Raw genomic sequence first — 54,860 nt, forward strand, 5'->3', positions numbered from 1 at the left:
ATGCTGTATCGCTCGACGGACCGCCTCTGTCGTCGTGGCGCATCCATGAAGAACTTGGACCATAGCGCATCCTTCCATCCCTGCGAAAAGACTGCACCATCAAAACCCGGGATCAAACACCTAGGGCAAGCTAGATCGGGGGAGTGAATGAACGGCTACCTTAGCTTTCAGAATTCAATGAGAGCCCCAAGCTAGTCGTCGGCCATCGACCACAGGCGGCGTTTCAGACGATCCACGTCGTTCAGGATTTCGAGCAGATCGGCGGCTTCTTGGGGGAGCAGGTTAATCAGGTGCACACGCTCGAACGCGGCAGGCTCATCGGTGAAGATGTCGATTATGCTGCATTGGCCGACGGCATTCTGCCTGATGGTGTAGCGGTCGTGCGGCATAAGGTTCACGTCTCTGGCGAAGGGCGGCGGTCCTTCTGCCAAGGCCAACGCCCCTCAATCTCCACTTCTAGGGAGAAGCTGAGGAACGTGCGGATTAGGACGATGCCGGCTAGTATGGCAAGACTCTCCAGGGTGGGCTCGATCGCAACCGTGTTGATGATGTCTGCCGCCACAAGGAACTCTAGTCCCAGAAGGATGGAGCGACCAAGACTGGACCGGAATTGGTGGAAAGGCTCAGAGCCATCGTCTGCCAGTCGCTGTCTCAGGAATGAAATCGTCGCGCTGATCGTCCCGATTACGATGACGAGAATGCCTGCGACTTCAATTCCGCGGGTTGTCCAATGCAAGGCTAGGCCGAGCGCTTCATCCACGAGCTTCTTCCTTCCTGGGTCACCGAACGAACGGCCGCCCTGAAAGCGCGTTCCAGTTTAATGAAGGCCGCGGCTGGTTTCCGCCTCAGCCACGTCTCAGTTCTCGAGGATTTCGTGGAAACGGCGCTGGAACTGATCGAGCTGGTTCAGGGACTGGAGCATCTCGGAGGCTTCCATCGATAGCAGCTCCGAAAGATCGAGGCTCCCAAATCTCGCTGGCGCTTCGTTGATGACATCAACGATGCTGAAACAGTTGTGATCGTCGCGTCTAAGTTTGTACCGATCGCTTATCATCATGATTACGATTCATCATCGCGATTTAATCGAACGCGTTCATTCAGCGAGACCGCCGTCTTGTCCGCTTCGGCCAACCTCCGGCGCGTCAGATTGCGACCGCAGACTTCTAACGGAAAGTTGGTGAAGGTGTCGATAACGGACCACGCACCGTCGCGGCTCCTGTGTGCCTGTAGCGATCATTCTCCGATGAGCTGGGCCAATTCTCTGCGAGCGGCAGCGCGACGCGCGTCCAGCCAATCGGCGAGGTCGGTTAGGTGCACGCCCTTGGCAGCCTTCTGGCTGTCTTCGATGCGGATAAGTGGCAGGCGGATCTCGCCCCGTCCGATCTTCCGGGCCAGCTTGTCAGGCGTCAGGTGCGAGAAGTAGTCCCGGCACACGGCATTGATCGGGATGACCGCCTGCCCGTCGTACTGAGCCATAAGCAGCATAGCGGTATTCATTTGACGTTCCTCGTGGCTGAGGCTGCAGTCGCAGCCCCGCTGGGACTCGGCTCATCCTGCAGCCGGAAAACAGCCGGGAGTGCACTACCCTCTTGGCCTGGATCAGTAATGCCGGTAACGGCGATCCCTATATCGATAATCACGATCCCATCGGTCGCGGTGGTGTCGCCTCCAGTCCCGATGACGGTAATAGTCGTGATGGCGATAGCGCGGCCGGTCATCGATCACGATCACCGGTTCGGCATAGACCGGCTCCTCGTAGATCACCCCCGAATAGGTCTCACTGTAGTAGCCGCTCCCGGCAACACATCCGGTCAGCATCAGGACGCCAAGGCCGATGGCGGCGTATTGTAGTAAGCGCTTGGTGGCTCTCATTTCCCCGCATCCTGACAGGCTTCACGCGCAACGCGCTGCGAGTTCTGACAAACTCGTCAAGGGACGAAAATGAAGTATGCGCACGCAAAAGCAAATATCGTAGCAGCAGCGTAGCAGCCATAAATGACGACGTCGTGGGCACGGTCTGTCTTCAGCTCGCGAACGGGTCGGTCACGCATCGTCATTGCTCCTCTCGGTTGCCTTGAGGAGTAAGCCCCGGACTGGGCGCAATTTCGACGGGCCAAGAAAAAGCGAAAGACTTAGTTAGCGGAGCGTTAACGCTGCGCGCAATGGCTCGCATAACCGACAGGTTATATTGTAACCATATGCATGTGCCGAGGGTATGGTTTTCGGCAGCGCCAATGCGAGCGGAGCGCGGCATTGGTTATTGATGGCTGGCAGATCAAAGCGGCTCAGGCCATTCTTGGCTGGACGGTGAGAGAGATGGCTGACGCCTGTCTTAGTCTTACAGTGCGGCCTCTAAAAGGTCACGCCATCGGTCACGGCGCTGCATCTCTTCATGCTCGAACCCGTCCATCCAGATGTCGTGCTCAGGCGTCTCTGGATCGAATGGATTCGTATCGGGTCGGCCCATCTGTCTGAAAGCGATCCGCCCTCCCGACCAGACTTTTCGTTCCATCTCGGCGGCGTGGAATCGTTCGGAGAGGGTGGTGACGTTATTCATTATGCATCCCTGCTGTCATGGCAGACTGTGCGGCAGCATCGCCGCTGTGCAGGGAGGTTTGCAAGATGAAACTGATGCGAGGCTTTGTTCGCTGGAGGGAACGAGCCAGCGAGCCCGCGATCAACGCCTAGCTGTTAAAGGACAAAACCAAAGTGGGGAAGGAAGTGGGGATGGCGTTTTAGCATCGCCCAAAACTCTATAAACACCAGAGCGTTAAGGAAGTCTAATGGCGGTGAGAGAGGGATTCGAACCCTCGATACGGTTTCCCGTATACACGCGTTCCAGGCGTGCGCCTTCAACCACTCGGCCACCTCACCAGATGTTCGAGGCTACAAACGGGCGGTCTGGCCGTCTGTGACGCCTGAAAGGCGACCGGGCCGGAGCGCACCAAATCAGTGCGTTCGCGGCCCTCTCGAACGGCGCGGACTATAGCCAGAACGCTTCGCGGTTCAAGAGCCGATTTCGCCAAACCGTGATGCGGCCTTCTGCCAGCGGCAATTGTGCCGGCGCGGCAGTGCCCCCACCTATCCTCAGTGGGCCTTTCGAATGTGCTAGTCTCGCCGTCACGGCTGCTTCGCCGCAGGCCGTCGGCATGATGGCGCGAGATGACGGGGCCGGGCCGCCGGAAGCGCGAAGCGGGCCACGGAACGACGCGAGGGAGAGACGATGCGATTGCTGCTGCGCCTGATCGGAACGCTGTTCCTCTGCGTCTGCGTGGTGTTCGCCGTCGGCGACATCGCCCGCAGCCTGGCGGCCGAAACGGCGCGGCTTCTGACCGTCGCCGAGGCGCTGGCCCTGATCGGCAGCAGCCTGCCGCCGGCGACCGACAGCGCGACGCTGGCCACTGCGACCCACGAGATCGGCCGCTGGTCCGTGGCCATCACCGCGGGCGTTGCCGGCCTCGTCTTCCTCGTCCTCGGCCGCAAGCCATGGTCCCGGCGCCGGCCTTCGCTGCGCTGACCGGACCGCCAGAAACGACAGTTAGGAGCAGACCATGTATATTCTCGACATGTTTTCCAAGAAGATGAAGCTGCCGGGCGCCGAGGATGCGCTGCCGGGCCGCGATGCGCCGATCGAGACGGCCGAGACCCATTTCGTCAATGGCGAGGCGCTGAAGGGCCCGTTCGCCGACGGGCTGGAGACGGCGATCTTCGGAATGGGCTGCTTCTGGGGCGTCGAGCGCAAGTTCTGGCAGTTGCCCGGCGTGGTGGTGACGGCCGCCGGCTATGCCGCCGGCACGACGCCGAACCCGACCTACCAGGAAGTCTGCACCGGCCAGACCGGTCACAACGAGGTGGTGCTGGTGGTCTTCGATCCGGCCCGGATCAGCTACGAGACGCTGCTCAAGACCTTCTGGGAGGGCCATGACCCGACCCAGGGCATGCGCCAGGGCAACGACATGGGCACCCAGTACCGCTCGGGGATCTACCTGACCTCGGAGGATCAGCGCGCGGCCGCCGAGGCGTCGAAGGCCGCCTATCAGGAGGCGCTGACGGCGGCCGGCCACAAGGGGACGATCACCACCGAGATCCGCCCGGCCGGCGAGTTCTACTATGCCGAGGGCTATCACCAGCAATATCTGGCGAAGAATCCGAGCGGCTATTGCGGCGTCGGCGGCACCGGCGTGTCCTGCCCGGTGGGCCTCGGGACGGAAGCAGCGCAATAGGCGCTGGCGGCAGGATAGGGCGGGGTGCGGGCGCGCTCCGGCCGCTTGGCGCACCTTGGGAGCTTGGCCGTTGCCGGAGCGGTGGTGGCAGCGCCTTGGCATGGGTCCTCGGGGCGAGCCCGAGGATGACGCTAGGGATTTAAGCGGGGTCGGCGTCTTCCACGGCGCACGGCGATTTGTTCGGGGCGGCGCGTACACCAAGTGATCTGATTCCGCGTGATTTCCGGCGGCGGCCATGCCAGTCTTCGGGACAGACGCGGGGCTGTGCCGGCGCCGCGAGCCAGACGGGTCCCAGGGCCTGTCGCCACCAGCCCATTGCAACAGGGATCGGATCACATGAAACAGTTCCTGGCCGGACTTCTGGCCGCCACGCTCCTTTCGGCTTCCTCGGCCTCGGCCGCCGATTTCGCCCCGGCGCTGCTCTACGACCTCGGCGGCAAATTCGACAAATCCTTCAACGAAGCCGCCTATAACGGCGCCGAGAAGTACAAGGCCGACAGCGGCACGGAATATCGCGAATTCGAGATCACCAACGACGCCCAGCGCGAGCAGGCGCTGCGCCGCTTCGCCCGCGACGGCGCAAACCCGATCATCTCGGTCGGCTTCAGCCAGGCCGCGGCGCTCGAAGCGGTGGCCAAGGAATATCCCGACACCCAGTTCGCCATCATCGACGCCGTCGTCGACGCGCCGAACGTCCAGTCGATCCTCTTCAAGGAAGAGGAAGGCTCCTACCTCGTCGGCATCCTGGCGGCGATGAAGTCGGAAACCGGCACGGTCGGCTTCGTCGGCGGCATGGACATTCCGCTGATCTCGAAATTCGCCTGCGGCTATGCCGGCGGCGTCAAGTCGGTGAAGGCGGATGCAAAGGTTCTGGAGAACATGACCGGCACCACCGGCGCGGCCTGGAACGACCCGGTGCGCGGCGGCGAGCTGACCAAGTCGCAGATGGACCAGGGCGCGGACGTCGTCTTCCACGCTGCCGGTGGCACCGGCATCGGCGTGCTGCAGGCGGCGGCCGATGCGGGCAAATACGGCATCGGCGTCGATTCCAACCAGAACATGCTGTTTCCCGGCCATGTCCTGACCTCGATGGTCAAGCGCGTCGACACGGCGGTCTACACGACCTTCGACGACGCCGCGAAGGGCGAGTGGAAGCCCGGTATCGTGACGCTCGGCCTCGAGAATGATGGCGTCGCCTATGCCCTCGACGAGCACAATGCCGATCTGATCACCGAGGAGATGAAGGCCGCCGTCGACCAGGCGCGGCAGGACATCATCGACGGCAAGATCGAGGTGCACGACTACAGCACCGATTCCAGCTGCCCCTACTGATCCCGCGCTTCGTCGCGGTGTGATCGAAAGGCGTCCCGTTCGCGGGGCGCCTTTTTTCGTGGCGGGGCTTCCCGAGAGCACGCTTTCGCCGTCCGGCGCGCGGTGCTATCGGCGGGCCGCGGACAACGGCGAAGGACAGGCACGATGACCCAGAAAGTGATCTTCGACACCGATCCCGGCCAGGACGACGCGGTTGCGATCCTGACGGCGCTCGCCTCGCCGGACGAACTCGACATTCTCGGCATCGTCACCGTGGCCGGCAACATTCCGCTGTCGCTGACCACGAAGAACGCGCTGAAGCTGCTGGAGCTGGCCGGCCGGCCGGAGATCCCCGTCCATGCCGGCTGCGAGCGGCCGATGCTGCGCCCGCTGGTCACCGCCGAGCATGTGCATGGCCAGACCGGTCTCGACGGGCCTGACCTGCCGGAGCCAGGCCTGACCGCGCGCGAGGGCCATGGCGTCGATTTCCTGATCGAGACGATCCGCGCCCATCCGGCCGGGACGATCCGGCTGATGGCGCTCGGGCCGCTGACCAATCTCGGCGTCGCCTTCACCAAGGCGCCGGACATCGCGGCGCGGTTGAAGGACATCGTCCTGATGGGCGGCGGCTGCTTCGAGGGCGGCAACATCACGCCAGCGGCCGAGTTCAACATCTATGTCGACCCGGAGGCAGCGGCGATCGTCTTTGCCAGCGGCGCGGCGATCACCGTCCTGCCTCTCGACGTGACCCATTTCATGCGCTCGACGCGCGCCCGGATCGCCGGCTTCGGCGACCTCGGCAACAGCTCGGGCGCCGCGGTCGCGGCGATGCTGAACTTTTCCGAGCGCTTCGACGTGGAGAAATACGGCTGGGAGGGCGCGCCGCTGCACGATCCCTGCGTGACCGCCTTCGTCTTACGCCCCGACATCTTCACGGCGCGGCCGGTCAATGTGGAGGTCGAGACCGGCAGTCTTCTGACCCGCGGCATGACCGTCTGCGACTATTGGGGCGTCACGGGCCGGCCGCAGAACGCCCATTGGGTGCGTTCGGGCGATGCCGATGCCTATTTCGCGCTGCTGACCGAGCGGATCGCCCGGCTGCCGTGACGTCTGGCCGGGCCGCCACTCAATAGTGCGGCGGCTTGGTGTTTTCCGGCCGCGGCATCGCCACGTCCTCCAGCGCTTCGAAGCGGTCGCCCAGCGAGCGCAGGCTGCGCTGCATCCGTTCGATCGCGGCGGAGGCCCGCTGCAGTTCCTCCGACAGATCCTCGATCATCTGGGCCTGGTGGGCCGCCATGATCTCCAGATCCTCGATCCGCTTCTCGTTGCCGTCGTCGGTCTCGCTCATATGGTCAGCTCCAGAAGCCTGTTGCGCAGCCGGTCGTCCAGCGGAGCCGGGCGGCGGGTGTGGCGGTCGACATAGACATGGACGAAGAACCCTTCCGCCGCCGCGGTGTCGGCCTCGCCGCGAAACAGCCCGACCTCGTAGCGCACCGATGAGGTGCCCAGCCGGCCCACCCTTATGCCGGCCGTGACCGGGTCGGGGAAGGCGAGTTCGGCAAAGTAGCGGCAGCCGGTCTCCACCACGAGCCCGATCCGGTCGCCGCGATGGATGTCCAGGAGACCGTTGGCGATCAGCCAGCCATTCACCGCGCTGTCGAACAGGGCGTAGTGCACGACATTGTTCATGTGCCCGTAGATGTCGTTGTCCGACCAGCGCGTCGTCAACGGCACGGAGGCCCGGTAGGCCTCGCGTCGTCCCGGCCCCGGCCTGTCCTGTTGTCTGTCGTCCGGCATCGCCGCTCTCGTCCGTCGTCCGCGTTCGCCGACTCATCCCGTATGCGTGCCGCCAACGCAACGCCCGATCCTGCGATGCGGTCCGGACCGCTTATGGACTGGCATTCACGGCCCCCGCTCTCTAAGCTCCGGCGAACGACGACAGGCCAGAGAATCTGCATGCCCGATCCGGCGATCGAACTGATCGACATCGACAAAAGCTTCGGCGTGGTGCGGGCCAACAAGCGCATCAATCTGGCGGTGGAACGTGGCACGATCCACGGCATCATCGGCGAGAACGGCGCCGGCAAGTCGACGCTGATGTCGATCATCTACGGCTTCTACCAGGCCGATTCCGGCACGATCAAAGTCGGCGGCAAGACCGTGGACATCTCCGATCCGAACGCCGCCATCGCGGCCGGCATCGGCATGGTCCACCAGCATTTCATGCTGGTCGAGAACTTCACCGTGGTCGAGAACGTCATGCTCGGCGCCGAGCAGTCGCCGCTGCTGTTTTCCGGCATCGCCAGGGTGCGGGCCGAATTGAAGCGGCTGGAGCGGGACCACTCGCTCGACGTCGACCCCGACGCCATCGTCGAGGAGCTTCCCGTCGGCCGCCAGCAGCGGGTCGAGATTCTCAAGGCGCTGTATCGCGGCGCCGACATCCTGATCCTCGACGAGCCCACCGGCGTCCTGACCCCGGCCGAGGCGGACCACCTCTTCGCGGTGCTGCGGCAGCTGCGCGACGAGGGCAAGACGATCATCCTGATCACTCACAAGCTGCGCGAGATCATGGCGATCACCGACAATGTCTCGGTGATGCGGCAGGGGGAGATGGTGGCGACGCGCCGCACCGCCGAGACCGACGTCGCCGAACTTGCCGAGCTGATGGTCGGACGCCGCGTGCTCCTGACCGTCGACAAGGCGCCGGCCGCGCCGCGCGACGTGAAGCTGAGCGTCACCGGCCTGACGGTGCGCGACCGGCGCGGCGTCGTCATGGTCGAGGACGTCTCCTTCGACGTGAAGGCCGGCGAGATCGTCGGCATCGCCGGCGTTGCGGGCAACGGCCAGTCGGAACTTCTGGAGGCGCTGGCCGGCATCCGCCGGGCCGAAAGCGGCCGCATCGCCATGCTGGGGCGCGACATCGACCCGTCGCAGGAGGTCGATCCGGCCGAGATCCGCCGCATGGGCTGCGCCCATGTGCCGGAGGACCGCCACCATATGGGCCTCGTCCTGCCCTTCGAGGAAAACGAGAACGCCATTCTCGGCTACCAGGGCGATCCGCGCTTCGCCAAGGGGCCGCTGCTCGACCGCGACGCCATGCGCCGCGACGCCGAGGCCAAGATCAAGGCCTATGACATCCGTCCGCCGGACTGCCGGCTGAAGACCTCGAACTTTTCCGGCGGCAACCAGCAGAAGATCGTGCTGGCCCGCGAGATGGAGCGCGATCCGGACGTGCTGTTGATCGGCCAGCCGACCCGCGGCGTCGATGTCGGCGCGATCGAGTTCATCCACCGGCGCATCATCGAGATGCGCGACGCCGGCAAGGCGATCCTGCTCGTCTCGGTCGAGCTCGACGAGATCCGTGCCCTGTCGGATCGCATCCTCGTCATGTTCGCCGGCCGCCTCGTCGGCGAGCGCAGTCCCGATGCCAACGAAGGCGAGCTCGGCCTGCTGATGGCCGGAATCGAGGGCCAGGAGGCGGCGGAATGAGCGCGGCGCGCATCTCCTTCGTCACGCTTGGCGTTGCCGATGTCGGGCGGGCCGTGGCCTTCTACGAGGCGTTGGGCTGGACGAAGGCGCCGCAGAGCGTCGAATCGACGGCCTTCATGGTCGGCGCATCGATCGTCCTCGGCCTGTGGAACCGCGACGAGATGATCGCCGATGGCGGCGAGGGCGAATTGCCGGTGGGCTCCGGATCGGTGGCGCTGGCGGTGAATTTCGCCTCCGTCGACGCGGTCTCCGAGGCCTATGATCGGGCACTCGCAGCCGGTGCCCTGCCGGTGAAGCCGCCAGCCAAGGTCTTCTGGGGCGGGTTCTCCGGCAATTTCCGCGATCCCGACGGGCATCTGTGGGAATATGCCCACAATCCGTTCTTCAAGCTGTCCGACGACGGTCATCTCGACCTTCTCGCGAGCGACGAGTGACCGCCGCATGAGCCGCCCCTACGCCAAGCTTCCGCCGCTGATCGACTACGGTCTGATCCCGCTGATCAATCTCGTCGTGGCCTTCGCCGTCGCCGGTCTCGTCGTCCTCGTCGTCGGCGAAAGCCCGGTCGAGGCTGCGACGCTGATGATCCGCGGCGCCTTCGGCTATGGCGAGGGCATCGGCTTCACCCTCTATTACGCCACCAGCTTCATCTTCACCGGCCTCGCCGTGGCGGTCGCCTTTCATGGGGGGCTGTTCAATATCGGCGGGGAGGGGCAGGCCTATATCGGCGGCCTCGGCGTCGCCGCGGTGGCGCTGACGCTGGGCGGCATCCTGCCCTGGTGGCTGAACCTGCCGCTGGCCGTCGCCCTGTCCTGCGCCTTCGGCGCGGCCTGGGCCTTCATCCCGGCGATCCTGCAGGCCAAGCGCGGCAGCCACATCGTCATCACCACGATCATGTTCAACTTCATCGCCGCCGCGGTGATGGTCTATCTCCTCGTCGGCGCGCTGAAGCCCGCCGGCACCATGTCGCCGGGCACCGGCACCTTCGAGGCGGGCGGGCAGCTGCCGAAGCTGAAGGAGTTGTTCGCGCTGTTCGGCTTCAATCTCGGCGGCGCCCCGCTCAACGTCTCGCTGTTCGTGGCGCTCGCCGCGGCCTTCTTCGTCTGGGTGCTGATCTGGCGCACGCGGCTCGGCTACGAGATCCGCACGCTGGGCTTTTCGCCGCGCGCCGCGCGCTATGCCGGCATGTCGCATACGCGGCTGATCGCCGTGACCATGATGGTCTCCGGCGGGCTCGCCGGCATGATGGCGCTGAACCCGGTGATGGGCGACCAGTACCGGCTGCTGATCGACTTCCCCGGCGGCGCTGGCTTCGTCGGCATCGCCGTCGCGCTGATGGGGCGCGGCCACCCGGCCGGCATCATCCCTGCCGCGATCCTGTTCGGCGTTCTCTACCAGGGCGGGGCGGAACTCGCCTTCGACATGCCGGCGATCTCGCGCGACATGATCGTCATCATCCAGGGCCTCGTGATCCTGTTTGCCGGAGCGATGGAGAACATGTTCCGGCCCGGCGTCGGCGCGGCCTATCAATGGGTGCGGTTCCGCACCGCGGAGCCGGCGGGCGCCGATGTCGAGGAGTCCCGCTGATGGATGCCGGCGCCTGGATCAACGTCATCGATTCGACCATCCGGCTGTCGACGCCGCTACTCTTCGCGGCGCTGGCGGGCCTCTATTCCGAACGCTCCGGCATTTTCGACATCTCGCTGGAAGGCAAGATGCTGATCGCCGCCTTCGCCTCGGCCTCGGCCGCGGCGGTCTGGGGCTCGGCGCTGCTCGGGCTCTTGGTCGGCGTTCTCGCCGCGACCGGCTTCTCGCTGATCCACGGCCTTGCCTCGATCACCTATCGCGGCAACCAGATCGTCTCGGGCGTCGCCATCAACTTCATCGCCGCCGGCCTGACCATCATCCTCGGCCAGGCCTGGTTCGCCCAGGGCGGGCGCACGCCGAGCCTGTCCGGCGACAGCCGCTTCGGCGCCATCGAGCTGCCGGGGGCGGCCGCCATCGCCGACGTGCCGGTGATCGGCCCGATCTATGCGGACATCCTCTCCGGCCACGCGATCCTCGTCTATGTCGCCTTCCTGATGGTGCCGCTGACCTGGTGGGTGATGTTCCGCACCCGGTTCGGCCTGCGCCTGCGGGCCGTCGGCGAGAACCCGGCGGCGGTCGACACGGCCGGCATCTCGGTGACGTGGCTGCGCTACCGCGCCGTGATCATCTGCGGCATCCTCACCGGCTTTGCGGGAACGTATCTCGCGGTCGCCCAGGCGGCGGGCTTCACCCGCGACATGACCGCCGGCAAGGGCTACATCGCCTTGGCCGCGCTGATCTTCGCCAACTGGAAGCCGCTGCCGGTGATGCTGGCCTGCCTGCTCTTCGGCTTCCTCGACGCCATCTCGATCCGCGTCCAGGGCGTCGAGATTCCGCTGATCGGCGAGATCTCGGTGCAGTTCGTGCAGGCGCTGCCCTACATCCTGACCGTGATCCTGCTGGCCGGCTTCGTCGGCAAGGCCACCCCGCCCAAGGCTGGCGGCGTTCCCTATGTGAAAGAAAGATAGAAATGGCGGACGATCTCTTCGCGCTGGCGAAGTCCGCGATGCGGCGCGCCCACGCGCCCTATTCGAAATTCCCGGTTGGCGCAGCCCTGCGCACCACGGACGGACGCATCTTTTCCGGCTGCAATGTCGAGATCGTCAGCTTTCCCGAAGGCTGGTGCGCCGAGACGACGGCGATCGGCCATCTGGTGATGGATGGCGGCGGGCGGATCGCCGAGGTGGCCGTGGTCGCCGAGAAGCTGCCGCTGTGCACGCCCTGCGGCGGCTGCCGGCAGCGCATCGCCGAATTCGCCGACGCGGGAACGAAGGTGCATCTGTGCGACGCCGAGGGCGGCGTTCGCGAGACCGTCACCATGGACGAACTCCTGCCCCGCGCCTTCGACACCGAGAGCCTCGCATGAGCGCGGCCGCCGACTATCTCCGCTACCGGCTCGGCGACCGCCGCCCGGTGGCTGCGATGGTGCTGGGCTCGGGACTGGGGCTGCTGGTCGATGCGATCGCGGATGCGGTCCGCATTCCCTTCGCCGAGATCCCCGGCTTTCCGGTGAGCGCGGTGACGGGCCATGCCGGCGAGATCGTCGTCGGGCGGCTCGGCGGGCGCGACATTCTCGTCCTGTCCGGCCGCGTCCATTATTACGAGACCGGCGATGCGGCGGTGATGCGCCCGGTGATCGCGGCGATGGCCGACCTCGGAATCGAACGGCTGCTCCTGACCAATTCGGCCGGCTCCGTGCGCGAGGACATGCCGCCCGGCTCGGTGATGATGATCGAGGATCACATCAATTATTCCGGGCTAAACCCGCTGATCGGCGAAGCCTCCGACGCCCGTTTCGTCGGCATGACGGCGGCCTATGATGGCGAGCTTCGCGAGCGTCTGGCCGCCGCGGCCGAGACCGCCGGCGAGACGCTGTTCGGCGGCGTCTACATGTGGTTCTCCGGCCCGTCCTTCGAGACGCCCGCCGAGATCCGCATGGCGCGCACGCTGGGCGCCGACGCCGTCGGCATGTCGACGGTGCCCGAAACCATCCTGGCGCGGTTCTTCGGCCTGAGGGTCGTCGCCGCCTCGGTGATCACCAATTACGGGGCCGGCATGACCGGCGCCGAACTCTCCCATGCGGAGACCAAGGACATGGCGCCGAAGGGTGGCGCACGGCTGGCGCGGATTCTCGGCGCCATGCTGGAAAACGGAGGCTTCGATGACTGATGCCGACATGCAGGCCCGCGCACGGCAACTGATCGCCTGCCTCGACCTGACCAATCTCAACGACGACTGCACCGAGGCCGATGTCGCGGCGCTCTGCGACCGGGCGGCGACGCCGGAAGGGCCCGTCGCGGCGATCTGCATCTGGCCGCAATTCGTCGCCTTCGCGCGCGAAAAGCTGGCGCCGGCCATCCGCATCGCGACGGTGGTGAATTTCCCGGCCGGCGGCGATGATCTGGACGCGACCCTCGCCGAGACCCGCGTGGCGGTCGCCGATGGCGCCGAGGAGATCGACCTGGTGATCGCCTATCGGAAGATTCCGGGCGATCCGGATTTCGTCGAGAACCAGGTGCGCCAGGTGAAGGCGGCCTGCCGCACGGCGCGGCTGAAGACGATCCTGGAGACCGGCGAGATCGGCGACCCGGACGCGATCCGCATGGCCTGCCAGGCGGCGCTCGATGGCGGGGCCGACTTCCTGAAGACCTCGACCGGCAAGGTCGCGGAGAACGCCACGCCCGTTTCCGCCCGGCTGCTGCTCGGCGCGATCGCCGATTCCGGCCGCGACGTCGGTTTCAAGCCGGCCGGCGGCATCAAGACCTTCGAGGACGCGAACGGCTATCTCGAACTCGCCGAGGCGATCTGCGGCCCCGGCTGGGCAACGCCGGAGCGCTTCCGTCTGGGCGCGTCCAGCGTCCTCGCCGATCTTCTCACCGTGGCCGGCCGCAAGCCGCGGGCCGGCGGCGCGGCGGGCTACTGATGGCGGTCCTGCCGCAGGAGTTCATCCGCGCCAAGCGCGACGGTGAGACCCTCGATCCGGACGCCATCAAGGCCTTCATCGCCGGCTTCGACGACGGCAGCGTCACCGAGGGGCAGGTCGCGGCCTTCGCCATGGCCGTTTTCTTCCGGGGCATGGCGCGGAACGAGACCGTCGCGCTGACCGAGGCGATGCGCGACAGCGGCGATGTCCTCGACTGGTCCGGCCTCGACCGCCCAATCGTCGACAAGCATTCGACCGGCGGCATCGGCGACAATGTCTCGCTGATGCTGGCGCCGATCGTTGCCGCCTGCGGCGCCGCCGTGCCGATGATCTCGGGCCGCGGTCTCGGCCATACCGGCGGCACGCTGGACAAGATGGAATCGATCCCCGGCTATTCCGTGACGCCCGACAATGCGACGTTCCGGCGGACCGTGCGCGAGGTCGGCTGCGCGATCATCGGCCAGACCGGCCAACTCGCCCCGGCCGACAAGCGCTTCTACGGCGTGCGGGACGTGACGGCGACAGTGGAATCGATCCCGCTGATCACCGCCTCGATCCTGTCGAAGAAGCTCGCGGGCGGGCTCGAAGGCCTGGTGCTCGACGTCAAATGCGGCTCCGGCGCCTTCATGGCCAGCGAGGCGGACTCCCGCGCGCTGGCGACGAGCCTCGTCGACGTGGCCAACGGGGCGGGGCTGAAGACCACGGCGCTGATGACCCGCATGGACCAGGCGCTGGCATCGGCCGCCGGCAACGCGGTGGAAGTGCGCAACGCCGTCCACTTCCTGACCGGCGAGCACCGCGACGCGGCTCTGGAGGAGGTGACGCTGGCGCTGGCGGCGGAGATGCTGGTGCTGGCCGGGCTTGCGCCGGATCTCGTCGCTGGAGAGGCCAAGGCCCGCACCGCCCTCGACGACGGGCGCGCAGCGGAGATCTTCGGCCGGATGGTGGCCGCGCTCGGCGGACCTGTCGATTTCGTCGCGCGGATGGATGCCTATCTTCCCAAGGCCCCCGTTGTCCGACCGATTGCGGCGACCGGGCCGGGAACCGTCACGGCCGTCGATGCGCGGCAGCTCGGCCTTTGTGTCGTCGGCCTCGGCGGTGGACGCACGCGGCCGCAGGATGCAGTCGACCATTCGGTCGGCCTGACGGAGCTCGCAGCCATCGGCACGGTGCTTGGCGACGGCGATCCGATTGCGATGGTCCATGCGCGGGACGAGGCAGCGGCCGAGGCGGCAGCGGCGGCGGTCCGGGCAGCCTACAGCTTCGGCGATGCAGAGCCGGACGGCTCACGCCCGGCGGTCATCGACCGCATCGGCTGAGCGCCTCGGGCCGGGGTCTTATTGCTTCAGCGTCAGCTGATCGCTCGCGATCTCGAATTTCGACAGGCGACCGAGAAAGCTCATGCCGAGGAGGGCGACGGGCAGGGTGCCGTCGCGGGTGACGAGCGTGTCGACGTCGCGCAGCTCGATCGGGCCGAGCTGCATCCGCGCGACCGTGACGAGGGCGGCCGTGGTCTCGCCATTCGCCGTCTGCACCGTGTAGCGATATTCGTCGAGCTGCGGGGCGACGCCGAGGCGGCGGGCGGTGGTGTCGTTGATGGAAACGTAGGTTGCGCCGGTATCCACGAGGACCGGCACGGAGCGGCCGTTCATCCGGGTATCGGTCCGGAAATGGCCGCTGGCATCGGCGGAGAGCCGTGCGACACGGCCGGACAGGCTCGCGGGACGTTCCACCGCCGCATCGATGACCTCGGGGGCGCGTTCGACGGTCTCCACCTGGCCGGACAGCATGCCGGCGCGGTAGTGCTCGAAGGCCGAGGGCACGGCCAGCGCGACCAGCGAGGTCACGGCAAGGACAATGACGAAGTTCTGCATCCGGCGGTCCGACCCGTTGCGACTTAGGTCGGACAGTGTGGGCGCAGCGGGGTTAACCGGAGGCGAAAAGCCGGCGATGCCGGGCGGCCATCGCCCGGCGCGGTTACCGATCGGTTAAGACCGGCCTGCCATGGCGGCTATTTGGTACCGTACATCCGGTCGCCGGCGTCGCCGAGGCCGGGCACGATGTAACCCTTGTCGTTGAGATGCCGGTCGATCGAAGCGGTGAAGACCGGGACATCCGGATGGGCCGTGCGGAACCGCTCGATGCCTTCCGGGGCCGCCAGCAGGCAGAGGAAGCGGATGTTCTTCGCGCCGCGCTCCTTCAGCTTCTCGATCGCCGCAATGGCCGAATTGGCCGTTGCCAGCATCGGGTCGACGACGATGACGAGGCGGTTTTCCAGATCCTCGGGCGCCTTGAAGTAATATTCGACCGGCTGCAGCGTCTCGTGGTCGCGGTAGAGCCCGATATGGGCGACGCGCGCGGCCGGCACGAGGTCGAGCATGCCCTCCAGAAGGCCGTTGCCGGCCCGCAGGATCGAGGCGAAGACCAGCTTCTTGCCTTCCAGCACGGGCGAATCCATCGCCTCCATCGGCGTCTCGATCCGGATCGTCGTCAGGTCGAGATTGCGCGTGACCTCGTAGCAGAGGAGCGTGGAGATCTCGCGCAAAAGCCGGCGGAAGCTCGCCGTCGAGGTCTCCTTGTTGCGCATGATGGTGAGCTTGTGCTGGACCAGCGGGTGGTCGATCACGGTGACGCCGTCCATGGGGCCTCGCTTTCTGGCTGATTTGGCTTCTGCTTAACCGGACGATGACGGCGCGCCAAGGGCGATCGCCGAGACAACGAGCTGCTGGAGGAGACGCTGCCGGGTCGCCTCGTCGACGAAGGCGGCCTCGATGGCGTTGCGGGTGAAGCCGAGACGGTCGCCCGGACCGAAGCCGGCAGAGGCGGCAAAGGCGTATTCGGCCGCAAGATCGGTGGCGAAAAAGGGCGGATCGTCGGAGTTCAGCGTCACCCGGCAGCCGGCCCCCACCAGCCGGCGCAGCGGATGCGACGCCGCGTCCCGATAGACGCCGAGCGCGAGGTTGGAGTGGGGGCAGATTTCAAGGACGATGCCCTTGTCGGCCAGCATCCGCACCACGTCCGGCACCTCGACCGCGCGCACGCCATGGCCGATGCGGCTCGTTTGTAGAATCTCGACCGTCTCACGAACGTTCTCCGCGCCATCGAATTCGCCGGCATGGGCGGTCAGGCCGAGCCCGGCATCGCGGGCGATGTCGAAGGCGTAGGCGAAGTCCCGGGGCGTGCCGATCCGCTCGTCGCCGGCAAGGCCGAAGCCGGTCAGGAGCGGTTCGCGCACCGCATGGGTCGCGGCAAAGCGTGCGGCGGCCTCGACACGGTCGGCGCCGAGATGACGGACGCCGATAGCGATCATCCGCGCCTCGATGCCGGTCGCGGTCTTGGCGCGGCGGATACCTTCGGCGAGACCACCCAGATAGGCATCGCCCGGCACGCCGGCTGATGCCGCGTGGTCGGGCGAGATGAAGAATTCGGCATAGACCGCGCCGGCGCGGGCAAGGCCGGTGAGATGGTCCTCGGCGAGGCGGCAATAGTCGGCGGCGTCGCGGAACACCAGCGAGGCGCGATCATAGGCTGCGAGGAAGCTGGTGAAGTCGTGCCAGACATAGGCGCCGTCGCGAACGATGCCGCCGATATCGATGCCGTGGCGTTCGGCCAGTTCCAGCACCAGTGCCGGGCGGGCTGCGCCCTCGATATGGCAGTGAAGTTCGGCCATGGGGACGGCGCCGCCGGACCTTGCGCGGGCGAGGGCCGGGGCGGCGTCGGCCTTCACAGGAAGCTCGTTCCGTGCCGGCCTTCCGGCAGGCCGAGATGCGCGGCGACGCTCTCGCCGATATCGGCGAAGGTCTCGCGGTGACCGATGGCGCGGGAGGCGATGCCCGGCCCGAAGCCGAGCACGGGCACGTTCTCGCGGGTGTGGTCGGTGCCGCGGAAGGTCGGGTCGCAGCCGTGATCGGCGGTGATGATGGCGAGGTCGCCCGGCCGCAGCCGCGCTTCGAGCTCGGGCAGGCGGGCGTCGAAGGCTTCCAGCGCCGCGGCATAGCCGGCGACATCGCGCCGGTGGCCGTAGAGCATGTCGAAATCGACGAAATTGGCGAAGACGATGTCGCCGTCGCTCGCGTCGACCACCGCGCCCAGCATGGCGTCGAACAGCGCCATGTTGCCGTCGCCCTTGCGCACCTCGGAGATGCCCTGATGGGCGAAGATGTCGCCGATCTTGCCGATCGCGATGACCCGGCGGCCGGCGGCGACGGCGCGGTCGAGGATGGTGGGCTCGGGCGGCGGCACCGAATAGTCGCGGCGGTTGGCGGTCCGCCGGAAGGTCGCCGCGGTCTCGCCGGTGAAGGGCCGCGCGATGACCCTGCCGATATTCAAGGGATCGACGTGCCGCCGCGCGACCGCGCAGAGCGCGTAGAGCCGCTCCAGGCCGAAATGGGTCTCGTGGGCGGCGATCTGCAGGACGCTGTCGGAGGAGGTGTAGAAGATCGGCTTGCCGGACGCGATGCTCTCCTCGCCGAGTTCGGCGATGATCGTGGTGCCCGAGGCATGGCAGTCGCCGAGAATGCCGGGAATGTCGGCGTCGTCGCCGATCTGCGCGATCAGGGAGGCGGGGAAGGTCGGCACCGTATGGGGGAAATAGCCCCAGTCGAAGGTCACCGGCACGCCGGCGATCTCCCAATGTCCGGACGGGGTGTCCTTGCCGTGGGAGACTTCGCCGGCCGAGCCCCAGAGGCCGGCGGGCGATCCGTCGCCGTCGAGACCTGCGGCATGGAAGAGGCCGAGACGACGCATGTTGGGCAGGGAGAGCGGGCCCTGTCTGAGGCCGGCGCGGTCGGCCTCGCCGGCTTCGGCGCGTTCGAGGATATGGCCGAAGGTGTCGGCTCCCGCGTCGCCGAAGGCTTCGGCATCCCTTGCATGGCCGATCCCGAAGGAATCGAGAACGATCAGAACAGCGCGCGCCAACATTCTCTCCTTGCCGCGACCGGAGTCCCGGCCTGTCGGGCGCCGGCGGCCAGCCAGGGCCGGCGCGGCGTGTGGTCAGCCAGATAGGCGGACCGGGAGGGTTTCACAGGGGAGGTGGGATACCGCGGCGCGAGGGGCGGACGGGCATTACTGCTTGGCGGCATCCATCGCCATGCCCTGGCGCTGGGCATATTGCTGCGCGGCCTCGCCGAAGCTGTCGACATTGTCGCCGATGGTCACGGTCGGCTCGCATTTGGGGGCGCAGGCATAGGTCACGCGGCTGGCCTGGCGGTAGACCCGCACCGTGTTGTCCTCGAAGCTCTGCACCGCCACCTGCTGGTCCATGACGATGTCGCCATTGGCGTCGAGGATGACGAGATTGGTGATGCCGTAGCTGCGACCGGTGAGGACGAGGCGGTTCGAGGACAGCACCTCCACGTCGACGATCGCCGGATTGCCGACGATCACCGTGGCGGCCGGGTTGTCGATCTGGACGATCCGGGCGTGATCCACCTCGACCGGCAGGACGTCGCGGCTGTCGAAGGCGGCGGCATTCCCAGATGCGGCGAGAACGGCGATCGCAGCCAGTGCGGCGCGCAGTGTGCTGGTCATGTGGCTCATCCCGTTCTGCTGCTGGAGTCCTCACTCTAGGTAGAACGGTCTTGGTAAACGCCGGATTAAGCCCGGTCGTGAAGCAAAGGTGAAAATTCGACGCAAGAGGCGAAGGGAAAATAAACCACGCCGCTTAAGACGATCGCAACCGGCCACCCTTAGACATGGCTCAATCCGATCGACAAGGCAGTCGACGGGGATACTGCTTCAAACGGGTATCTGGATATCAAGGAGTTCCCAATGTCCAAGCTTTTCGCTCGCTTCGCCAAGGATGAGTCCGGCGCGACCGCCATCGAATACGGCCTGATCGCCGCCATCATGGCTGTCGCCCTGATCGCCGCTTTCCCGTTCGTGACCGGCGGCCTGACCACCTCCTTCACCAACATCGGCACGATGCTCGGCTCCACGCCTTCCACGATCAACTAATTGCGACGCATCGCGTGGAGATGCCGCGTGATTTCAAGATCATCAGGACCGGGACGGAGCAGATGCTTCGCCCGGTCCTGGATACTGGAGTAGGCGTGTGACGGCTCTTGCGCTCCTCGTCATCTTCCCCTTCGCCATGCTCTATGCGGCCGCGTCGGATCTGGTGACGATGACCATCGCCAACCGCGTCTCCATCCTCCTCGCCCTGGCCTTTCCCGTCGTCGCCTATGCGGCCGGCATGGCGCCCGGTGCGATCGGTGCCCATCTCGGCATCGGCCTTGTCTGCCTGACCGTCTGCTTCGGCATGTTCGCCGCGGGATGGATGGGCGGCGGCGACGCCAAGCTCCTGGCCGCCACCGCGGTGTGGTTCGGGCCCACCCCCATGCTCCTCGAATACATCCTCTTCGCCAGCATCTATGGCGGGCTCCTGACGATCGGGCTCCTGACCATCCGGGCCTTTCTGCAGCCCGTGACCGGCGTCGCCTTCATCGATCGCCTGCTTGAGCGCGAGACCGGCATTCCCTATGGAATCGCCCTCGGCCTGGCCGGCCTGACCGTCTATTCCGGCAGTGTCTGGATCGACATCGCGGCCCGCAGCGCCCCGTTCTGAGGCCTGCCGATCGGGCAGGAGAGGTTTCGTTAACCATACATTGAGGGTTTGTCGGCGATAACCGTCGTGAACAGCCGCATGGTCGCGGCCTCGTTTGCGAGGAGTAGCCCGATGAATCTAGCCCGCATGGCAGTTGTGGCGGTCGCATTGGTCGCAGCCATGGGTGCGGCATTCGTCGCCTTGAACCTGCAGCCCGAAAAGGCCGAGCCGGTGATCATCACCGCGGCGCCGGCCGAGCCGCCGATCAAGCTGGCCGAAGTGCTTGTCACGTCCCGCGACCTGTCGATGGGCGAGGCGGTGGACGAGGCGCTCGACTGGCAGAGCTGGCCCGAGGACGGCATCGGACCGACGCTGATCCGCAAATCCGACCGGCCCGACGCCATCGAGACGCTCAAGGGCTCGCTGGCCCGCCAGTCTTTCTTCGCCGGCGAACCGGTGCGCGAATCCAAGCTGATCCGCTCGGACCAGGGCTTCATGTCCGCCGTGCTGCCGGCCGGCAAGCGGGCGGTCGCCGTCCAGATCGCGGCCGAAACCTCGGCCGGCGGCTTCGTCCTGCCGAACGACCATGTCGACGTCATCATGACCCGCCGGGTGTCCAGCTCGGAGAACCGTGGCGACCAGGTCCTGACCGAGACCGTCCTGCGCAATCTGCGGGTCCTGGCCATCGACCAGACCATCCAGGAGAAGGACGGCGAGAAGGTCGTGGTCGGCTCGACCGCGACGCTGGAAGTCGATCCCGACCAGGCCGAAGCCCTCACCGCTGCCCAGCAGATCGCCGACCGTCTGGTGCTCTCGCTGCGCTCGCTCGCCGATTCCGTGCCCGGTTCGCCCGGCTATGCGGCCTTCCTGCTCGCCCAGGAGAACGCCCGGAACGGCAAGATCCGGGTCGTGCGCTACGGCCAGTCCTCCGAAATCACCACCAAGGAATGACGGGCAACCCGATGAACGATTGGAGAGGATCCGAAATGCTACGCGCCCGGCTTCGCAAACTGGTGGTCGTCATGGCCGCGGCGTCCACGGCACTCGCGCCGCTGGCAACGACCCTGCCGGCCCAGGCCGAGCAGACCGTCGTCAACGTCCGCCAGGGCTCCCAGTCCATCAATCTCGGTCTGAACAAGACCAAGGTCATCGTGCTCGAGGCCGACGCCCACGACATCCTCGTCGCGAACCCCGCGGTGGCCGACGCGGTCACGCGTGACGCCCGGCGCATCTATATCTTCGGCAAGCAGATCGGCCAGACCAACATCGTCGTCTTCGACCGGCAGAATCGCCAGATCGCGTCCATCGACCTGAAGATCGAGCGCGACATCAACGGGCTCGAGGCGACGATCCGCAAATATGTCCCGTCCTCGGTGGTCCAGGTCGAGATGCTGAACGACAACGTCGTCCTGAACGGCACCGTGCAGACGCCCCAGGACGCGGCCAAGGTCGAGCGTTTGGCGCGGCTGTTCGTGACCGGCGGAGAGGGCACGACGGGCCAGTACATCCAGCAGGCGACCGCTTCGGGCGGCGCCGGCGGCGGTGATGGCGATGTCGGCTTTGCCCAGGAAGACCGGCGCCAGAGCCAGATCGTCAATCTCCTGCAGATCCAGGGCGAGGACCAGGTGACGCTGAAGGTCACCGTCGCCGAGGTCCAGCGCTCGGTGGTCAAGCAGCTCGGCATCGATTCCATCGCCAGCGGCTCGATCGACGGCGTCGCCTATTCGGCCGCCACCGACAATCTGTTCGGTCTCGGCAATCCGCTGTCCAATACCTTCGGCCGCATCACCAACAGTTCGGGCGGCGACACCGTGCAGTCGCAGCTGCGGGCGCTGAACCAGGCGGGCGTCATGCGGACCCTCGCCGAGCCCAGCCTGACGGCGATCAGCGGCGAGAAGGCGAGCTTCAAGGTCGGCGGTGAATTCTCCATCCCGGACGGCCGCACCATCACGCCTGAAAAGCGCACCAACATCCGCGACGATGCGGGCCGCATCGTCGACACCGAGGTCGAGGGCGAGGTCGTCACGCTGGACAGCCGGCTGGTCGAGTACGGCATCGGCCTGGACTTCACGCCGGTCGTCCTGTCGCCCGGCCGGATCAGCCTGAAGGTGCGCACCAGCGTTTCCGAGCCAACCTTCGAATCGCCGTTCAATCTTGGCCGTGGCTCGACCGCGTCGGGTTCTGCCGTCATCGGCATCCGCAAGCGTCTGGCCGATACGACGGTCGAATTGCCATCGGGCGGCTCGCTGGTCATCGCGGGTCTCGTGCGCGACGAATCCCGCCAGGTCATGTCGGGCTTCCCCGGCCTGTCGAAGATCCCGGTGCTGGGCACGCTGTTCCGCTCGCGCGACTTCCAGCGCTACGAGACCGAGCTGGTGATCATCGTCACGCCCTATCTGGTGCGCCCGGTTCCGCGCCAGGCGCTGGCCCGCCCGGACGACGGCTTCGCCCTGTCCAGCGACGGTGCCGCCAACTTCCTCGGCCGCGTCAATCGCGTCTACGGCCACATGGAAACCAAGCTGCCACCCGGCCGGTATCACGGCGTCGTCGGCTTCATCTACAAATGACCGGTTCTGGGAGATCGCAGGTGCAAGACCGTTCGCAGATCATCGGCCGCCGCCGTCCCCGGACGTCCATGGCCGCCCTGTTGCCGCTGGCCGCGATGCTGATCGCCGGCGGTTGCGCCAACGTCCACAATGTCGAGGTCGGCTCGATCCCCGACGACTACCGTACCCGGCATCCGATCGTCGTGTCGGAGGACCAGGAAGCCATCGACATTCCGATCGTGATGTCCGACGCCCGCCTGTCCTACGCCAATCGCGGCCGCGTCGAGCATTTCGGCGACCGGTTCCGGGCTTCGGGCGCCGATTCCATCCAGGTGATGCTGCCGACCGGCTCGGCCAACCAGTATGCCGCCGAGCGGGTCTCGCACGAGATCGTCGAGGCGCTGCGTGGCCGCTACATCTCGCGCGACCGGATATTCGTGCAGCCCTATTCGGCGGTGGGCGCCGAAGGGCCGACGCCGATCCGGCTGACCTATGCGACGCTGGTCGCCAAGACCGGTCCGTGCGGGCGCTGGCCCGACGACTTGACGGACACGTCCGAGAACAAGAACTACTTCAATTTCGGCTGCGCCAGTCAGCAGAACCTTGCCGCCCAGATTGCCGATCCGCGTGATCTGCTGTCGCCGCGCGGCGTCGATTCCATCGATGCCGGCCGACGCACCACGGTGCTCGACAATTACCGGCGCGGCGAGCCGACGACGACGGCGGCCGGTTCCAGCGAAATCGAATACTGATGGGAGCCGCGGAAACCATGTCTACCGCTTCGCGCGCTGCGCCGGACACCAGCTTCGACGATCCGGCCGGTCTGGAGAACGTCCGGCCGATCCCCCGCATCTCCATCCAGGCCTTCTGCGAAAGCGAGGCCGTGGCCCGGCCGATCGAGAATGCCGGGGCGGACCGGCGCATGGCCAAGACCCACATGCGGGTCAATCTCGGCGGCATCCGCGCCGCGGTGGAGCATTTCTCCGGCGCGCCGACACCCAACCTCGTCATCCTGGAATCCAAGCTGCCGCCGCTCGAGCTGATCGGCGAGCTGGAATCCCTGTCGGAGGTCTGCGACCCGGGCTCCAAGGTGATCATCATCGGTCACTACAACGACGTGGCGCTCTACCGCGACCTGATGCATCGCGGCGTCTCGGAATATCTTGTCGCGCCGGTCTCGATCGCCGATATCATGACGATCATCGGCTCGCTGTTCACCGCGCCCGATTCCGAGCCGCTCGGCCGCTCGATCGCCTTTGTCGGCGCCAAGGGCGGCGTCGGCTCCTCGACGATCGCCCACAATCTGGCCTGGTCGATATCCAAGCTGTTCTCCAGCGACGTGGTGATCGCCGATCTCGATCTGCCCTTCGGCACCGCCAACATCAATTTCGACCAGGATCCGGCCCAGGGCATCGCCGAGGCGGTGTTCTCGGCCGAGCGCATGGACGACACCATGCTCGACCGGTTGCTGTCGAAATGCGCCGAGCATCTGTCGCTGCTGGCCGCGCCGTCGCTGCTCGACCGCACCTACGACTTCTCGACCGAGGCCTTCTCGGCGCTGATCGAGACCGCCCAGCGCGGCGCGCCGGTGGTGGCGCTCGACATTCCGCATGTGTGGAATGACTGGACGCGCAGCGTTCTCGCCTCGGCCGACCAGATCGTCATCACCGCGACGCCGGATCTGGCCAATCTGCGCAACGCCAAGAACCTCGTCGACATGCTGGCCAAGCTGCGGCCCAACGATCCGGTGCCGCATCTGATCCTCAACCAGCTGGCGATCCCGCGGCGTCCGGAAATCTCGCCCGAGGAATTCGCCGATCCGCTCGGCCTCGAGCCGATCGCCCAGATCAATTTCGACCCGCAGGCCTTCGGCAATGCGGCCAATAACGGGCAGATGCTCGCCGAACTCGACGGCAAGCATCCGGCCGTGGAGGCCTTCGAGCACGTCGCCCACGTCCTGACCGGACGCGGCACGGCCAAGAAGCCGAAGAAGCAGGGCCTTCTCCAGCGGCTGCGCCACAGCGGCAAAGCAACCAGGGAGTAGCGGCAGCATGTTCGGCAAACGCGGAAGCGAGCCTCGCAGCAATCCCGGCATGGGTCTGACCTCGACCCTGCCGAAGCCGTCGGCCGCGCCGGTCCCGGCGCCCAAGCCGCGCGAGCCCGTGTCGCGGGCGCCCGTCACGCCGCCGCCGGCGGCAGCGGCGCCGCGCGAAGCCGCCCCCGCGAGCGACAATTCCGCGGCCGTGCGGCCGGACAGCTATTACGCCCGCAAGGCCGAGGTCTTCGCGGCGTTGATCGACACGATCGACCTGTCGCAGCTCGCTCGCCTCGATGCCGAGAGCGCGCGCGAGGAAATCCGCGACATCGTCAACGACATCGTCGCGATCAAGAGCTTCGCCATGTCGATCTCCGAACAGGAGGACATGCTCAGCGACATCTGCAACGACGTCCTCGGCTACGGGCCGCTGGAGCCGTTGCTGGCGCGCGACGACATCGCCGACATCATGGTCAACGGCGCCCGCCAGACCTTCATCGAAGTCGCCGGCAAGGTGCTGGAGACCAATGTCCGCTTCCGCGACAACCAGCAGCTCCTGAACATCTGCCAGCGCATCGTCAGCCAGGTCGGCCGGCGCGTCGACGAGACCTCGCCGATCTGCGACGCGCGCCTGCCCGACGGCAGCCGCGTCAACGTCATCGCGCCGCCGCTGTCCATCGACGGCACCACGCTGACCATTCGTAAGTTCAAGAAGGACAAGCTCACCCTCGACCAGCTCGTCCAGTTCGGCGCAATCTCGCCGGAAGGCGCGCAGATCCTGCAGATCATCGGCCGGGTCCGCTGCAACGTGGTCATCTCCGGCGGTACCGGCTCGGGCAAGACGACGCTTCTGAACTGCCTGACCCGTTATATCGACACCGACGAGCGGATCATCACCTGCGAGGATTCGGCGGAGCTGCAGCTCCAGCAGCCCCATGTCGTGCGCCTGGAAACCCGCCCGCCCAACATCGAGGGCGAGGGCGAGATCACCATGCGCGATCTGGTCAAGAACTGCCTGCGCATGCGGCCCGAACGCATCATCGTCGGCGAAGTGCGCGGACCGGAGGTCTTCGACCTCCTGCAGGCGATGAACACCGGCCATGACGGCTCGATGGGCACGATCCACGCCAACTCGCCGCGCGAGTGCCTGAACCGCATGGAATCGATGATCGCCATGGGCGGCTTCTCGCTGCCCTCGCGCACCGTCAAGGAGATCATCGTCGGCTCCATCGACGTGATCGTCCAGGCCGCGCGCCTGCGCGACGGGTCGCGCCGGATCACCCACATCACCGAAGTGCTCGGCATGGAGGGCGACGTGATCACCACGCAGGATCTGTTCGTCTACGACATGACCGGCGAGGACGCCCAGGGCCGGATCATCGGCCGCCACCGCTCCACCGGCATCGGCCGGCCGGCCTTCTGGGACCGGGCGCGCTACTACAACGAGGAGCAGCGCCTTGCCGCCGCCCTCGACGCGTCGGGCGCCGACGAGCCTGCGGGGATGCTGTAATGAGCCCGGCCGGCGTCATCCTGTTCATCCTGTTCTCGACGATCGCCGCCGGCGCGCTCGCCTTCGCCTTTCTGCAGCCGCGGATCGCCAAGGAACGCAAGGTGGAGAACCGGCGTGCGCAATATACGCGCGACGACACCGAGCGGCGTTCGCTGAAGGTCGCCCGCGACCGGCTGAAGGAGCAGGACAAGCGCCGCAAGACGATCCAGTCGTCGCTGAAGGAGCTGGAATCGCGCCAGAAGGAGCGCGACAAGCACACCGGCAAGCTGACCCTGCAGCGCCAGCTCGAACAGGCCGGCTGGACGATGAGCGTCAAGCAGTTCGTGCTGCTCAGCATCGCCATGGGCTTCGTCAGCCTGTTCGTGGCGGCGATCTTCGGTGCGCCGTTGCTGCTCCTGATCGGTGCGGTCGTCGTCGGCGGGCTCGGCCTGCCGCGCTTCCTCCTGTCGCGGGCGCGCAAGAAGCGCTTCCAGAAATTCGGCGAGGAGTTTCCCAACGCCATCGATCTGATCGTGCGCGGCGTGAAATCCGGCCTGCCGCTGAACGACACGCTCAGGATCGTCTCCGGCGAGACGCTGGAGCCGGTGCGCAGCGAGTTCCGCAAGATCATCGAGAGCCAGCAGATGGGCGTGCCGATCTCCGAGGCGGTGGAGAAGCTCTATCGCAACATTCCGACGCCCGAGGCGAACTTCTTCGCCATCGTCATCGCCATCCAGTCGCAGGCCGGCGGCAATCTGTCGGAAGCGCTGGGCAACCTGTCCAATGTGCTGCGCGACCGCAAGAAGATGCGGGCGAAGGTGCAGGCGATGTCGATGGAGGCCAAGGCTTCGGGCGGCATCATCGGCGCGCTGCCGGTGGTCGTCGCCAGCCTCGTCTACATCACGACGCCCGACTACATCTCGGTCCTCTTCACCTCCGGCACCGGCCATCTGATCCTGGCGATCTCGGGACTGTGGATGGCGACCGGCGTCTTCGTGATGAAGAAGATGATCAGCTTCGATTTCTAAGGGCCGACCGGCGCCGCTCAGAAGGCGCAGCCGAAGCGGAAGGTGCAGACGAGTATGGAAATGTTCGCGCTCATCGGAGTGTCCCCGGCGGTCGCCGCCAGCGTGGTCATGGCGATCGCGGTGTTCACCACCTTCATCGCCATTGCCATGCCGATGCTCGCCGGCAACCAGCTGAAGAGCCGGATGAAGGCTGTGGCGCTGGAGCGCGACGAGATGCGGGCGCGCGAGCGGGCGCGCATGGCCGCCGAGAACGAGCGCGGCCGCTCGGGCCTGCGCCAGCAGGACAGCAAGGGCGTCGCCAGCCTCGTCGTCGAACGGCTCAACCTGCGCACGGCGCTGGCCGACGACAAGACCGTGACGAGCCTGCGCAACGCCGGCTATCGCGGCCAGCGGCCGCTGACACTGTTCCTGTTCGCACGCGCCGTCCTGCCGCTCCTGATGTTCGCCCTGGCGCTGTTCTACGTCTTCGGCCTTGGTCTCCTCGACACGCATCCGACGATGATGCGCATCGCGATCTGCCTCGGCGTCGCCTATGTCGGCTTCGTCGCGCCGATCTTCTTTGTGAAGAACCGCGCCACCAAGCGCCGGCTGTCGATCAGCCGGGCCTGGCCGGATGCCCTGGATCTGCTGCTGATCTGCGTGGAATCGGGCAATTCGATCGAGGCGGCCTTCCGCCGGGTGGCCGAGGAGATCGGCATCCAGTCGATCCCGCTGGCCGAGGAGTTGGTGCTGGTCTGCGCCGAGCTGTCCTATCTGCCGGACCGCAAGGTGGCCTATGACAATCTGGCCACCCGGACCGGCCTCGACGGCGTGCGCACGGTCTGTACGGCGCTGGTCCAGGCCGAGCGCTACGGCACGCCGCTGGGCACCGCGCTGCGGACGCTGTCGCAGGAAAACCGCGACCAGCGGATGAACCTCGCCGAGAAGAAGGCCGCCGCGCTGCCGCCGAAGCTCACCGTGCCGATGATCGTATTCTTCCTGCCGGTGCTGTTCGCGGTCATCATCGGCCCGGCGATCATCAAGGTCATGGCCGTCCAGTAACGGCACCGCCAGCAGGGCGCCCGGCGCCTGCCGGATCGGGTTTGGCCGCGCCGTGGAGCCGGCCTCGCAAGGGGGTGCCGGGGTTATCCGCATGAACCCGGGGGGGACGATCCCGAACCATCACAGCGAGGGTCGGCGCAGCACCCGAACACATGAAGCTGAGCGACCGCTGTCCGTCTGCCCTTATCGAGGCGGCCCAGGGGCGGGCCGCAGCGGCCGTCAACGCAAAAAGGGCGCACCCCCGAGGATGCGCCCTATTCGTGTCTTCGAGCCGTCAGCGTGACGCGGTGGGGCCGATCAGTTCTCGGCCTTGTCCTTGTCTTTCAGCATCGCCCAGGTGTTCTGCTGGGCGAGCATCGCCTTGAGGAAGGCGACATTGGCTTCCGCCTCGGCCGGCGGCAGTTCGCTGCTGGCGATCTTCTCGGCCTCGTCGAAGCGGCCGTGCAGGCCGACGACCAGCGCTAGGTTCTGGCGCACGCGGCTGTCGCTGCCCGGCTGGGAGGCGGCGGAGCGCAGATAGGATTCGGCCGACTTCAGATCGTTGCCGAGAAGGTAGGACATGCCGAGATTGGACAGGATCGTCGGCTCGTTCGGCTGCATGTCCAGCGCCTTGCGATAGAGCGTGCGCGCCGGAACCTGCTGGCCCATCTGGTCGAGAATGGCACCCTCGGCGGAATAGAGCCGCCAGTCGGGATAGTCCGGGGTCTGGGCGCGGCGGATGGTCTCCAGCGCCTTGGGCAGGTCGCCGGCGGCGGCCAGCGCCTTGCCGTAGGCGGCGAGGACGTCGCGATCTTCCGGATGGGCGATCGCCATCTGCTGCATCACCGCCAGCGACTGGTCGTTGCGTCCGGCCATCTGCAGCGCCGCGGCATAGGAAAGGCCGGTGGGCTTGTTCTTGGGATCGCGGTCATAGGCGGCGCCATAGGTGCGCACGGCCGACTGCAATTCGGTGGTGTTCATCTGGGCCACCGTGCGGCCCTGCTGCGCGGGGCGCTGGATCGAACCGGTGGTCTCGTTGGAGACGGAGCCGCAGCCCTGGGTCACCATCAGGGCGAGGCATGCGCCGAGGAGCAGCCCCTGTTTCGCACGGCGTCCCGAACTAGTTCCGCGCCCGACCATGATCTGCTCCTGTTCCGCCTGCATGTCGGCCGCATCGAAAACGAGACGGCCTTCGACGGTGAGAGTATTTCGTTAACCCTAATGACCGGTTAATGCCGGTCTCAGGACGCAAACCTCAGGACACGCCCCATGCCGATCACCCTTGCCAGCGACAATGCCGCGACCGCCCTGCCTGTCTGGACGGCGACCCGTGACGGTCTCAACGACCTGCCGGAGGCGGCGCGGCGCTGGGCCAGGGCGACGCGTTTCGAGGCCGGCGCCGGCCAGGTGCTGCTCGTGCCCAATGCCGACGGGGCGACCGCCGGCGCCGTTCTCGGCCTCGGCAAGGCCGCCGGAACGGGGGAGGGCGCGGCCGCGCGGCGGGCACTCGCGGCCGGTGCGCTGGCGACCCATCTGCCGGCGGGCGACTGGCAGCTTGCCGAGGGCGCCGATCTCGACGGATCGCTGGCGACACTGGCGGTGCTTCTCGGCGGCTATCGCTTCGATCGCTACCGCACCGGACGCAAGGACGAGGACGCGGCGGCCGACATCCGCTTCGCGCCGCCCGGCGACGTCGACGCCGCCGAGGCGCAGGCGCTGGCGGCCGGCGTGTCGCTGACCCGTGACCTCATCAACACCCCGACCAGCGACATGGGACCGGCCGAACTGGAAGCGGCGGCCCGGACGCTGGCCGATGCGTTCGGCGCCGCGGTGACGACGATCGAGGGTGACGCGCTGCTTGAAGAGAACTTCCCGATGATCCACGCCGTCGGCCGGGCCAGCGCCTCGGCGCCGCGCCTGATCGACATGCGCTGGGGGCGGGCGGACGCGCCGAAGGTGACCCTCGTCGGCAAGGGCGTCTGCTTCGACACCGGCGGCCTCGACATCAAGCCGGCCTCGGGCATGCTCCTGATGAAGAAGGACATGGGCGGCGCGGCCAACGTGCTGGGCCTCGCCCACATGATCATGGCCTGCGGGCTCGATCTGCATCTGCGGGTGCTGATCCCGGCGGTGGAGAACGCGATCTCGGCCAACGCCTTCCGTCCCGGCGACATCCTGCACAGCCGCAAGGGCAAGACGGTGGAGATCGGCAACACCGACGCCGAGGGCCGGCTGGTGCTCGCCGACGCCCTGGCGCTGGCCGACGAGGAGGCGCCGCAGCTCCTGATCGACATGGCGACCCTGACCGGCGCGGCCCGCGTGGCGCTCGGGCCCGACCTGCCGCCCTTCTTCACCGACGATGACGGCTTTGCCGGGGATCTTGCCGCGGCGAGCATGGCGGTGGCCGACCCGGTCTGGCGGATGCCGCTCTGGGCGCCCTATGCCGCCAACCTCTCGTCACGGGTCGCCGACATCAACAATGTCACGAGCGACGGATTCGCCGGTGCGGTGACGGCCGCACTGTTCCTGCAGGGCTTCGTCGAAAAGGCCGAAAGCTGGTCGCATTTCGACGTCTATGGCTGGCGCGCCAAGGCGAGCCCGATCGGCCCCGTCGGAGGCGAGGCCCATGCCACCCGTGCGCTCTTCCAGGTGCTGAAGGCGCGCTTTCCGCGGCGCTGACGGTTTGGCACCGCAGGCGATCGGCCCGAGCGGGCCGGTCGCATCTTCTTCGTTTCGCACAGCAAGGCAGACGCGTTCATGACCGGCTCCCCCGATCCCCGCCTCAACGCCGTGCGCCCCGATCTCGCCGACCGCCGGCTCGAGGGGCAGGTCACGGCCGATCGCTTCGTCGACGGGGTCCCGCGCCGGATCATCGCTGCCCTGGCGCCGGTCCGGCGGCATCCGGCGGGCAATGCCCCGCTCGATACCGAGGCACTGTTCGGCGAGGCCGTCACCGTCTTCGACGAGGACGACGAAGGCTGGGCCTGGGTGCAGCTCCGGAATGACGGCTATGTCGGCTATGTGCCGAGCGCTGCGCTCGGCCGGCCCGGCGCCGCCCCGACGCACCGGGTCTGCGTCCCGCGCACGCTGGTCTTTCCCGGCTACGACATCAAGCTGCCGCCGCTCCACGACCTGCCAATGGGCGCCGCCCTCGCGGTGGTCGGTGCCGGGCAGGACCACAACGCCGCCTATGCCCGGATCGAGCCGGCGGGAGCGGTCGTCCTCCAGCATCTGGAGCCGGTCGCCAGCGTCGCTGACGACTATGTCGCCATCGCCGAGCGCTTCCTCGGCGTGCCCTATCTGTGGGGCGGCAAGAGCGCGTCGGGCATCGACTGTTCGGGCCTCGTCCAGATCGCCTGCCAGATGGCCGGGATCGAGGCGCCGCGCGACACCGACATGCAGGAGCGCGCCCTCGGCACGCGGGTTGCCGGCGTCGAGGCGCTGCAGCGCGGCGATCTGGTCTTCTGGAAGGGGCATGTCGGGATCATGCTCGACGGCGCCCGGCTTCTGCACGCCAACGCGCATCACATGCTGACGGCGATCGAGCCGCTGATGGAGACCATGGCGCGCTTCGAGGAGCGGGGCATTGCGGTCACCAGCGTCAGGCGATTGCGGCCCGCCGCTGCGGTCCACGGCTGATCCGCACCCGGCTGCGCCGCGGCGAGGCATGGCGCGCCGCCGCCGCAGTATGTCAGGAATTGCAACGGTTTGGCCCGCTTACGAAGCGCTGAAAAACTGGATGGTTAAGGCGTTGTTAAGCAGCGCAGCCTAGACGCATGGATTGCCGCGTTCGCCCCCCCGAACGCCTTTGATGCCATAGGACATGCCCTGCCGTGCAGCTTTCGGACCTGAAGATTTCCACCCGTATCGCCGCGATCGCGGCGGTCAGTATCGCCGGCATGCTGGCTCTCGCCGCCATCTTCGTCACCGACCAGAGCATCCGGTCCGACTATGCGGCGGTGATCGACAGCGCGCGTGACGCCGAACGCGTGACACAGCGCATCGAGGTGGACTTCCTGCAGGCGCGGCGCGCCGAGAAGGACTTCTTCCTGCGCCGGACCGAGGCCGATATCGCCAAGCACGCAGCCGTCCGCGCCCGTCTCGCGGACGCGTTCCAGAACCTGTCCGACCGGTTGCAGGCGGGCGGTCTGAGCCGGCTGGCCGGCGAAGCGGAGGCCATGCGCCGCAGTTTCACGCGCTATGGCGAGCTGTTCGAGCAGGCGGCGGCGGTCAATCGCTCGCTGGGTCTCGACGAGAATTCCGGCCTGCAGGGCGCGCTGCGGACCGCGGTCCACGATCTCGAAGCCGAACTGAGCGAGGTGGGCAATCCCTCGCTGCAGGTGATGATGCTGATGTTGCGCCGGCACGAGAAGGATTTCATCCTTCGCGGCGATCTCAAATATGTCGAGCGGTTGAACGCCCAGGCCAGCGACCTGGCAAGTGTCGGCCCGGCCGCCTTCGGTTCGGTGCAGACGCGCAATGCGGTGCTGGCCGACCTTGCGACCTACACCGGCAATTTTGCCGGCTATGCCGAGGCGATGGCGGCGGAAGCAGCCCTGCGCGAGGAGCTGAGCGCCGTCTTCGCCGAGGTCGAGCCGCTGTTCCAGACGATCCTGTCGGGCGTGGCGGCGACGCGCGTCGACGCCGAGGCGGCCAGTGCCGCGGCCTCGTCGCTGGCCCTCAAGATCGTTCTGGCTCTGGCGGCCTTGCTGACGCTGATCATCGCGGCCACCGTCCTCGTCGTCGGCCGGTCGATCGCCACGCCGATCTCGGTCACCGCCGCCGCCATGCGCGACTTCGCCGCCGGCGACATGACCGCCCGCGTGCCTGACGGCGACCGCAAGGACGAGATCGGCGACATGGTCAAAGCCCTCCTGTCGTTCCGCCGTTCGGAGGAGCAGAAGCGCGCGATGATCGCCGAACGCCAGGAAGCCGAGCGGCTGGGCCTGGAACAGCGGCGCAGTGCCGAGATCGATGCGGCAGAGACGGCACGCCAGGCGTTCATCGCCGGCATCGCGCCGGCCTTCCGGGCGCTGTCGGAGGGCGACCTCACGGCTCGCCTCGACCGGGCCCGCATGGTGGGCTTCGAGGAAATCTGCGACCTCTACAACCAGTCCGTCGCCACCCTGGAGGAGACCGTCGGAGGCGTCGTCAATGCGGTCGGCTCGATCCGCATGGGGCTGGGCGAAATCACCACCGCCTCGAACGACCTGGCGCATCGCACCGAGCAGCAGGCGGCGAGCCTCGAACAGACGGTCGCAGCGCTCAGCGTGGTGACGCAGGCGGTCAACGATACGGCAGAGAGCGCCGGCAAGGCACAGCGCGTCGCCTCGGACGCCCGTGGCAAGGCCCAGAAGGGCGGCGAGGTCGTCGGCAAGGCGGTCGCGGCCATGGGCCAGATCGAGCAGTCCTCGGAGAAGATCAACTCGATCATCTCCGTCATCGACGAGATCGCCTTCCAGACCAATCTCCTGGCGCTGAATGCCGGCGTCGAGGCGGCACGGGCCGGCGAAGCGGGCAAGGGCTTTGCGGTCGTCGCCCAGGAAGTGCGGGGCCTCGCCCAGCGCTCCGCGGAAGCGGCCAAGGAGATCAAGACCCTGATCGCCACGTCCCGCGAGCAGGTCGGCACCGGCGTGGAACTGGTCACGGCGTCCGGCAAGTCGCTGGAAGAGATCGTCACCGAAGTCAGCGCCATGGCGGAGGTCATCTCGACCATTGCGTCGAGCGCTCGCGAACAGGCAACGAGCCTGCGGGAAGTCTCGGGTGCGGCCGACCAGATGGACAAGGTGACCCAGCAGAACGCTGCCATGGTCGAGGAAGCGACGGCAGCCAGCCAGACGCTGGCCAAGGACGCCGATGCGCTGGATCAGCTCACCGGCCGCTTCCGCACCCGCGCGGAGACTGGCCGGCAGGCACGCCCGTCGCGGTCGCGCCCGGCTGCCCCCAAGGCGCCCGTCGTCCAGATGCGCCAGACCGGTCGCGGCGGCGCCGCGGCGGCCCGCAACACCGCGCCGCAGAGCGAGGGCTGGGAAGAGTTCTGAGCCTTGTCACCGGGCGGCTCAGGCCGCCCGGTTGCGCAGTCGAACGCCGGGCAGGGGCTTTTCCCCTGTCCGGCGTTTCTGTTTGCGCTTGGCGGTCGGTCAGTAGCCGGCGGTGCGGTCGACGACGCCGCGCAGCGGCTCGCCGCGCTCATGGGCCGCGATCTGGCGCATGACGGCGGGGGCCAGCGCATCCGGGTCGGAGACCGCTGCCGCATGGGGCGTGACGAAGACCCGCGGATGGCGCCAGAGCGGATGATCGGCCGGCAGCGGCTCGACATTGAAGACGTCGAGCGAGGCTTCCATCAAAGTGTCCTGATCCAGCGCGTCGAGGATGGCGGCCTCGTTCTGCAGGCCGCCGCGACCGGCATTGATCAGCACCGGACCGCCGAGCGGCGTGCGGCGCTTCAGGCGCGACAGGAAGCCGGCGTCAATGATGCCGCGGGTTTCGGCGGTCAGCGGCAGCAGCACCACGACGATGTCCGAAGCCGCCAGGAAGCCATTCAACCCGTCCTCGCCGGCAAAGGTCTCGACGCCTTCGGCCGATTTGGCGGTGCGGCTCCAGCCGGCGATGTTGAAGCCGAGGGCCTGCAGCTTGCCGGCGGCGTCGCGGCCGAGTTCGCCGAAGCCCATGATGCCGACGGTGATCTCTCTTGCCGCCGGCTGCAGGCGCTCGTGCCAGATCGTCTGGGCCTGCTGGGTGCGATAGGCGCGGCCGCGGCGGAAATGATCGAGTACCCGCCAGACGACATATTCGCTCATCCGCGCGGTGAGATCGTCGGCGACGATGCGCACCACCGGCACGTCAGGCAGGGCCTTGTCGGCGAAGATGTGATCGACGCCGGCACCGAGCGAGAAGATCGCCTTGAGGTTCGGCAGCCCTTCCAGAAGACCCGGCGGCTGCTTCCACACGACGGCGTATTCGATGGCGGGATCGGCCGAATGGGCCGGCTCCAGAACGATGTCGCGGCCGCTATCGGCGGCTTCCAGCGCGGCGCGCCAGCGCTTCGGATCGAAGCCGGTGACGGAGAGGAGAATGGTCATGGATCAGTCCTCCGGGCCGTCGAGCGTTCCGAGCAGCGCCTGGGCCCGCGAACGGCCGAGCCGCGCGAACCAGTGGGCGCAGGCGATCAGATAGCCGTTCTCGACCCGCCGGTCGTCCACGGCAGCGACGAGATCGTCGACTTTGGCGAGGATCGGGCGGATGTCCTCGTCCTCGTCGGCATTGCCGGCCGAGGTCGCAAGGTTCGACGCGTCGACCAGCGCCAGGAAGATCGTCGCATGCTCGTCGGTGAGGCCGGGCGCGGCCAGCATCCGGAAACAATCCTCGACGGCCTGCGGGACGAGGCCCGTCTCTTCCGTCAGCTCACGCCGGGCCGCCGCCTCGATGCTTTCGCCCGCATCGACCATGCCGGCCGGCAGTTCGAGTGCCGCGCCGCATTCGGTCTTCAGCGCGGCGGCCAAGCGGAACTGGCGGATGACGACGATGGAATCCAGCACCGGATCGTAGGGGATGATGACGACCACCGAGCCGGTGTGCAGATATTCGCGCCGCACCGGACCGACCATCCCTTCGCCGTCGAGGCGGGCATGGCGCAGGGTCGCCACCTTGAAGTCGCGGAAGCCGCCGTGCAGCAGCTCGTCGCTGACGAGCTCCGTCTCGATCGGCTGGTCGTCGAGCCTGTCGCGGTAGTGACCTGTACTCATTGCGATACAATTCCCGTCGGTGCGGCCTTGATGTCGAAGGCGGCGGCCATCAGCGCTTTGGTATAATCGGTCTTCGGGTTGTCGAATATCTCGTCGGACGGTCCCCGCTCCACCACGCGGCCATTGCGCATGACGATGACCTCGTTGGCCAAGGCCCGCACGACGCGCAGATCGTGGCTGATGAACAGATAGGCCAGATTATGCTTCTTCTGGAGGTCGCGCAGCAGGTCCACCACCTGGGCCTGCACGCTCATGTCGAGGGCAGAGGTCGGCTCGTCGAGCATGACGAAGCGCGGATTGAGGACCATGGCCCTCGCGATCGCCACGCGCTGGCGCTGGCCGCCCGAAAACTCGTGCGGGAAGCGGAAGCGGGTCGCCGGGTCGATACCGACCTCGTTGAGTGCCGTGACGACGCGGGCGTCGCGTTCGCTGGCCGACAGTTTGCGCTCGTGGATCTCCAACCCCTCGGCGACGATGTCGGCGATGGGCATGCGCGGCGACAGCGAGCCGAACGGGTCCTGGAAGACGATCTGCATGCGCTCGCGCAGCGGCTTCATCGCCTTGAAGGAGCGTTCGTCGATGCGTTCGCCGTCGAAGCGGATCTCGCCCGTTGAGCCGATCATCCTCGTCAACGCCAGGCCCAGCGTGGTCTTGCCGGAGCCGGATTCGCCGACGACGCCGACGGTCTGGCCGGCGCGCACGGTGAGGTCGATGCCGTCCACCGCCTTCACGTGGTCGGTGGTGCGGCGGAAGAAGCCGGTCTTGATCGGGAACCAGACCTTCACGTCTTTCGCTTCGACGACCGCCGGGGAATTGGCGTTGGCGGCCGGCGGCTGGCCCTTGGGCTCGGCGGCCAGAAGATGCCTGGTGTAATGGTGTTCGGGCGCCTCGAAGATGCGCTTGGTGGGGCCTTCCTCGACGATCTTTCCCCGGTACATCACGCAGACCCGGTCGGCGATGGCGCGCACGATGCCGAGATCGTGGGTGATGAACAGCATCCCCATGTTCTGGCGGGTCTGCATGACCTTCAGAAGTTCGAGGATCTGCGCCTGCACCGTCACGTCGAGGGCGGTGGTGGGCTCGTCGGCGATGAGGAGGTCCGGCTCGTTGGCGAGCGCCATGGCGATCATCACGCGCTGGCGCTGGCCGCCGGAGAGCTGGTGCGGATAGGCGTCGAGCCGCTTCTCAGGGTCGCGGATGCCGACCTGCCGCATCAGCTCCAGCGTGCGTTCCTGCGCCTGCTTGTCGCGCATGCCGCGATGCAGCTTCAGGACCTCGCCGATCTGCCGCTCGATCGTGTGCAGCGGATTGAGCGACGACATCGGCTCCTGGAAGATCATAGAGATGCGGTTGCCGCGGACCTTGCGCAGGTCGCGCTCGTCATCGTCGATCAGGTTCTGGCCGTCGAACATCACCCGGCCCTCGCCGGGATGGCTGGCCGCCGGATAGGGCAGCAGCTTCAGGATCGACAACGCCGACACCGACTTGCCGGAGCCGGATTCGCCGACCAGCGCGACGGTTTCGCCCCGGCCGATGGAGAAGGAGACGTTGTCGACGGCGAGCTGCGTCTTGCCGCCCTGGGTGAAGGCGACCGACAGATTCTCGACGGACAGCAGCGTGTCCTGCGGTGCGGGGGGCTGGGCGATATTGGCGGTCGGGCTCAAGCGTTGAAATCCTTGTTCCGGCGTCATCGCGGGGACGTGGCGGCCGCGCCTCGGGCGGGCATGTGACATGGGGCGGCGGCCGGTGCTTCGCCATGATGGTTGCGGCCGTCGTCGGCGCAGATGCCGCGCTCGATCTCGACGGTCGCATGGTGGATGGCGAAGCGCTGGCGCAGTTCGGCCTTGATGGTGCGCACGACGGCGGTGCCGTCGGCCTCTTCCGCAACGCAGGCGTGCAAAGTGGCCATCGTGCGTTCCGGCGTGATCGACCAGGCGTGGACGTGGTGGACTTCGCGCAGGCCCGGCACCGCGGCAACCAGATGCGGCGCGATCTCAGCGATGTCGACGTCGCCGGGCGCGCCTTCCAGCAGCACATGGCCGGCGTCGCGCACCAGCCGCCAGGCCGAAACGAGGATGATCACCGAAACCAGCACCGACAGGATCGGGTCGATCGGCGTCCATCCGGTCCAAAGGATGACGACCGCGGCGAGGATCGCGGCCACCGAGCCGAGAAGATCGCCGAGGACATGCAGCACTGCGCCGCGGATGTTGAGATTGTCGCGGTCGGCGCCGTGCAGGACGAGGAAGACGCCGACATTGACCGCAAGGCCGGCGACCGCGACCGCCATCATGGTGCCGCCGAGGATCGGGCTCGGCGCCTGCAGCCGGTGCCAGGCCTCGTAGATGATGAAGGCGGCGATCAGGAACAGGGCAAGGCCGTTGACGAAGGCGACCAGCACCTGGAAGCGGTCATAGCCGAAGGTACGGCGCGCATCGCTGGGCTTGCGGGCCAGCCGGAAGGCGAACCAGCCAAGCGCCAGGGCGGCGAAGTCGGTCAGCATGTGACCGGCATCGGCAAGGAGCGCGAGCGAGCCGGAGACCAGACCGCCGATCACCTCGGCGACCATGAAGGCGCCGGTCGCCACCGCGGCGATGGCGATTCGCGTCTCGTTGGCGCCCTCGGCATGGCCGGCAAAGCCGTGCGCATGGTCGTGGCTGCCGTGGCCGTGATGGGAATGATCGCTCATGCGAGAGCCTCCGGCCGGCGGCTGGAGCCGCCCCGGCGGCCTCCACCGGCGGAACGCCATGCCCCCCGCGATCCCCGCATCACCCGAAGCTCTTGCGGGGGTCGAAGGCATCGCGCACCGCCTCGCCGACGAAGACCAGCAGCGACAGCATCAGCGAGATCACGAAGAAGCCCGAAAAGCCCAGCCAGGGCGCCTGCAGATTGTTCTTGCCCTGTGCCAGCAGTTCGCCGAGCGACGGTGAGCCGGGCGGCAGGCCGAAGCCGAGGAAGTCGAGCGAGGTGAGGGTGGTGATCGAGCCGTTCAGGATGAAGGGCAGGAAGGTCAGCGTCGCCACCATCGCGTTCGGCAGGAGGTGGCGGGTCATGATCGTCCAGTCGCCGACGCCGAGAGCCCGGGCGGCGTTGACATATTCGAAGTTGCGGGCGCGCAGGAACTCGGCCCGCACCACGCCGACGAAGGCGACCCACGAGAACAGCAGCATGATGCCGAGCAGCACCCAGAAGCCGGGGGGCAGGATCGCGGCGATGATCAGCAGCAGGTAGAGGACCGGGATCGACGACCAGATCTCGATGAAGCGCTGGAACAGGAGATCGAGCCAGCCGCCGAAATAGCCCTGCACCGCGCCGGCGGCGACGCCGATCACCGCCGAGGCCGCGGTCAGGATCAGGCCGAACATCACCGAGATGCGGAAGCCGTAGATCAGCCGCGCGGCGACGTCGCGGGCCTGGTCGTCGGTGCCCAGCCAGTTCATGTTGCCGAAGGTACAGTTAGGGTCTTCCGCGCCGAGCGGATAGCGCTGGCAGCGCTCCTCCCTGGTGAAGGTCCAGGAGGGGGCGGAGGGTGCCGGCGTCGGAATGGCGTTGTTGACGGTCTGGTAGGAATAGCGGATCGGCGGCCAGATCGCCCAGCCATTGGCGTCGATCTCGTCCTGCACGAAGGGGTCGCGATAGTTCGTCACCGGCAGGAAGCCGCCGAAGACCTCCTCGGGATAGTCGACGACGATCGGGTAGTAGAATTCGCCCTTGTACTCGACCAGCAGCGGCCGGTCGTTGGCGACGAGTTCGGCCAGCCCGGTGATCACGAACAGGATCAGGAAGATCCACAGCGACCAGAAGCCCCGCCGGTTGGCGGTGAAGTTCTGCCAGCGGCGGCGGTTCAGGGGCGACAGGCGCGGGCGCTTCGTCGTCTCCGATTCCGGCGCCATCTGGGCGATGCCGGCGGTCTGCTCGCGCGCAATGTCGGCGGCACGCTCGTCGGGCAGTGTCGGATCGCGCTTTTCGGCGGCGAGGCGGTCCTTCTGTGCGTCGTCCATCGTCACACCTCCCGCTTCTCGAAGTCGATCCGCGGATCGATCCAGGTGTAGGTGAGGTCGGAGAGAAGGGTCGTCACGAGGCCGAGCAGGGAGAAGATGTAGAGGGTGCCGAACACGACCGGATAGTCCCGCTGGTAGATGGATTCGAAGCCGAGCAGGCCGAGGCCGTCGAGCGAGAAGATCGTCTCGATCAGCAGCGAGCCGGCGAAGAAGGCGGAGATGAAGGCGCCGGGGAAGCCGGCGACGATGATCAGCATGGCGTTGCGGAAGACGTGGCCGTAGAGCACCCGCCGCTCCGACAGCCCCTTGGCGCGGGCCGTCGTGACGTATTGCTTGCGGATCTCGTCGAGGAAGGAGTTCTTGGTCAGGAGCGTCGTCGTGGCGAAGGCCGACAGCGACAGGGCGATCAACGGCAGCGTCAGGTGCCAGAAATAGTCCGGGATGGTCTGCGTCACGCAGCGGCCGAGATCGCCGGCCGGCGACCAGACCGCGCACCAGTCGCCGCGCACCCCGTCCGACAGGAGGCCGCGCAGCGGGAACCAGTCATAGAAGGACCCGCCGGCAAACAGCACGATGAGAATGATGGCGAAGAGGAAGCCGGGGATCGCATAGGCGACGATGACGACGCCCGAGGTCCACACGTCGAAGCGCGAGCCGTCGGTCAGCGCCTTGCGGATGCCGAGCGGGATCGAGATCAGGTAGGACAGGAGCGTGATCCACAGGCCGAGCGAGATCGATACCGGCATCTTTTCGAGGATCAGGTCCCAGACGGAGACCGAGCGGAAATAGCTGTCGCCGAAATCGAAGCGGACATAGTTCCACAGCATCATGCCGAAGCGCTCCAGCGGCGGCTTGTCGAAGCCGAACTGCTTTTCGAGCCGCTCGATGAAGGCCGGGTCGAGCCCCTGCGCGCCGCGATAGCCGGAATTGTCGCTGCCGCCGCTCGACCCCGAGCCGAAATCACCGCCGCCACCGGACACCCGGTCCATGGCGCCGCCGGCTTCGCCCTGCAGGCTGGCGATGACCTGTTCGATCGGCCCGCCGGGCGCGAACTGGATCACCAGGAACGAGATCGCCATGATGCCGACGAGCGTCGGGATCATCAGCAGGATGCGGCGGAGGATATAGGAGCCCATGGGCGGGTGATCGTCTCCGAGATGCAGATTGCGCCGGCGAACCGGCAGCCGGCATTACCGGCCGATTGCGGTGATAACGCGGGCGTGGCGCGATCGCAAAAGCGCGGCCGCGACCCGTCCCGTTTTCAGCGTGGTGCCCGGCCGCGGATCAGCCGCGGCCCAGCGCCTTGGCCTTCTCCGCTTCGTACCACCATAGAGTCTCGACGGGCCACGAATAGTCCGGCTTGTCTTCGCGAAAGCCGAAAATATCCCAGAAGGCGGCGCGATGGCCGTCGGCCGTGATGTTGGGCAGCCAGTCGAGCCGCCAGCGCAACACCCGGTCGAGGGCGAGGAGCGCCGTCACCAGTTCCGCGCGGTTCGTCGCGCGGGCAGCGTGGCCGATCAGCGTGTCGACAGCCTCGCTGGCCATGCCGGGATAATTGTAGGCGCCCGGACGGTCGACCGCATCGCTGCCGAAGAACAGCGACAGGCCCTCGCGCGTCGGCGTGGCGCCGAGGCTGAAGGCGGCCAGCACCATGTCGAAATCGTAGCGGTTGATCCGCTCCTGATACTGGGCCGGATCGACGAGCCGCATGGTGGCGTCGACGCCCAGGGTGCGCAGCGTGTCGACGAACTTGGCGTAGACCCGCTTCTGCTCCTGGCCATAGGTCAGATATTCCAGCCGGAACGGCTCGCCGGCGGCGTTGACCAGACGGTTGCCGTCGCGGCGCCAGCCGGCCTCGGCGAAGAGTTGCGAGGCTTCGCGCAGCAGCCGGCGGTCGCGGCCCGAGCCGTCGCTGACCGGCTGCACCCAGACCTCGCCGAACACCTCCTCGGGGATTGTGCCGCGCAGGGGTTCCAGCAGAGCGAGCTCGGCTTCGGACGGCTTGCCGGTGGCGACGAACTCGGAGCCCTGGAACGGCGAGTTGGAATGGACGCGCTGGCCGAACAGGAGGTTGGCGTTGGTCCATTCGAAGTCGAAGCACATGTTGATCGCGCGCCGGACCCGCGCATCGGCAAAACGCTCGCGTCGCTGGTTGAGCGCCCAGCACTGGAAGCGGGGACGCTTCTCGGCGGCAAATTCCCGCTTGATGACCTCGCCGCGCTGGACTGCCGGGAAGTCGTATTCGGTCGCCCAGTCCTTGGTGGTGAATTCCTCACGAAAGGTGATCAATCCCTTCTTGAAGGCTTCCAGCGCCGGCTGGCGGTCGCGGAAGAAATCGATCCGCAGCGTGTCGAAATGACCGAGGCCGCGGGCGAAATTCAGGTCCTTAGCCCAATAGTCAGGCCGCTTGATATATTCGATGAAGCGGCCGAACTCGTAGCGCCCGATGGCATAGGCGCCGCTGCCGGGGATCGCCTCGGTGCTGACGGTGGCAAAGTCCCGGTCGGCGAAGAAGGCGCGCGGCAGGATCGGCATGCCGAGGGCGTCGAGGGCATCCTGGTAGCTCTGGGCGCCGGAGAAGGTGATGCGGACGGTGGCCGCGTCCTCGGCCACGGCCTCGGCGACGTTGCGGAGCGCCACCTGCAGGCTCGGATGGCCGAACTCCTTCAAGGTCTCGTAGGAGAAGACCACGTCGTCGGCGGTCACCGGATCGCCGGTGGAGAACCGCGCCTGCGGCCGCAGCCGGAAGGTGAAGCTGTTGCGGTCGGCCGAGAGGGTGACGGTTTCGGCCAGCGCGCAATAGATCGCGTCGGGCTCGTCCATCGCGGCGACGACGAGGGAATCGTAGAGCTTCTCGATGCGCGGCGGGGCGTTGCCCTGCAGGACGAAGCTGTTCAGCGTGTCGAAGGTCAGGGGCGACTGGTTGAGGGCCCAGTAGGCGACGGCCAGGTTCATCTGGCCGCCTGCCGGCGCGTCGGGCGTCGCATAGTCGAAATGGTCGAAATCCGGCGGATATTTCAGCTCGCCGAAGGCCGACAGGCCGTGCAGCGGCTGGTCCGTCGCCACCTGTGCGAAGGGCCGTCCCGGCAGGATCGCCGCGACGCCGGCACCCAGCATCATTTGACCGAAATGGCGGCGGGTGAAATGACCGAGCGCCGTCGCCATCAGTTCGCTGCAGCCTTGTCGGCCTCGGCAGACTTCGTCCACCAGGAGAAGGGGTCGATGCCGTTATAGGCCGGACCCTTTTCCGGCATCTGCAGCTTGTCCCAATAGGCCAGCCAGTCCTCAGACTTGTACCATTGCGGGACGACGTAATACTCCCACAGCAGCACCCGATCGAGGGCGCGCGTGGCGGCGACGAGGCTCTCGCGGTCCGGCGCGTAGACGATGTCGTCGATGAGCTGGTCGATCGCCGGGTTCTTGATGCCGGAATAGTTGCGGCTGCCCGGGGCGTCGGCGGCGGTGGTGCTCCAGAAGTCGCGCTGCTCGTTGCCGGGGGAGAGCGACTGGTCCGGATAGCGCAGCCCGACCACCTCGAACTCGAAGCCGTTCATGCGCTCGATATACTGGTTGGTGTCGACGATCCGCACCTCGGTCTGGATGCCGAGACGCTGGAGCTGGCGGGCAAAGGGCTCGAGGGTGCGGTTGTCCATCGGGTCGTTGCCGAGGAACTCGATGGTGAAGGGCTCGCCGGTCTGCGCGTTCACAAGCGTCGTGCCGCGCAGCTCGTAGCCGGCTTCCTTCAGGAGGCCGAGCGCCTCGCGCAGATAGTTTCGGGCCGCGCCCGGGTCGTTATAGGCCGGCAGCGCGAACTCCTCGGTGAAGACCTCGTCGGGGATCTGGCCGCGCAGCGGCTCCAGATAGGCGAGCTCGCGCTCGTCCGGCAGCCCCTTCGCGGCCAGTTCGCTGTTCTCGAAATAGGAGTGCATGCGCTCGTAGAGGCCGAAGAACAGTGTGCGGTTCATCTCCTCGAAATTGTAGGCGAGCGTCAGCGCCTTGCGCACCCGCCGGTCCTGGAACTTCTCCAGCCGGTTGTTCAGCACATAGGCCTGCATCGACTGGACCTGGCCGCTGTCGATGGTCTTGCGGATGACGCGGCCGTCCTTCACGGCGGGGAAGTCGTAGCCCTCGGCCCAGCGCCGCGACATGTTCTCCAGCCGCCAGTCGTCGAGGCCGCCCTTCTTGAACGCCTCCCAGGCGGCGTTGGTGTCGCGCAGATAGACGTAGCGGATCTCGCCGTAATTGTAGCGGCCGACCCGGGTCGGATTGTCGAGGCCCCAATAGTCGGCGACGCGCTCCCAGGTGATGGACTGGCCGATGTCGTAAGACTTGATGCGGTAGGGGCCGGAGCCCAGCGGCACCTCGGAGGTGGGCTGGGTGATGTCGCGCTTGTTGCCGCTGGCGTCGGTGCCCTCCCACCAGTGCTTCGGCAGGATCGTCAGGTCGCCGACGATGTTGGGCAGTTCGCGGTTGCCGGTCTGGTCGAAGGTGAAGGTCACCTCGCCGTCGCCGGTCTGCTCCGCCGAGAAGATGTTCTTGTAATAGGCCGACCATTGCGGGTGCAACTCGGTCAGCGTCTCGAAGCTCCAGATCACGTCCTCGACCGTCACCGGCTCGCCGTCGTGCCAGCGCGCCTCAGGGTTGAGGCGGTAGGTCACCGAGGAGAAGTCCGCCGGGTAGCGGACGGCTTCGGCGATCAGCGCATGGGCCGTGCCCGGCTCGTCCGGCGACTGGTCCATCAGCGTGTCGTAGAGGAGGCCGCCGCCGAAGGTGGCAAGGCCCGCCGCCGGCGTGCCGCGCACGATGAAGGGGTTGAAGCTGTCGAAGGAGCCGATGGCGATCTGGTTCAGCGTCCCGCCCTTGGGCGCATCGGGATTGACGTAGTCGTAATGGGCGAAATCGTCCGGATATTTCGACCCCTCGATCAGCGACGAGGATTCATGCCATTCCCCGGCGCCCTCGGCCTTCGGGGCGGCGGCCGCCGCGTTCTCGGCCTCTGCCGTTCCGGTCTCCACCTGCTGGTCCGGCTGAACGGCCGTTTTGTCCTGCGCAAGGGCCGGAGCGCCGATGACACTGAAGGCGAGGCTGCTCGCGACGGCAAGACGGACGAGACGGTTCGGCAACGACAAGGGCGGCCTCCATGCAAATAGGCGGGCAATGGTCCCGCGATCGGGTCTTGACCCAATCTAGGGAAGGGGGGCGGGTAAAGTCACGTGACGAAAGCGTAATCGAGGGCGGACAGGGCTTCGGGCAGCGGCTGACGTGAGCAACGACAGGCCGAAACGAACAAAGCCCCGGCAAGGGCCGGGGCTTTGCAGATGTTTCTCGATGTCGGTGACGTGCCGGCTCAGTTGCCGGTGGTCGCGCCGTTCTCGTCGAAGGTGGCGAGATAGGCGATGACGTTGGCGACATCCTCGGGCTTCTTCAGGCCGGGGAAAACCATCTTGGTGCCCTTCACCAGACCGCGCGGATCGGCCAGCCATGCGGACAGCTCCTCGACGTTCCAGGTCGGGTGCTCCTCGGCATAGGCGACCAGCGCCGGCGAGAAGCTGTAGCCCTCGACCGCGGCGATGGCTTCGCCGACGATGCCGTTCAGCTCGGGGCCGACCTTGTTCTTCGCGCCTTCGCCGACGGCATGGCAGGCCTGGCACTTGCGGAAGACCTTCTTGCCGGCTTCCGGGTCGCCGGACACGGCGGCCGGCTCGGCCGCGGCGACCTGGGTCTCGCCAGCCGCACCTTCGGCCGGTGCTGCTGCAGCTTCCTCGTCCGCGGCGTTCTCTTCGCCCGGAACGTTCTCCTCGGCGCCTGGAGCCGCCTCGGTGCCGGTCCCGGCGCCCTGCTGGTCTTCGGCCTGCGCTGCGCCGGCATCCTGCGGCGCGTCGGCGGCAGGCGGCGTCGGGCGCTCTTCCTCGCTCATGGTCGGAGCCTGTTCGGCGCCCGGCTGGGGAGCCGGCTCGGCATCGGCTGTGCCGCCGGCCTGGGCAGCGGATTGGCCGCCTGCGGCCGGATCAACCTGCGTCGTCGTGGCGGCGTCGGTCGTCTCTTCGGCAGCCGCCTCTTCAGCCGGTGCCTCGGCCGGGGCTTCCGGCAGGGGCGCCGGGCTGTCGGCCTGCTCGCGCATGTAGGCGATCAGGTTTGCGCGGTCTTCCGGCTTCTTCAGGCCGGCGAAGCCCATCGCGGTGCCCGGGATGTAGCCCTTGGGGTTCTTCAGGAAGCCGTAGAGGTGCTCATAGTCCCACTTCACCTCGCCGCCCTCGGAAAATTCCTGCATGGCGGTCGAGTAGCCGAAGTCGGGGACCGACGCGATCGGCCGCATGACGGTGTCCCACAGATGCGGGCCGACCTTGTTCGGGCCGCCCTTCTCGATGCTGTGGCAGGCGGCGCACTTCTTGAACTGCGAGGCACCGGCCTCGACGTCGGCCGTCTGCAGAAGTGCGGCGACCGGCGGATCTTCCGCGGCGGCGGGGGCGGCATCGCCGCCTTCACCCGGCTCGGCGGCCACGATCACGTAGCCCGGCTGCTCCGGCGCTTCGGCATGGAACAGCGCTTCCGCCAGCAGACTGCCGCCGAACAGGACGAAGATGGTCCCGAGCACGGCTCCGAAGATCTTGTTGGCCTCGAACGAATTCATGGGCGGGAGGGCTCCCTCTGCAAGCAGGGGCACCAGGCGCCGCCGCTTTCTGTCTGACAAAAACGCGCGGAACCTAGGTCTTTTGCGGTTTCAAGGCAATATCTGTAAGAGGCGGTTCCACCGCGCCTTTTGTCATCCCGCGCCGCTACAGACAAGCGTTTTGCGGCTTCAATTTCCGGTTCCTCGCACGCTCATGTCGATCCTCGTTCTCATTCCCGCACGGCTGGCCTCCACGCGCCTGCCCCAGAAGGCCCTTGCCGACATCGCCGGACGGCCGATGATCGTGCGCGTCGCCGAGCGCGCCACGGCGGCCGATATCGGCCGCGTCGTGATCGCCACGGATTCGCAGGAGATCCTCGATGCGGTGGTCTCGGCGGGCTACGAGGCGGTGATGACCTCGGTCGAGCACCAGTCGGGATCGGACCGGATCTTCGAGGCGCTGCAGGGACTTGATCCCGACGGTGCGGTCGAGACCATCGTCAATGTGCAGGGCGATCTGCCGACCATCGAGCCGGAGGCGATCCGCCAGGTGCTCGCCCCCTTCGAGGATCCGCGCTGCGACATCGCGACGCTTGGCGTCGCGATCACCGACGCGGAGGAGAAGACCAATCCCAACGTGGTGAAGATCGTCGGCTCGCCCAACGGCCCGTCGCGACTGCGGGCGCTCTACTTCACCCGCGCCACGGCCCCCTGGGGCGAAGGGCCGCTGTTTCATCATGTCGGCCTCTACGCCTATCGGCGTGCGAGCCTCGAACGTTTCGTGACGCTCGGGCCCTCGACGCTGGAAAATCGCGAGAAGCTGGAGCAGCTGCGGGCACTGGAAGACGGCATGCGCATCGACGCCGAGATCATCGACACCGTGCCGCTCGGCGTCGACGGCCCCGCCGACCTGGAACGGGCGCGAATCATGTACGGGGTCGAGCCATGAGCGACATCCGACCCAAGATCGCCTTCCAGGGCGAGCCCGGTGCCAATTCCGACATGGCCTGCCAGGCGGTGCGGCCCGATCACGAGCCGATGCCGTGCCCGTCCTTCGACGACGCCTTCGACGCGGTGCGGTCCGACGAGGCGGCGCTGGCGATGATCCCGATCGAGAACACGCTGGCCGGCCGGGTGGCCGACATCCACCATCTGATGCCCGATTCCGGGCTGCAGATCGTCGGCGAATATTTCATGCCGATCCATTTCCAGCTCATGGTGCTGCCGGGCGTCGCCCGCGACGAGATCCGCACCGTGCAAAGCCACATCCACGCGCTCGGCCAGTGCCGCCGCTATATTCGCGGCAATGGCTGGAAGCCGGTCGTGGCCGGCGACACGGCGGGCGCGGCGCGGGAGGTCTCGCAGGCCGGCGACCGCAGCCGCGCGGCACTCGCCCCGGAGCTGGCGGCCTCGCATTACGGGCTCGACATCATCGAGCGCGACGTCGAGGATTCGGCCAACAACGTGACCCGATTCGTCGTCCTGTCGCGGCCCGGCGCCCAGCCGACGGATTTGTGGGCCCCGGTCGGTCGCAACACGGTCACCACCTTCGTCTTCGAGGTCCGCAACCTGCCGGCGGCGCTCTACAAGGCGATGGGCGGGTTCGCGACCAACGGCGTCAACATGACCAAGCTGGAGAGCTACCAGCTCGGCGGCCAGTTCATCGCCACGCAGTTCTACGCCGATGTCGAAGGCCATCCGAACGACGATTCGGTCCGGCTGGCGCTCGAGGAACTGGCCTTCTTCACCCGCAAGGTGACGATCCTCGGCGTCTACGAGGCCGCGCCCGATCGGCTGAACGCCGGCACGGACCGCCCGGCCGGCGAATAGTCCGCCGGGGCCGGCCGCGCCGCGTCAGACCTCGCCGTCTGCGAAGGCCTTGATCAGGTGATGGGCGATGGCGAAGCGCCGGGGCAGGGCGAGGCCCTCCGGATGGGCCTCGGCCAGCATCGCCTGCACTTCCGCACGGTCGAACCAGCGGCAGGCTTCCAGTTCGTCGCTGTCGAAATCGATCTCGAAGGTGCTGGCCCGTGCAATGCAGCCGATCATCAGGCTGCCGGGGAATGGCCAGGGCTGTGACGCCAGATAGCGCACCGAGGCGACGGCGAGCCCCGATTCCTCCAACGTCTCGCGGCGCACTGCGGCCTCGACCGTCTCGCCGGCCTCCACGAAGCCCGCCAGGCAGGACCAGAAATTCTCCGGGAAATGCGGCTGGCGCCCCAGCACGCAGCGGCCGTTGCCGTCATGGACGAGCATTATCGTCACCGGATCGGTGCGCGGGAAGACCACGTCGTCGCAGCGCGTGCAGCGGCGGCGATAGCCGGCCGCTTCGGACCGGGTCTCCCCGCCGCAGCGGGCGCAGAAACCGTTGCGCGCATGCCAGCCGAGCAGATGGGCGGCCTGGCCGAGCTGGCCTTCGGTGTCGGGGTCGAAACTCGACCGCATGGCGAGCGAGCGCAGATCGTTGTCCTCCAGCCCTTCGGCCGGCAGCGTCACCGTCGGGGCGCTGGCGGCCAGCACCGGGCGGCCGTCCGGCTCGAAGCCGAGGAGGATGCAGGTTGAAAAATCCGCCCCGAGCGTCTCGGCGTCGGCGCGGGCGAAGCCGACATCGAGGGCGGGACCACCGGTGCGGTACAGCCATCGACCGCCCGGCGTCGCCAGGAAGATCCGCGCCCTGTCATGGGCCAGCGCCTCGGCAAGGCTGTCGTCGCTGCGCCGTTCGCCGTCGCGCCACAGCGTGTTGCCGGCAAAGCCTGTGCGGGCGCTCACCTCCGCCAGATCGGCGATCGCGGCGCGCTGGTTGTCATCCTTCAAGGGTCGTTCTCTCGCTTGTCCGCAGGGTCAGGCCGGCAGGATGGCGCGCCGTATCTCGTCGGCGAATCGCGCTGCCTCGCCGGCATCATAGGGCACCGGAGTGCCATGTCCCCAAATCGGGCCGGGCCAGTTGGGATCGCCCTTGCGCCGCGCCACCACATGCAGGTGGAACATCGGCACGATATTGCCGAGGGCGCCGATATTCATCTTGTCGGCCTTCACCGCCGTCTGCAGTGCCTTGGAGACGAGACCCATCTCGAAGGTCAGCATGGTCTGGTCGAGCGGCGTCAGCTCGTGAAACTCGGTAATGGCAATGCGCTGCGGCACGAGGATGAGCCACGGCCAGCGGCTGTCATTCATCAGGCGCAGGTCGCAGAGGCCGAGCCGGCTGATCGACGTCGTGTCCCTGGCAAGGCAGGGGTCGAGTTGGAAGGCTGGCATCAATTCCTGTCCTCGATCTGGGGTGCCCGGGTTGCAATTAGGGCAGCGATCGCAGATATGGAGCGCGGGAGGTTGGTGGTGGACGCGCCACTCGCCAACCGGGTCAGGTCCGGAAGGAAGCAGCCCCAACGAGCTCCGGCACGGGTCATCGTGCCAGCCTCCCACCCATTCCCCTTTTCAGGACATGACCGCTTGCGAGCGTGCCGCCTTCAGGCCGCGCCCGTGACGCGTCTCGTCGCCTAGAGCGTCGGACTGAATCCCAGAATCCCCGGCCCGCTTCCCTTTAAGCCTTCACCGTGATTCCCTCGTGCTGGAGGTGGATCATGAGCAAAAGCTATTCGATTGATCTGCGTGAACGGGTCGCCGGCTTCATCGACAAGGGTCAGTCTCGTCGGGCGGCGGCTCGCCATTTTGGCGTTAGCGAGAGCTTTGCGATCAAGCTGGACCAGCGGCGGGTCCGGTCAGGATCGATCGCACCGCACAAGCAGGGCCGCCCTCGCGGTAGCGGAAAGCTGGAGGTGTTTGAGGCCTTTCTGATCGGCGCCGTCGAAGCCAAGCCCGACATCACCATGCCGGAACTGGCCGCGCTGCTGATGGAGGCGCACAGCGTGACCGCCGCCCCGGCGGTGCTGTCGCGCTTTCTGTGCCGGCGCGGCTTCACATATAAAAAAATGCCTGATGGCGTCGGAATGCGCACGCGCCGGCGTGCGTGAGGAGCGCCGGGTCTGGAAGACCAAGCGCCAGCCCCGGATGCGATTGGCGCCGCAGCGTCTGGTGTTCATCGACGAGACGTCGGTGACGACCAAGATGGCCCGGCTGCGCGGCCGTAGCCGGCGCGGCCGGAGACTGCGCGCCGACGCACCCTTCGGCCACTGGGGCACCCAGACCTTCATTGCCGGCCTGCGCTGCCACGAACTAACCGCACCCTGGGTCATCGACCGGCCGCTCAACCGATCCGCCTTCGACACCTACATCGAGACCCAGCTCGCGCCGACGCTGCGCAAAGGCGACATCGTCATTCTCGACAATCTTGCTGTCCACAAAAGTCAGCGGGCGGCCGAGTGCCTTCGACAAAGAGGCGCCTGGTTCCTATTCCTGCCACCCTATTCGCCGGATCTGAACCCGATCGAGATGGCGTTCTCAAAGCTGAAGGCACATCTGCGCAAGGCTGCCGCCAGAACATTCGACGATCTCTGGAAGGCCATCGGCGATATCTGCGGCCTCTTTGAACCAGAAGAGTGCTGGAACTACCTCAAGGCCGCGGGATATGCGTCTGATTAAGCGTCCGACGCTCTAGTAGAGGCGCAGCAGCACCGGCAGATAGCCGCTGCCCTGCAGGAGCTCGACCGTCTCGAAGAACGGCAGGGCGAGGAAGAACACCAGCCCGTCCGTGAGCGTGCGATAGACCAGCCGCGTGTCGACGGTGACGCGGCGGATGTCCTGGTAAAGCGCCGGATTGGGCAGGAAGCGCGGGACGCGTGCGACGTAGCTGTCGAAATCGGCCCCGAAGGCGTCGCGCAGATAGCGCTCCTCGCGCAGGATCACGACCCGGAAGGCCACGGCGCAGCCGAGCATGAAGATCGCGCCGAGCAGCAGGCTGCCGGTGGCCGCGCCGGCGCCGCCCGCCGCGATGCTGGAAAAGACGTAGAGCGGATTGCGCGAGATCGAATACGGCCCGCTGGCGACGATTTCCGAAGCCTTGCGGCCGCCGATATAGAGCGTGCACCAGATCCGGCCGGCGATGCCGACAACGATGAGGGCGAGGCCGGCGACCTCGATGCTCTCGTGGACGTCTTCGGTCCAGGCCGAGCCGACGAAGAGCAGCGCCAGGAAGGCGCCGATCAACAGGACGAACAGCGCCAGCCTGCGCCGCTCCTGATACTGCGTCAGTGCCATCGTTCCGCTCCGTTTGCGCGACCGTTCGTGACTGAAGCCGGCGCGTCCTGCGCGATCTTCCCTTGGCCTATCGGCGCCATGCAAGGCGAAATCACGACCGGTGTCCATCGGCCACGCAGGACTTGCGTCCCCCGCCCATTCGCTTCAGAACCGGACGCGAGCGCGGCATCGGTCACGGGGCCGCCGCGCCGGCCGACAGGTGGCAGGCGACCGCCATCCCGCGACGCGAATTTCCGGACCCAGGGCGCGATGAGCGATATCGAAAGCGGCACTGCGATTTCATCCGAGGCCGGCGACGCCGCGCCCTATCGGGTGCTGGCGCGCAAGTATCGGCCGCGCTCCTTCGACGATCTGATCGGCCAGGAGCCGATGGTCCGCACGCTGACCAACGCCTTCGAGACCGGCCGCATCGCCCAGGCCTGGATGCTGACGGGCGTGCGCGGTGTCGGCAAGACCACCACGGCGCGTATCCTGGCGCGGGCGCTGAACTACCAGACCGACGAGATCGAGCAGCCGACGATCCACATGGGCGAGCCGGGCATCCACTGCCAGGCGATCATGGAAGGCCGGCATGTCGACGTGGTCGAGATGGACGCGGCATCCCATACCGGCATCGACGACGTGCGCGAGATCATCGCGCAGGTGCGCTACCGCCCGGTTTCGGCGCGCTACAAGGTCTACATCATCGACGAGGTCCACATGCTGTCGACGCAGGCCTTCAACGGCCTGCTGAAGACGCTGGAGGAGCCGCCGGAGCACGTGAAGTTCGTCTTCGCGACGACCGAGATCCGCAAGGTGCCGGTCACCGTCCTGTCGCGCTGCCAGCGCTTCGACCTGCGGCGCGTCGAATCGGCGACGTTGATGGCGCATTTGACGAAGATCGCGGCGGCCGAGCATGTCGAGGTCGACGAGGACGCGCTGCGGCTGATCGCCCGCGCCGCCGAGGGCTCGGTGCGCGACGCGCTGTCCCTGACCGACCAGGCGATCGCCCACGGGGCGGGCGCGGTGACCGCGCAGGCGGTGCGCGACATGCTGGGGCTCGCCGACCGGGTCCGGATCATCGATCTGTTCGAATATCTGATGAAGGGCGACGCCGCGGCGGCGCTGAAGGAGCTGCGCGACCAGTATGTCGTCGGCGCCGATCCGGCCGTGGTTCTCGCCGACCTTGCCGATTTCACCCATCTCGTCACGACCCTGCGCTTCGTGCCCGATGCGGCCGAGGACGCGGCGCTGTCGCCGATGGAGGCCGAGCGCGGCCTGGAATTTTCCAAGAGCCTGTCGATCCGCACTCTCGGCCAGGTCTGGCAGATGCTGCTGAAGGCGCTGGAGGAAACGCGCAACGCCAATGCGCCGCGCCAGGCCGCCGAAATGGCCCTGATCCGCATCGCCCATGCCGCCGACCTGCCGTCGCCCGACGATCTGGTGCGGCTGATCCGCAGCGGCGAGATCGGCAATCTGCCGGCCCCTGCCCCGGCACCGGCCGGCGGCAACGGCGCGGCCGGGCACCGTGAGGGCGGTGGCAATGGTGCGGGAGCGTCCGGCTCCGGCGGTTCGGCTTCTGCGCCGACGCAGGCCATCGCCGCGCCGTCGACACAAGGCACCGTCGCACCGGCGGGCGGCCCGCAATCCTCCGGGATGATGAGTGCTCGCATGGGCGGCGGGCGGAGCTCGCGGCCGCAGATCCGTCCGGCGGTTGAAGAGGCGCGGCCGGAGGTCGAGATCGCCACGCTGGAACAGCTCGTCGCGCTGGCCGAATCCAAGCGCGATTCGCTGATGACGGTGTCGATCCGGCGCTATCTGCGGCTGGTGAAGCTGGTGCCGGGGCGGCTCGAGGTCGCGCTGACGCCGGAGGCGCCGCGCACGCTGATCACCGATCTCACCCGCAAGCTGCACGACTGGACCGGGCGCCGCTGGGTGGTGACCATTTCCAACGGCGAGGCGAAGCCGACCCTCGACGAGGTCGCGACCGCACGCCGCAACACGCTGTTGCTCGACGCCGAATCCGACCCGGAAGTCGCGGCGATCCTCGCCTCGTTTCCCGGCGCCAAGGTCGTCGATGTGCGGCTGCGCGGCGACGCCGAGGCGGCGGCCGAGGAGGCAGCGCTTGTTTCGGACGTGGTCGAGGACGACATTCTGGTCGATCCGTCGGAGCTGTCCGACGACGACGACATCTAGGAGATCGCGATGAAAGACCTGATGGGCATGATGAAGCAGGCCAAGGAGATGCAGGCCAAGATGGCCGGCCTCCAGGAAGAGATCGCCTCCATCACCGTGACCGGCCAGGCCGGCGGCGGCGTCGTGTCGGTCACGCTGACCGGCAAGGGCGAGATGCAGGGCATCGCGATCGATCCCTCGCTCCTGAAGGAAGACGAGAAGGACATCGTCGAGGATCTCGTCATGGCTGCGCACAACGACGCCAAGGGCAAGCTCGATGCGGCCATCCAGGAAAAGACCCAGGAACTGACCGCCGGCCTGCAGCTGCCCCCCGGCATGAGCCTGCCGTTCTGAGGCGTCCCGGCGGCATCTAGACCCTCATGGCCAAACCCATTGCAGGCCCGGAGATCGAGCGGCTGATCCAGCTGCTTGCCAAGCTTCCAGGCCTTGGTCCCCGTTCGGCGCGCCGCGCGGCGCTTCATCTCGTCAAGCGGCGCGAGCAGCTTCTGGCGCCGCTGTCGGCCGCCATGGGCGAAGCGCTGGACAAGGTGACGATCTGCTCGGTCTGCGGCAATATCGATACCTTCGATCCCTGCACGATCTGCACCGACGGCTCGCGCGACCAGTCGATCGTGATCGTCGTGGAGGACGTCTCGGACCTCTGGGCACTGGAGCGGGCCAAGGCGCTGAACGCGGCCTATCACGTGCTCGGCGGCGTCCTGTCGCCGCTTGACGGGATCGGGCCCGACGACCTCACCATCCGGCAGCTCGTCGAACGCGTCCACAAGGGCGGGGTGAAGGAGCTGATCCTGGCCGTGAACGCCACGGTCGAGGGCCAGACGACGGCGCATTACCTGATGGACCAGCTCGAAGGCTTCGAGGTGCGGGTCACGCGCCTCGCCCACGGCGTCCCGGTCGGCGGCGAGCTCGACTATCTCGACGAAGGCACGCTCTCGGCGGCCATGCGCTCGCGCACCGGGCTCTGAAGGCGCCGGCACACTCGCACG

The 54,860-nt window shown here is 67.2% G+C and carries 55 protein-coding genes, 1 tRNA gene, 1 other RNA gene and 1 pseudogene; 31 read left to right on the forward strand and 27 right to left on the reverse strand.

Annotation, left to right across the window (positions count from 1 at the left end):
* Positions 1-191: 191 nt before the first annotated feature.
* The 7 genes from H9Q09_RS16250 to H9Q09_RS16275 all read right to left on the reverse strand — a co-directional run bounded on the left by H9Q09_RS16250 (position 192) and on the right by H9Q09_RS16275 (position 2,874).
* Positions 192-389: a hypothetical protein gene (locus H9Q09_RS16250; RefSeq protein ID WP_187391896.1), complete on the reverse strand. Its 198-nt coding sequence runs from the start codon at positions 387-389 to the stop codon at positions 192-194.
* Positions 390-394: 5 nt separating this feature from the next.
* A complete protein-coding gene (locus H9Q09_RS16255) occupies positions 395-760 on the reverse strand; it encodes a DUF1622 domain-containing protein (protein WP_187391897.1) in 366 nt (121 codons plus the stop codon).
* A gap of 96 nt (positions 761-856) precedes the next feature.
* Complete coding sequence (locus tag H9Q09_RS22365; protein WP_210315396.1) at positions 857-1,057, reverse strand: hypothetical protein; 201 nt, start codon at positions 1,055-1,057, stop codon at positions 857-859.
* 176 nt (positions 1,058-1,233) lie between these two features.
* Positions 1,234-1,497, reverse strand: a complete 264-nt coding sequence (locus H9Q09_RS16260) for a pyocin activator PrtN family protein (RefSeq protein WP_187391898.1) — start codon at positions 1,495-1,497, stop codon at positions 1,234-1,236.
* Positions 1,498-1,599: 102 nt separating this feature from the next.
* Entirely contained in the window at positions 1,600-1,872 is a 273-nt protein-coding gene (locus H9Q09_RS16265; RefSeq protein WP_187391899.1) for a hypothetical protein, read from the reverse strand.
* Between the two features lie 466 nt (positions 1,873-2,338).
* Positions 2,339-2,557: a hypothetical protein gene (locus H9Q09_RS16270; RefSeq protein ID WP_187391900.1), complete on the reverse strand. Its 219-nt coding sequence runs from the start codon at positions 2,555-2,557 to the stop codon at positions 2,339-2,341.
* Positions 2,558-2,784: 227 nt separating this feature from the next.
* Positions 2,785-2,874 (reverse strand) — tRNA-Ser (locus H9Q09_RS16275).
* 349 nt (positions 2,875-3,223) lie between these two features.
* Between H9Q09_RS16275 and H9Q09_RS16280 the strand changes: the two genes are divergently transcribed.
* From H9Q09_RS16280 to H9Q09_RS16295, 4 genes are all read left to right on the forward strand, one after another.
* Positions 3,224-3,517 carry a hypothetical protein gene (locus H9Q09_RS16280; RefSeq protein WP_187391901.1) on the forward strand — a complete coding sequence of 98 codons (294 nt, stop codon included), beginning with the start codon at positions 3,224-3,226 and terminating at the stop codon, positions 3,515-3,517.
* Positions 3,518-3,551: 34 nt separating this feature from the next.
* The gene (gene msrA / locus H9Q09_RS16285; RefSeq protein ID WP_210315397.1) at positions 3,552-4,223 is read left to right on the forward strand and encodes a peptide-methionine (S)-S-oxide reductase MsrA; all 672 of its coding nucleotides are present in this window, start codon (positions 3,552-3,554) and stop codon (positions 4,221-4,223) included.
* A gap of 336 nt (positions 4,224-4,559) precedes the next feature.
* On the forward strand, positions 4,560-5,555 hold the full coding sequence (locus H9Q09_RS16290; protein ID WP_024351581.1) for a BMP family ABC transporter substrate-binding protein: 996 nt from the start codon (positions 4,560-4,562) through the stop codon (positions 5,553-5,555).
* Between the two features lie 144 nt (positions 5,556-5,699).
* Entirely contained in the window at positions 5,700-6,641 is a 942-nt protein-coding gene (locus tag H9Q09_RS16295; RefSeq protein ID WP_187391902.1) for a nucleoside hydrolase, read from the forward strand.
* 19 nt (positions 6,642-6,660) lie between these two features.
* On the opposite strand, the gene H9Q09_RS16300 is transcribed toward H9Q09_RS16295, so the two are convergent.
* Together H9Q09_RS16300 and H9Q09_RS16305 are read right to left on the reverse strand one after the other, a co-directional pair.
* A complete protein-coding gene (locus tag H9Q09_RS16300; RefSeq protein WP_024351583.1) occupies positions 6,661-6,882 on the reverse strand; it encodes a SlyX family protein in 222 nt (73 codons plus the stop codon).
* On the reverse strand, positions 6,879-7,331 hold the full coding sequence (locus tag H9Q09_RS16305) for a thioesterase family protein (RefSeq protein ID WP_187391903.1): 453 nt from the start codon (positions 7,329-7,331) through the stop codon (positions 6,879-6,881). The genes H9Q09_RS16300 and H9Q09_RS16305 overlap by 4 nt, the downstream gene beginning before the upstream one ends.
* Before the next feature lie 159 nt (positions 7,332-7,490).
* Here H9Q09_RS16305 and H9Q09_RS16310 point away from each other — a divergent pair, with 159 nt between their 5' ends.
* The 8 genes from H9Q09_RS16310 to deoA are packed head-to-tail and all read left to right on the forward strand — an operon-like array spanning position 7,491 to position 14,849.
* Positions 7,491-9,023, forward strand: a complete 1,533-nt coding sequence (locus H9Q09_RS16310) for an ABC transporter ATP-binding protein (RefSeq protein WP_187391904.1) — start codon at positions 7,491-7,493, stop codon at positions 9,021-9,023.
* On the forward strand, positions 9,020-9,457 hold the full coding sequence (locus H9Q09_RS16315; protein WP_187391905.1) for a VOC family protein: 438 nt from the start codon (positions 9,020-9,022) through the stop codon (positions 9,455-9,457). The genes H9Q09_RS16310 and H9Q09_RS16315 overlap by 4 nt, the downstream gene beginning before the upstream one ends.
* A 7-nt stretch (positions 9,458-9,464) precedes the next feature.
* Complete coding sequence (locus tag H9Q09_RS16320; protein WP_187391906.1) at positions 9,465-10,607, forward strand: ABC transporter permease; 1,143 nt, start codon at positions 9,465-9,467, stop codon at positions 10,605-10,607.
* Positions 10,607-11,575, forward strand: a complete 969-nt coding sequence (locus tag H9Q09_RS16325; RefSeq protein ID WP_024351587.1) for an ABC transporter permease — start codon at positions 10,607-10,609, stop codon at positions 11,573-11,575. Before H9Q09_RS16320 ends, H9Q09_RS16325 begins: the two co-directional genes overlap by 1 nt.
* Positions 11,576-11,577: 2 nt before the next feature.
* On the forward strand, positions 11,578-11,973 hold the full coding sequence (locus H9Q09_RS16330; protein WP_187391907.1) for a cytidine deaminase: 396 nt from the start codon (positions 11,578-11,580) through the stop codon (positions 11,971-11,973).
* Positions 11,970-12,776: a purine-nucleoside phosphorylase gene (locus H9Q09_RS16335; RefSeq protein WP_187391908.1), complete on the forward strand. Its 807-nt coding sequence runs from the start codon at positions 11,970-11,972 to the stop codon at positions 12,774-12,776. Before H9Q09_RS16330 ends, H9Q09_RS16335 begins: the two co-directional genes overlap by 4 nt.
* The gene (gene deoC, locus H9Q09_RS16340) at positions 12,769-13,530 is read left to right on the forward strand and encodes a deoxyribose-phosphate aldolase (protein ID WP_187391909.1); all 762 of its coding nucleotides are present in this window, start codon (positions 12,769-12,771) and stop codon (positions 13,528-13,530) included. Before H9Q09_RS16335 ends, deoC begins: the two co-directional genes overlap by 8 nt.
* Positions 13,530-14,849: a thymidine phosphorylase gene (deoA, locus tag H9Q09_RS16345; protein WP_187391910.1), complete on the forward strand. Its 1,320-nt coding sequence runs from the start codon at positions 13,530-13,532 to the stop codon at positions 14,847-14,849. The genes deoC and deoA overlap by 1 nt, the downstream gene beginning before the upstream one ends.
* 18 nt (positions 14,850-14,867) lie before the next feature.
* Here deoA and H9Q09_RS16350 read toward each other — a convergent pair whose 3' ends face one another.
* The 5 genes from H9Q09_RS16350 to H9Q09_RS16370 form a co-directional block, all read right to left on the reverse strand.
* On the reverse strand, positions 14,868-15,404 hold the full coding sequence (locus tag H9Q09_RS16350; protein ID WP_187391911.1) for a TIGR02281 family clan AA aspartic protease: 537 nt from the start codon (positions 15,402-15,404) through the stop codon (positions 14,868-14,870).
* Positions 15,405-15,541: 137 nt separating this feature from the next.
* Positions 15,542-16,171: a uracil phosphoribosyltransferase gene (gene upp / locus H9Q09_RS16355; protein ID WP_009208086.1), complete on the reverse strand. Its 630-nt coding sequence runs from the start codon at positions 16,169-16,171 to the stop codon at positions 15,542-15,544.
* A 33-nt stretch (positions 16,172-16,204) separates the two neighbouring features.
* Positions 16,205-17,200 carry an adenosine deaminase gene (gene add, locus H9Q09_RS16360; protein WP_187391912.1) on the reverse strand — a complete coding sequence of 332 codons (996 nt, stop codon included), beginning with the start codon at positions 17,198-17,200 and terminating at the stop codon, positions 16,205-16,207.
* A gap of 53 nt (positions 17,201-17,253) precedes the next feature.
* Positions 17,254-18,447: a phosphopentomutase gene (locus H9Q09_RS16365; protein WP_187391994.1), complete on the reverse strand. Its 1,194-nt coding sequence runs from the start codon at positions 18,445-18,447 to the stop codon at positions 17,254-17,256.
* 147 nt (positions 18,448-18,594) lie between these two features.
* Positions 18,595-19,059, reverse strand: coding sequence for a pilus assembly protein N-terminal domain-containing protein (locus H9Q09_RS16370; RefSeq protein WP_246716186.1), 465 nt, complete (start codon positions 19,057-19,059; stop codon positions 18,595-18,597).
* Positions 19,060-19,299: 240 nt separating this feature from the next.
* Between H9Q09_RS16370 and H9Q09_RS16375 the strand changes: the two genes are divergently transcribed.
* The 9 genes from H9Q09_RS16375 (at position 19,300) to H9Q09_RS16415 (ending at position 28,213) form a co-directional block, all read left to right on the forward strand.
* Positions 19,300-19,485, forward strand: coding sequence for a Flp family type IVb pilin (locus H9Q09_RS16375; RefSeq protein WP_024351596.1), 186 nt, complete (start codon positions 19,300-19,302; stop codon positions 19,483-19,485).
* A gap of 97 nt (positions 19,486-19,582) precedes the next feature.
* Entirely contained in the window at positions 19,583-20,095 is a 513-nt protein-coding gene (locus H9Q09_RS16380) for a prepilin peptidase (RefSeq protein ID WP_024351597.1), read from the forward strand.
* Positions 20,096-20,206: 111 nt separating this feature from the next.
* Positions 20,207-21,025 carry a Flp pilus assembly protein CpaB gene (cpaB, locus tag H9Q09_RS16385; RefSeq protein WP_024351598.1) on the forward strand — a complete coding sequence of 273 codons (819 nt, stop codon included), beginning with the start codon at positions 20,207-20,209 and terminating at the stop codon, positions 21,023-21,025.
* A 35-nt stretch (positions 21,026-21,060) separates the two neighbouring features.
* Positions 21,061-22,641, forward strand: coding sequence for a type II and III secretion system protein family protein (locus H9Q09_RS16390; RefSeq protein WP_244495461.1), 1,581 nt, complete (start codon positions 21,061-21,063; stop codon positions 22,639-22,641).
* Positions 22,642-22,709: 68 nt separating this feature from the next.
* Positions 22,710-23,372 (forward strand): CpaD family pilus assembly lipoprotein, encoded by a 663-nt coding sequence (locus H9Q09_RS16395; RefSeq protein WP_246716187.1) that lies wholly within the window; start codon positions 22,710-22,712, stop codon positions 23,370-23,372.
* A 17-nt stretch (positions 23,373-23,389) separates the two neighbouring features.
* Positions 23,390-24,664, forward strand: a complete 1,275-nt coding sequence (locus H9Q09_RS16400) for a CpaE family protein (RefSeq protein WP_228239950.1) — start codon at positions 23,390-23,392, stop codon at positions 24,662-24,664.
* Between the two features lie 7 nt (positions 24,665-24,671).
* Positions 24,672-26,165 carry a CpaF family protein gene (locus H9Q09_RS16405; protein ID WP_187391917.1) on the forward strand — a complete coding sequence of 498 codons (1,494 nt, stop codon included), beginning with the start codon at positions 24,672-24,674 and terminating at the stop codon, positions 26,163-26,165.
* Complete coding sequence (locus H9Q09_RS16410) at positions 26,165-27,172, forward strand: type II secretion system F family protein (protein WP_024351603.1); 1,008 nt, start codon at positions 26,165-26,167, stop codon at positions 27,170-27,172. Before H9Q09_RS16405 ends, H9Q09_RS16410 begins: the two co-directional genes overlap by 1 nt.
* Before the next feature lie 54 nt (positions 27,173-27,226).
* Complete coding sequence (locus tag H9Q09_RS16415; protein WP_024351604.1) at positions 27,227-28,213, forward strand: type II secretion system F family protein; 987 nt, start codon at positions 27,227-27,229, stop codon at positions 28,211-28,213.
* A 297-nt stretch (positions 28,214-28,510) separates the two neighbouring features.
* On the opposite strand, the gene H9Q09_RS16420 is transcribed toward H9Q09_RS16415, so the two are convergent.
* Positions 28,511-29,356: a tetratricopeptide repeat protein gene (locus H9Q09_RS16420; RefSeq protein WP_187391918.1), complete on the reverse strand. Its 846-nt coding sequence runs from the start codon at positions 29,354-29,356 to the stop codon at positions 28,511-28,513.
* A gap of 105 nt (positions 29,357-29,461) precedes the next feature.
* Between H9Q09_RS16420 and H9Q09_RS16425 the strand changes: the two genes are divergently transcribed.
* From H9Q09_RS16425 to H9Q09_RS16435, 3 genes are all read left to right on the forward strand, one after another.
* A complete protein-coding gene (locus H9Q09_RS16425) occupies positions 29,462-30,871 on the forward strand; it encodes a leucyl aminopeptidase family protein (RefSeq protein ID WP_187391919.1) in 1,410 nt (469 codons plus the stop codon).
* Positions 30,872-30,949: 78 nt separating this feature from the next.
* Positions 30,950-31,831 (forward strand): C40 family peptidase, encoded by an 882-nt coding sequence (locus H9Q09_RS16430; RefSeq protein ID WP_187391920.1) that lies wholly within the window; start codon positions 30,950-30,952, stop codon positions 31,829-31,831.
* Positions 31,832-32,025: 194 nt separating this feature from the next.
* Complete coding sequence (locus H9Q09_RS16435; protein WP_348646316.1) at positions 32,026-34,233, forward strand: methyl-accepting chemotaxis protein; 2,208 nt, start codon at positions 32,026-32,028, stop codon at positions 34,231-34,233.
* A 99-nt stretch (positions 34,234-34,332) separates the two neighbouring features.
* On the opposite strand, the gene H9Q09_RS16440 is transcribed toward H9Q09_RS16435, so the two are convergent.
* The 9 genes from H9Q09_RS16440 to H9Q09_RS16480 all read right to left on the reverse strand — a co-directional run bounded on the left by H9Q09_RS16440 (position 34,333) and on the right by H9Q09_RS16480 (position 46,569).
* The gene (locus H9Q09_RS16440; RefSeq protein ID WP_187391921.1) at positions 34,333-35,274 is read right to left on the reverse strand and encodes a glyoxylate/hydroxypyruvate reductase A; all 942 of its coding nucleotides are present in this window, start codon (positions 35,272-35,274) and stop codon (positions 34,333-34,335) included.
* 3 nt (positions 35,275-35,277) lie between these two features.
* Positions 35,278-35,937 carry an NUDIX hydrolase gene (locus H9Q09_RS16445; protein ID WP_187391922.1) on the reverse strand — a complete coding sequence of 220 codons (660 nt, stop codon included), beginning with the start codon at positions 35,935-35,937 and terminating at the stop codon, positions 35,278-35,280.
* Positions 35,934-37,601: an ABC transporter ATP-binding protein gene (locus H9Q09_RS16450; protein ID WP_228239944.1), complete on the reverse strand. Its 1,668-nt coding sequence runs from the start codon at positions 37,599-37,601 to the stop codon at positions 35,934-35,936. The genes H9Q09_RS16445 and H9Q09_RS16450 overlap by 4 nt, the downstream gene beginning before the upstream one ends.
* A gap of 23 nt (positions 37,602-37,624) precedes the next feature.
* Positions 37,625-38,626 (reverse strand): cation diffusion facilitator family transporter, encoded by a 1,002-nt coding sequence (locus tag H9Q09_RS16455; RefSeq protein WP_187391924.1) that lies wholly within the window; start codon positions 38,624-38,626, stop codon positions 37,625-37,627.
* 79 nt (positions 38,627-38,705) lie between these two features.
* On the reverse strand, positions 38,706-39,830 hold the full coding sequence (locus H9Q09_RS16460; RefSeq protein WP_187391996.1) for an ABC transporter permease: 1,125 nt from the start codon (positions 39,828-39,830) through the stop codon (positions 38,706-38,708).
* 110 nt (positions 39,831-39,940) lie between these two features.
* Positions 39,941-41,074, reverse strand: a complete 1,134-nt coding sequence (locus tag H9Q09_RS16465) for a microcin C ABC transporter permease YejB (RefSeq protein ID WP_024351614.1) — start codon at positions 41,072-41,074, stop codon at positions 39,941-39,943.
* A gap of 148 nt (positions 41,075-41,222) precedes the next feature.
* Positions 41,223-43,103 (reverse strand): extracellular solute-binding protein, encoded by a 1,881-nt coding sequence (locus tag H9Q09_RS16470; RefSeq protein WP_187391925.1) that lies wholly within the window; start codon positions 43,101-43,103, stop codon positions 41,223-41,225.
* A complete protein-coding gene (locus H9Q09_RS16475) occupies positions 43,103-45,067 on the reverse strand; it encodes an extracellular solute-binding protein (RefSeq protein ID WP_246716188.1) in 1,965 nt (654 codons plus the stop codon). Before H9Q09_RS16475 ends, H9Q09_RS16470 begins: the two co-directional genes overlap by 1 nt.
* A gap of 218 nt (positions 45,068-45,285) precedes the next feature.
* Complete coding sequence (locus tag H9Q09_RS16480) at positions 45,286-46,569, reverse strand: cytochrome c family protein (RefSeq protein WP_187391926.1); 1,284 nt, start codon at positions 46,567-46,569, stop codon at positions 45,286-45,288.
* Between the two features lie 193 nt (positions 46,570-46,762).
* Between H9Q09_RS16480 and H9Q09_RS16485 the strand changes: the two genes are divergently transcribed.
* Together H9Q09_RS16485 and H9Q09_RS16490 are read left to right on the forward strand one after the other, a co-directional pair.
* Positions 46,763-47,497: a 3-deoxy-manno-octulosonate cytidylyltransferase gene (locus H9Q09_RS16485; protein ID WP_187391927.1), complete on the forward strand. Its 735-nt coding sequence runs from the start codon at positions 46,763-46,765 to the stop codon at positions 47,495-47,497.
* A complete protein-coding gene (locus tag H9Q09_RS16490; protein ID WP_187391928.1) occupies positions 47,494-48,378 on the forward strand; it encodes a prephenate dehydratase in 885 nt (294 codons plus the stop codon). Before H9Q09_RS16485 ends, H9Q09_RS16490 begins: the two co-directional genes overlap by 4 nt.
* Before the next feature lie 24 nt (positions 48,379-48,402).
* On the opposite strand, the gene nudC is transcribed toward H9Q09_RS16490, so the two are convergent.
* Positions 48,403-49,362 carry an NAD(+) diphosphatase gene (gene nudC, locus H9Q09_RS16495; RefSeq protein WP_187391929.1) on the reverse strand — a complete coding sequence of 320 codons (960 nt, stop codon included), beginning with the start codon at positions 49,360-49,362 and terminating at the stop codon, positions 48,403-48,405.
* A gap of 27 nt (positions 49,363-49,389) precedes the next feature.
* Entirely contained in the window at positions 49,390-49,803 is a 414-nt protein-coding gene (locus H9Q09_RS16500; RefSeq protein WP_187391930.1) for an HIT domain-containing protein, read from the reverse strand.
* A 67-nt stretch (positions 49,804-49,870) separates the two neighbouring features.
* Here H9Q09_RS16500 and ffs point away from each other — a divergent pair.
* Positions 49,871-49,968: signal recognition particle sRNA small type (ffs, locus tag H9Q09_RS16505), an RNA gene on the forward strand.
* A gap of 158 nt (positions 49,969-50,126) precedes the next feature.
* Positions 50,127-51,084: pseudogene (locus tag H9Q09_RS16510) on the forward strand (IS630 family transposase).
* A gap of 12 nt (positions 51,085-51,096) precedes the next feature.
* On the opposite strand, the gene H9Q09_RS16515 reads toward H9Q09_RS16510, so the two are convergent.
* Positions 51,097-51,699, reverse strand: a complete 603-nt coding sequence (locus H9Q09_RS16515) for an isoprenylcysteine carboxylmethyltransferase family protein (RefSeq protein ID WP_187391931.1) — start codon at positions 51,697-51,699, stop codon at positions 51,097-51,099.
* A gap of 276 nt (positions 51,700-51,975) precedes the next feature.
* On the opposite strand from H9Q09_RS16515, the gene H9Q09_RS16520 reads away from it, so the two are divergent.
* The 3 genes from H9Q09_RS16520 to recR are packed head-to-tail and all read left to right on the forward strand — an operon-like array spanning position 51,976 to position 54,839.
* On the forward strand, positions 51,976-53,874 hold the full coding sequence (locus H9Q09_RS16520) for a DNA polymerase III subunit gamma/tau (protein WP_348646321.1): 1,899 nt from the start codon (positions 51,976-51,978) through the stop codon (positions 53,872-53,874).
* Positions 53,875-53,883: 9 nt separating this feature from the next.
* On the forward strand, positions 53,884-54,207 hold the full coding sequence (locus H9Q09_RS16525; RefSeq protein WP_009208115.1) for a YbaB/EbfC family nucleoid-associated protein: 324 nt from the start codon (positions 53,884-53,886) through the stop codon (positions 54,205-54,207).
* A gap of 26 nt (positions 54,208-54,233) precedes the next feature.
* On the forward strand, positions 54,234-54,839 hold the full coding sequence (gene recR / locus H9Q09_RS16530) for a recombination mediator RecR (protein WP_009208116.1): 606 nt from the start codon (positions 54,234-54,236) through the stop codon (positions 54,837-54,839).
* The last annotated feature ends 21 nt before the right edge of the window (positions 54,840-54,860 follow it).

Origin of the sequence: Aurantimonas sp. DM33-3 (assembly GCF_014334315.1) — a bacterium.
GTDB classification, from domain to species: Bacteria; Pseudomonadota; Alphaproteobacteria; order Rhizobiales; family Rhizobiaceae; genus Aurantimonas; species Aurantimonas coralicida.

Excerpts from the sequence above, each read along its gene's own strand:
- H9Q09_RS16250 (WP_187391896.1), bottom strand. The coding sequence starts at position 389 with ATGCCGCACGACCGCTACACCATCAGGCAGAATGCCGTCGGCCAATGC.
- H9Q09_RS22365 (WP_210315396.1), bottom strand. The coding sequence starts at position 1,057 with ATGATGATAAGCGATCGGTACAAACTTAGACGCGACGATCACAACTGT.
- H9Q09_RS16260 (WP_187391898.1), bottom strand. The coding sequence starts at position 1,497 with ATGAATACCGCTATGCTGCTTATGGCTCAGTACGACGGGCAGGCGGTC.
- H9Q09_RS16265 (WP_187391899.1), bottom strand. The coding sequence starts at position 1,872 with ATGAGAGCCACCAAGCGCTTACTACAATACGCCGCCATCGGCCTTGGC.
- H9Q09_RS16270 (WP_187391900.1), bottom strand. The coding sequence starts at position 2,557 with ATGAATAACGTCACCACCCTCTCCGAACGATTCCACGCCGCCGAGATG.
- H9Q09_RS16280 (WP_187391901.1), top strand. The coding sequence starts at position 3,224 with ATGCGATTGCTGCTGCGCCTGATCGGAACGCTGTTCCTCTGCGTCTGC.
- msrA (WP_210315397.1), top strand. The coding sequence starts at position 3,552 with ATGTATATTCTCGACATGTTTTCCAAGAAGATGAAGCTGCCGGGCGCC.
- H9Q09_RS16290 (WP_024351581.1), top strand. The coding sequence starts at position 4,560 with ATGAAACAGTTCCTGGCCGGACTTCTGGCCGCCACGCTCCTTTCGGCT.
- H9Q09_RS16295 (WP_187391902.1), top strand. The coding sequence starts at position 5,700 with ATGACCCAGAAAGTGATCTTCGACACCGATCCCGGCCAGGACGACGCG.
- H9Q09_RS16300 (WP_024351583.1), bottom strand. The coding sequence starts at position 6,882 with ATGAGCGAGACCGACGACGGCAACGAGAAGCGGATCGAGGATCTGGAG.
- H9Q09_RS16305 (WP_187391903.1), bottom strand. The coding sequence starts at position 7,331 with ATGCCGGACGACAGACAACAGGACAGGCCGGGGCCGGGACGACGCGAG.
- H9Q09_RS16310 (WP_187391904.1), top strand. The coding sequence starts at position 7,491 with ATGCCCGATCCGGCGATCGAACTGATCGACATCGACAAAAGCTTCGGC.
- H9Q09_RS16315 (WP_187391905.1), top strand. The coding sequence starts at position 9,020 with ATGAGCGCGGCGCGCATCTCCTTCGTCACGCTTGGCGTTGCCGATGTC.
- H9Q09_RS16320 (WP_187391906.1), top strand. The coding sequence starts at position 9,465 with ATGAGCCGCCCCTACGCCAAGCTTCCGCCGCTGATCGACTACGGTCTG.
- H9Q09_RS16325 (WP_024351587.1), top strand. The coding sequence starts at position 10,607 with ATGGATGCCGGCGCCTGGATCAACGTCATCGATTCGACCATCCGGCTG.
- H9Q09_RS16330 (WP_187391907.1), top strand. The coding sequence starts at position 11,578 with ATGGCGGACGATCTCTTCGCGCTGGCGAAGTCCGCGATGCGGCGCGCC.
- H9Q09_RS16335 (WP_187391908.1), top strand. The coding sequence starts at position 11,970 with ATGAGCGCGGCCGCCGACTATCTCCGCTACCGGCTCGGCGACCGCCGC.
- deoC (WP_187391909.1), top strand. The coding sequence starts at position 12,769 with ATGACTGATGCCGACATGCAGGCCCGCGCACGGCAACTGATCGCCTGC.
- deoA (WP_187391910.1), top strand. The coding sequence starts at position 13,530 with ATGGCGGTCCTGCCGCAGGAGTTCATCCGCGCCAAGCGCGACGGTGAG.
- H9Q09_RS16350 (WP_187391911.1), bottom strand. The coding sequence starts at position 15,404 with ATGCAGAACTTCGTCATTGTCCTTGCCGTGACCTCGCTGGTCGCGCTG.
- upp (WP_009208086.1), bottom strand. The coding sequence starts at position 16,171 with ATGGACGGCGTCACCGTGATCGACCACCCGCTGGTCCAGCACAAGCTC.
- add (WP_187391912.1), bottom strand. The coding sequence starts at position 17,200 with ATGGCCGAACTTCACTGCCATATCGAGGGCGCAGCCCGCCCGGCACTG.
- H9Q09_RS16370 (WP_246716186.1), bottom strand. The coding sequence starts at position 19,059 with ATGACCAGCACACTGCGCGCCGCACTGGCTGCGATCGCCGTTCTCGCC.
- H9Q09_RS16375 (WP_024351596.1), top strand. The coding sequence starts at position 19,300 with ATGTCCAAGCTTTTCGCTCGCTTCGCCAAGGATGAGTCCGGCGCGACC.
- cpaB (WP_024351598.1), top strand. The coding sequence starts at position 20,207 with ATGAATCTAGCCCGCATGGCAGTTGTGGCGGTCGCATTGGTCGCAGCC.
- H9Q09_RS16390 (WP_244495461.1), top strand. The coding sequence starts at position 21,061 with ATGCTACGCGCCCGGCTTCGCAAACTGGTGGTCGTCATGGCCGCGGCG.
- H9Q09_RS16395 (WP_246716187.1), top strand. The coding sequence starts at position 22,710 with ATGGCCGCCCTGTTGCCGCTGGCCGCGATGCTGATCGCCGGCGGTTGC.
- H9Q09_RS16400 (WP_228239950.1), top strand. The coding sequence starts at position 23,390 with ATGTCTACCGCTTCGCGCGCTGCGCCGGACACCAGCTTCGACGATCCG.
- H9Q09_RS16405 (WP_187391917.1), top strand. The coding sequence starts at position 24,672 with ATGTTCGGCAAACGCGGAAGCGAGCCTCGCAGCAATCCCGGCATGGGT.
- H9Q09_RS16410 (WP_024351603.1), top strand. The coding sequence starts at position 26,165 with ATGAGCCCGGCCGGCGTCATCCTGTTCATCCTGTTCTCGACGATCGCC.
- H9Q09_RS16415 (WP_024351604.1), top strand. The coding sequence starts at position 27,227 with ATGGAAATGTTCGCGCTCATCGGAGTGTCCCCGGCGGTCGCCGCCAGC.
- H9Q09_RS16420 (WP_187391918.1), bottom strand. The coding sequence starts at position 29,356 with ATGCAGGCGGAACAGGAGCAGATCATGGTCGGGCGCGGAACTAGTTCG.
- H9Q09_RS16425 (WP_187391919.1), top strand. The coding sequence starts at position 29,462 with ATGCCGATCACCCTTGCCAGCGACAATGCCGCGACCGCCCTGCCTGTC.
- H9Q09_RS16430 (WP_187391920.1), top strand. The coding sequence starts at position 30,950 with ATGACCGGCTCCCCCGATCCCCGCCTCAACGCCGTGCGCCCCGATCTC.
- H9Q09_RS16440 (WP_187391921.1), bottom strand. The coding sequence starts at position 35,274 with ATGACCATTCTCCTCTCCGTCACCGGCTTCGATCCGAAGCGCTGGCGC.
- H9Q09_RS16445 (WP_187391922.1), bottom strand. The coding sequence starts at position 35,937 with ATGAGTACAGGTCACTACCGCGACAGGCTCGACGACCAGCCGATCGAG.
- H9Q09_RS16455 (WP_187391924.1), bottom strand. The coding sequence starts at position 38,626 with ATGAGCGATCATTCCCATCACGGCCACGGCAGCCACGACCATGCGCAC.
- H9Q09_RS16460 (WP_187391996.1), bottom strand. The coding sequence starts at position 39,830 with ATGGCGCCGGAATCGGAGACGACGAAGCGCCCGCGCCTGTCGCCCCTG.
- H9Q09_RS16465 (WP_024351614.1), bottom strand. The coding sequence starts at position 41,074 with ATGGGCTCCTATATCCTCCGCCGCATCCTGCTGATGATCCCGACGCTC.
- H9Q09_RS16470 (WP_187391925.1), bottom strand. The coding sequence starts at position 43,103 with ATGGCGACGGCGCTCGGTCATTTCACCCGCCGCCATTTCGGTCAAATG.
- H9Q09_RS16480 (WP_187391926.1), bottom strand. The coding sequence starts at position 46,569 with ATGAATTCGTTCGAGGCCAACAAGATCTTCGGAGCCGTGCTCGGGACC.
- H9Q09_RS16485 (WP_187391927.1), top strand. The coding sequence starts at position 46,763 with ATGTCGATCCTCGTTCTCATTCCCGCACGGCTGGCCTCCACGCGCCTG.
- H9Q09_RS16490 (WP_187391928.1), top strand. The coding sequence starts at position 47,494 with ATGAGCGACATCCGACCCAAGATCGCCTTCCAGGGCGAGCCCGGTGCC.
- H9Q09_RS16500 (WP_187391930.1), bottom strand. The coding sequence starts at position 49,803 with ATGCCAGCCTTCCAACTCGACCCCTGCCTTGCCAGGGACACGACGTCG.
- H9Q09_RS16515 (WP_187391931.1), bottom strand. The coding sequence starts at position 51,699 with ATGGCACTGACGCAGTATCAGGAGCGGCGCAGGCTGGCGCTGTTCGTC.
- H9Q09_RS16525 (WP_009208115.1), top strand. The coding sequence starts at position 53,884 with ATGAAAGACCTGATGGGCATGATGAAGCAGGCCAAGGAGATGCAGGCC.
- recR (WP_009208116.1), top strand. The coding sequence starts at position 54,234 with ATGGCCAAACCCATTGCAGGCCCGGAGATCGAGCGGCTGATCCAGCTG.